This window comes from Tepidiphilus olei, assembly GCF_006980705.1.
In the GTDB taxonomy this organism is placed as follows: domain Bacteria; phylum Pseudomonadota; class Gammaproteobacteria; order Burkholderiales; family Rhodocyclaceae; genus Tepidiphilus; species Tepidiphilus olei.
In genome coordinates this window covers 56,547-114,060 of sequence record NZ_SBHO01000006.1, presented here as the reverse complement: position 1 = coordinate 114,060, position 57,514 = coordinate 56,547, and the positions used below count along the sequence as shown (strand labels likewise).

General features: G+C 65.3%; 47 protein-coding genes and 4 tRNA genes (2 of these 51 only partly in view). 28 read left to right on the top strand and 23 right to left on the bottom strand.

All coding sequences use genetic code 11. The features are described 5' to 3' along the window. Both EPD80_RS07900 and EPD80_RS07895 read left to right on the top strand, forming a co-directional pair. Nucleotides 1-498: the 3' portion of an SDR family NAD(P)-dependent oxidoreductase gene (locus EPD80_RS07900; RefSeq protein WP_142810904.1), read on the top strand. Its footprint begins 297 nt before the window's first position; 498 of the gene's 795 nt are visible here — the last part of the coding sequence; the start codon falls outside the window, past its left edge; its stop codon occupies nt 496-498. A 40-nt stretch (nt 499-538) separates the two neighbouring features. Beyond that, the gene (locus EPD80_RS07895; RefSeq protein WP_142810902.1) at nt 539-880 is read left to right on the top strand and encodes a DUF1640 domain-containing protein; all 342 of its coding nucleotides are present in this window, start codon (nt 539-541) and stop codon (nt 878-880) included. Here EPD80_RS07895 and xth read toward each other — a convergent pair. After that, nucleotides 873-1,667 (bottom strand): exodeoxyribonuclease III, encoded by a 795-nt coding sequence (xth, locus tag EPD80_RS07890; protein WP_142810900.1) that lies wholly within the window; start codon nt 1,665-1,667, stop codon nt 873-875. The two genes, EPD80_RS07895 and xth, sit on opposite strands and share 8 nt — an antisense overlap. A 65-nt stretch (nt 1,668-1,732) precedes the next feature. Between xth and EPD80_RS07885 the strand changes: the two genes are divergently transcribed. From EPD80_RS07885 to EPD80_RS07855, 7 genes are all read left to right on the top strand, one after another. Then, nucleotides 1,733-2,140 carry a nucleotidyltransferase substrate binding protein gene (locus EPD80_RS07885; RefSeq protein ID WP_142810898.1) on the top strand — a complete coding sequence of 136 codons (408 nt, stop codon included), beginning with the start codon at nt 1,733-1,735 and terminating at the stop codon, nt 2,138-2,140. Next, complete coding sequence (locus EPD80_RS07880) at nt 2,137-2,466, top strand: nucleotidyltransferase domain-containing protein (RefSeq protein WP_142810896.1); 330 nt, start codon at nt 2,137-2,139, stop codon at nt 2,464-2,466. Before EPD80_RS07885 ends, EPD80_RS07880 begins: the two co-directional genes overlap by 4 nt. A gap of 163 nt (nt 2,467-2,629) precedes the next feature. Next, nucleotides 2,630-3,199: a DUF1640 domain-containing protein gene (locus tag EPD80_RS07875; protein ID WP_142810894.1), complete on the top strand. Its 570-nt coding sequence runs from the start codon at nt 2,630-2,632 to the stop codon at nt 3,197-3,199. Nucleotides 3,200-3,674: 475 nt separating this feature from the next. After that, entirely contained in the window at nt 3,675-6,398 is a 2,724-nt protein-coding gene (locus EPD80_RS07870; RefSeq protein ID WP_142810892.1) for a glycosyltransferase, read from the top strand. A 168-nt stretch (nt 6,399-6,566) separates the two neighbouring features. Beyond that, on the top strand, nt 6,567-8,201 hold the full coding sequence (locus EPD80_RS07865; protein WP_142810890.1) for a methyl-accepting chemotaxis protein: 1,635 nt from the start codon (nt 6,567-6,569) through the stop codon (nt 8,199-8,201). A gap of 2 nt (nt 8,202-8,203) precedes the next feature. After that, entirely contained in the window at nt 8,204-9,394 is a 1,191-nt protein-coding gene (locus EPD80_RS07860) for a UbiH/UbiF family hydroxylase (RefSeq protein WP_142810888.1), read from the top strand. Continuing rightward, entirely contained in the window at nt 9,394-10,110 is a 717-nt protein-coding gene (locus EPD80_RS07855; protein WP_142804348.1) for a DsbC family protein, read from the top strand. Before EPD80_RS07860 ends, EPD80_RS07855 begins: the two co-directional genes overlap by 1 nt. Before the next feature lie 13 nt (nt 10,111-10,123). Here EPD80_RS07855 and EPD80_RS07850 read toward each other — a convergent pair whose 3' ends face one another. The 4 genes from EPD80_RS07850 to EPD80_RS07835 form a co-directional block, all read right to left on the bottom strand. After that, complete coding sequence (locus EPD80_RS07850) at nt 10,124-10,483, bottom strand: hypothetical protein (RefSeq protein ID WP_142804349.1); 360 nt, start codon at nt 10,481-10,483, stop codon at nt 10,124-10,126. Nucleotides 10,484-10,499: 16 nt separating this feature from the next. Then, nucleotides 10,500-11,576, bottom strand: a complete 1,077-nt coding sequence (ruvB, locus tag EPD80_RS07845; protein WP_142810886.1) for a Holliday junction branch migration DNA helicase RuvB — start codon at nt 11,574-11,576, stop codon at nt 10,500-10,502. Between the two features lie 21 nt (nt 11,577-11,597). Beyond that, nucleotides 11,598-12,896 carry a nitronate monooxygenase gene (locus EPD80_RS07840; RefSeq protein WP_221928913.1) on the bottom strand — a complete coding sequence of 433 codons (1,299 nt, stop codon included), beginning with the start codon at nt 12,894-12,896 and terminating at the stop codon, nt 11,598-11,600. A gap of 128 nt (nt 12,897-13,024) precedes the next feature. Then, nucleotides 13,025-14,728, bottom strand: coding sequence for a glutamine--tRNA ligase/YqeY domain fusion protein (locus EPD80_RS07835; protein WP_221928912.1), 1,704 nt, complete (start codon nt 14,726-14,728; stop codon nt 13,025-13,027). A 169-nt stretch (nt 14,729-14,897) separates the two neighbouring features. On the opposite strand from EPD80_RS07835, the gene hrpA reads away from it, so the two are divergent. The 6 genes from hrpA to EPD80_RS07805 all read left to right on the top strand — a co-directional run bounded on the left by hrpA (nt 14,898) and on the right by EPD80_RS07805 (nt 20,589). Continuing rightward, a complete protein-coding gene (hrpA, locus tag EPD80_RS07830; RefSeq protein ID WP_221928910.1) occupies nt 14,898-19,052 on the top strand; it encodes an ATP-dependent RNA helicase HrpA in 4,155 nt (1,384 codons plus the stop codon). Nucleotides 19,053-19,120: 68 nt separating this feature from the next. Continuing rightward, nucleotides 19,121-19,792, top strand: a complete 672-nt coding sequence (locus tag EPD80_RS07825) for a nitroreductase (RefSeq protein WP_142810882.1) — start codon at nt 19,121-19,123, stop codon at nt 19,790-19,792. 17 nt (nt 19,793-19,809) lie between these two features. Continuing rightward, nucleotides 19,810-20,274, top strand: a complete 465-nt coding sequence (locus EPD80_RS07820) for a MaoC family dehydratase (protein ID WP_142804353.1) — start codon at nt 19,810-19,812, stop codon at nt 20,272-20,274. Nucleotides 20,275-20,312: 38 nt separating this feature from the next. Continuing rightward, nucleotides 20,313-20,388, top strand: a tRNA-Gly gene (locus EPD80_RS07815). Between the two features lie 43 nt (nt 20,389-20,431). Continuing rightward, nucleotides 20,432-20,505: transfer RNA gene (locus EPD80_RS07810), tRNA-Cys, on the top strand. Between the two features lie 8 nt (nt 20,506-20,513). Beyond that, a tRNA-Gly gene (locus EPD80_RS07805) sits at nt 20,514-20,589 on the top strand. A gap of 52 nt (nt 20,590-20,641) precedes the next feature. Here the strand turns inward: EPD80_RS07805 and EPD80_RS07800 are convergent. The 4 genes from EPD80_RS07800 to EPD80_RS07785 are packed head-to-tail and all read right to left on the bottom strand — an operon-like array spanning nt 20,642 to nt 26,493. Then, nucleotides 20,642-22,012 (bottom strand): TolC family outer membrane protein, encoded by a 1,371-nt coding sequence (locus EPD80_RS07800; protein WP_142810880.1) that lies wholly within the window; start codon nt 22,010-22,012, stop codon nt 20,642-20,644. 17 nt (nt 22,013-22,029) lie between these two features. Beyond that, a complete protein-coding gene (locus tag EPD80_RS07795) occupies nt 22,030-22,239 on the bottom strand; it encodes a YgaP family membrane protein (RefSeq protein ID WP_142810878.1) in 210 nt (69 codons plus the stop codon). Further along, nucleotides 22,236-25,448 carry an efflux RND transporter permease subunit gene (locus EPD80_RS07790; RefSeq protein ID WP_142810876.1) on the bottom strand — a complete coding sequence of 1,071 codons (3,213 nt, stop codon included), beginning with the start codon at nt 25,446-25,448 and terminating at the stop codon, nt 22,236-22,238. Before EPD80_RS07790 ends, EPD80_RS07795 begins: the two co-directional genes overlap by 4 nt. A 1-nt stretch (nt 25,449) precedes the next feature. Next, a complete protein-coding gene (locus EPD80_RS07785; RefSeq protein ID WP_142810874.1) occupies nt 25,450-26,493 on the bottom strand; it encodes an efflux RND transporter periplasmic adaptor subunit in 1,044 nt (347 codons plus the stop codon). Nucleotides 26,494-26,753: 260 nt separating this feature from the next. Between EPD80_RS07785 and EPD80_RS07780 the strand changes: the two genes are divergently transcribed. From EPD80_RS07780 to EPD80_RS07760, 5 genes are read left to right on the top strand one after another with little or no spacing between them, the layout of a single operon-like run. Then, a complete protein-coding gene (locus tag EPD80_RS07780) occupies nt 26,754-27,119 on the top strand; it encodes an ArsR/SmtB family transcription factor (protein ID WP_142810872.1) in 366 nt (121 codons plus the stop codon). Beyond that, nucleotides 27,116-27,529, top strand: coding sequence for an archease (locus EPD80_RS07775; protein ID WP_206673304.1), 414 nt, complete (start codon nt 27,116-27,118; stop codon nt 27,527-27,529). Before EPD80_RS07780 ends, EPD80_RS07775 begins: the two co-directional genes overlap by 4 nt. Nucleotides 27,530-27,540: 11 nt before the next feature. Continuing rightward, nucleotides 27,541-28,971 (top strand): RtcB family protein, encoded by a 1,431-nt coding sequence (locus EPD80_RS07770; RefSeq protein ID WP_142810868.1) that lies wholly within the window; start codon nt 27,541-27,543, stop codon nt 28,969-28,971. A gap of 11 nt (nt 28,972-28,982) precedes the next feature. After that, nucleotides 28,983-29,552, top strand: coding sequence for a nicotinamidase (locus EPD80_RS07765; protein WP_221928908.1), 570 nt, complete (start codon nt 28,983-28,985; stop codon nt 29,550-29,552). An 11-nt stretch (nt 29,553-29,563) separates the two neighbouring features. Next, nucleotides 29,564-30,901, top strand: a complete 1,338-nt coding sequence (locus tag EPD80_RS07760) for a nicotinate phosphoribosyltransferase (protein WP_142810864.1) — start codon at nt 29,564-29,566, stop codon at nt 30,899-30,901. Nucleotides 30,902-30,918: 17 nt separating this feature from the next. On the opposite strand, the gene EPD80_RS07755 is transcribed toward EPD80_RS07760, so the two are convergent. After that, nucleotides 30,919-31,371: a DUF1178 family protein gene (locus EPD80_RS07755; RefSeq protein ID WP_142810862.1), complete on the bottom strand. Its 453-nt coding sequence runs from the start codon at nt 31,369-31,371 to the stop codon at nt 30,919-30,921. A gap of 168 nt (nt 31,372-31,539) precedes the next feature. On the opposite strand from EPD80_RS07755, the gene EPD80_RS11345 reads away from it, so the two are divergent. From EPD80_RS11345 to EPD80_RS07740, 3 genes are all read left to right on the top strand, one after another. Next, the gene (locus EPD80_RS11345; RefSeq protein ID WP_185957741.1) at nt 31,540-33,156 is read left to right on the top strand and encodes a methyl-accepting chemotaxis protein; all 1,617 of its coding nucleotides are present in this window, start codon (nt 31,540-31,542) and stop codon (nt 33,154-33,156) included. A 355-nt stretch (nt 33,157-33,511) separates the two neighbouring features. After that, entirely contained in the window at nt 33,512-34,585 is a 1,074-nt protein-coding gene (locus tag EPD80_RS07745) for an HD domain-containing phosphohydrolase (protein WP_142810860.1), read from the top strand. 125 nt (nt 34,586-34,710) lie between these two features. Further along, nucleotides 34,711-37,506 carry an EAL domain-containing protein gene (locus EPD80_RS07740; RefSeq protein ID WP_185957740.1) on the top strand — a complete coding sequence of 932 codons (2,796 nt, stop codon included), beginning with the start codon at nt 34,711-34,713 and terminating at the stop codon, nt 37,504-37,506. Between the two features lie 173 nt (nt 37,507-37,679). Here the strand turns inward: EPD80_RS07740 and EPD80_RS07735 are convergent. The 4 genes from EPD80_RS07735 to rpsU all read right to left on the bottom strand — a co-directional run bounded on the left by EPD80_RS07735 (nt 37,680) and on the right by rpsU (nt 42,248). Then, a tRNA-Ile gene (locus EPD80_RS07735) sits at nt 37,680-37,752 on the bottom strand. Between the two features lie 58 nt (nt 37,753-37,810). Continuing rightward, entirely contained in the window at nt 37,811-39,844 is a 2,034-nt protein-coding gene (gene rpoD / locus EPD80_RS07730; protein ID WP_142810856.1) for an RNA polymerase sigma factor RpoD, read from the bottom strand. Nucleotides 39,845-39,952: 108 nt separating this feature from the next. Then, on the bottom strand, nt 39,953-41,794 hold the full coding sequence (dnaG, locus tag EPD80_RS07725) for a DNA primase (RefSeq protein WP_142810854.1): 1,842 nt from the start codon (nt 41,792-41,794) through the stop codon (nt 39,953-39,955). A gap of 241 nt (nt 41,795-42,035) precedes the next feature. Then, nucleotides 42,036-42,248, bottom strand: a complete 213-nt coding sequence (rpsU, locus tag EPD80_RS07720) for a 30S ribosomal protein S21 (RefSeq protein WP_142804368.1) — start codon at nt 42,246-42,248, stop codon at nt 42,036-42,038. 128 nt (nt 42,249-42,376) lie between these two features. Between rpsU and tsaD the strand changes: the two genes are divergently transcribed. Continuing rightward, entirely contained in the window at nt 42,377-43,396 is a 1,020-nt protein-coding gene (gene tsaD / locus EPD80_RS07715; protein ID WP_142804369.1) for a tRNA (adenosine(37)-N6)-threonylcarbamoyltransferase complex transferase subunit TsaD, read from the top strand. On the opposite strand, the gene plsY is transcribed toward tsaD, so the two are convergent. Further along, nucleotides 43,387-44,010, bottom strand: a complete 624-nt coding sequence (gene plsY, locus EPD80_RS07710) for a glycerol-3-phosphate 1-O-acyltransferase PlsY (protein ID WP_142810852.1) — start codon at nt 44,008-44,010, stop codon at nt 43,387-43,389. The genes tsaD and plsY overlap by 10 nt on opposite strands. A 79-nt stretch (nt 44,011-44,089) precedes the next feature. On the opposite strand from plsY, the gene EPD80_RS07705 reads away from it, so the two are divergent. Further along, a complete protein-coding gene (locus EPD80_RS07705; protein WP_142810850.1) occupies nt 44,090-44,485 on the top strand; it encodes a dihydroneopterin aldolase in 396 nt (131 codons plus the stop codon). Between the two features lie 126 nt (nt 44,486-44,611). Here the strand turns inward: EPD80_RS07705 and EPD80_RS07700 are convergent, their stop codons facing one another. The 6 genes from EPD80_RS07700 to leuS form a co-directional block, all read right to left on the bottom strand. Further along, nucleotides 44,612-44,935: an H-NS histone family protein gene (locus EPD80_RS07700; protein ID WP_142810848.1), complete on the bottom strand. Its 324-nt coding sequence runs from the start codon at nt 44,933-44,935 to the stop codon at nt 44,612-44,614. A 68-nt stretch (nt 44,936-45,003) separates the two neighbouring features. Then, a complete protein-coding gene (xerD, locus tag EPD80_RS07695; protein ID WP_142810846.1) occupies nt 45,004-45,954 on the bottom strand; it encodes a site-specific tyrosine recombinase XerD in 951 nt (316 codons plus the stop codon). Then, nucleotides 45,918-47,195, bottom strand: coding sequence for a glutamate-5-semialdehyde dehydrogenase (locus EPD80_RS07690; protein WP_142810844.1), 1,278 nt, complete (start codon nt 47,193-47,195; stop codon nt 45,918-45,920). The genes xerD and EPD80_RS07690 overlap by 37 nt, the downstream gene beginning before the upstream one ends. A gap of 28 nt (nt 47,196-47,223) precedes the next feature. Further along, nucleotides 47,224-48,249 carry a DNA polymerase III subunit delta gene (gene holA, locus EPD80_RS07685; protein WP_142810842.1) on the bottom strand — a complete coding sequence of 342 codons (1,026 nt, stop codon included), beginning with the start codon at nt 48,247-48,249 and terminating at the stop codon, nt 47,224-47,226. Further along, nucleotides 48,246-48,764, bottom strand: coding sequence for an LPS-assembly lipoprotein LptE (locus EPD80_RS07680; RefSeq protein ID WP_142810840.1), 519 nt, complete (start codon nt 48,762-48,764; stop codon nt 48,246-48,248). Before EPD80_RS07680 ends, holA begins: the two co-directional genes overlap by 4 nt. A 10-nt stretch (nt 48,765-48,774) precedes the next feature. Beyond that, nucleotides 48,775-51,387, bottom strand: a complete 2,613-nt coding sequence (gene leuS, locus EPD80_RS07675) for a leucine--tRNA ligase (protein WP_142810838.1) — start codon at nt 51,385-51,387, stop codon at nt 48,775-48,777. A 165-nt stretch (nt 51,388-51,552) separates the two neighbouring features. Between leuS and EPD80_RS07670 the strand changes: the two genes are divergently transcribed. Next, nucleotides 51,553-52,578 (top strand): Fe(3+) ABC transporter substrate-binding protein, encoded by a 1,026-nt coding sequence (locus tag EPD80_RS07670; RefSeq protein ID WP_142810836.1) that lies wholly within the window; start codon nt 51,553-51,555, stop codon nt 52,576-52,578. Nucleotides 52,579-52,630: 52 nt separating this feature from the next. On the opposite strand, the gene EPD80_RS07665 is transcribed toward EPD80_RS07670, so the two are convergent. Then, nucleotides 52,631-54,316 (bottom strand): ABC transporter permease, encoded by a 1,686-nt coding sequence (locus tag EPD80_RS07665; RefSeq protein ID WP_221928907.1) that lies wholly within the window; start codon nt 54,314-54,316, stop codon nt 52,631-52,633. Nucleotides 54,317-54,385: 69 nt separating this feature from the next. Here EPD80_RS07665 and EPD80_RS07660 point away from each other — a divergent pair, with 69 nt between their 5' ends. Then, on the top strand, nt 54,386-55,423 hold the full coding sequence (locus EPD80_RS07660; RefSeq protein ID WP_142810832.1) for an ABC transporter ATP-binding protein: 1,038 nt from the start codon (nt 54,386-54,388) through the stop codon (nt 55,421-55,423). A gap of 72 nt (nt 55,424-55,495) precedes the next feature. Here the strand turns inward: EPD80_RS07660 and EPD80_RS07655 are convergent, their stop codons facing one another. After that, the gene (locus EPD80_RS07655) at nt 55,496-55,801 is read right to left on the bottom strand and encodes a hypothetical protein (RefSeq protein ID WP_142804380.1); all 306 of its coding nucleotides are present in this window, start codon (nt 55,799-55,801) and stop codon (nt 55,496-55,498) included. A 286-nt stretch (nt 55,802-56,087) separates the two neighbouring features. Between EPD80_RS07655 and EPD80_RS07650 the strand changes: the two genes are divergently transcribed. Continuing rightward, a protein-coding gene (locus EPD80_RS07650; protein ID WP_142810830.1) for a UvrD-helicase domain-containing protein crosses the window boundary here: on the top strand, nt 56,088-57,514 show its 5' portion. 760 nt of this gene lie beyond the right edge of the window; only the first 1,427 of its 2,187 coding nucleotides appear in the window; it begins with the start codon at nt 56,088-56,090; its stop codon lies off the right edge, out of view.

Here is a 57,514-nt window from a genome sequence, read left to right as displayed (position 1 = left end):
GAGATCACCGACGAGGACTGGCGGCGTTTCTTCGAGGTCAACGTGCTTTCGGGCATCCGCTTGTCGCGCCACTACGCCAAGGGAATGAAAGAGCGTGGCTGGGGTCGCATCGTGTTCGTCTCCAGCGAATCGGCATTGCATATCCCCACCGAGATGGTGCACTATGGCATGACGAAGACGGCGCAGCTGGCGGTGGCGCGCGGCTTGGCCGAGACGCTTGCGGGTACGGGGGTGACTGTCAATAGCGTTCTGCCCGGACCGACGAAGTCGGAAGGCGTGACGCGTTTCCTCGAAGAGGCCGCGGCGGCGCAAGGGGTGAGCGTGGAAGAGGTGGAGCGGGAATTTTTCCGTACCATGCGGCCAACTTCTCTCATCCGCCGTTTTGCCCAGCCGGACGAAGTCGCTGCCATGATTGCCTACGTATGCAGCGCTGCGGCCTCGGCTACCACCGGCGCGGCGCTGCGGGTCGATGGCGGCGTAGTGCGCAGCATCGTTTGAACGTGCGGTTAGAATCTACTTTTTCTATGGGGAATTGCCCATGGGCGCTGCGCTGAAACTCTATGAAGAGCTGCTCGAGGCGGGCGAGGACAAGCGTCGCGCGAAGTTGATCGCCGAGGCGTTCGAGGCGCTGGAAGCGCGCTATCCCGACCTGCGCGACGTGGCCACGCATGCCCACCTGCGCGAGACGGAGCTGCGCCTGCTGCGAGAGATCGAGACCCTCCGTCTGGAGACGCGCAAGGAAATCGAAGGCGTGCGTCTGGAGATCAAGAACGTCGAGGTGCGGCTGACGCAAGCGATTCATCGCCAGACGGTCTGGGTGATCCTGGCGATCGGCGGCATCACGGGATTCATCCGTTGGCTCGACGTGTTCTTCAAGTGAGATCGGCGAGCTCCAGCACCACCGGGGCGTGATCCGAGGGGCGTTCCCATCGGCGGGGTTCGACATCGATCGTGCAGGCGCGCAGGCGCGGCAGGAGCGGCGGCGAGACAAGGATGTGGTCGATGCGCAGGCCCAGGTTGCGCCGGAACGCTCCCTGGCGGTAGTCCCACCAGGAATAGGACTGCGGGGGCTGGGGAAAGCGGCGGAAGGCATCGACGAGCCCGAGCGAGACGAGCCGGGCAAAAGCCGCGCGCTCGGGGGGCGAGGCGAGGATGCCGTCCTGTGGCCAGTCGGGATGGGTATCTTCGGCGGCGGGGGCGATGTTGAAGTCGCCCATCAGCACGAAGGGGCGCTCCGTGAGCCGCTCCCGTTCGATCCAGGAGGCGAGCGCCTCGATCCAGGCGAGCTTGTAGGCGAATTTGTCGCTACCCACCGCTTGACCGTTGGGGAAATACGCGCTCGCAACCCAAAGCGGTGTCTGGCTGCCGGGCTCATCGATCTCGGCCACGATGAGGCGCGCCTGCTCGTCGTCGAACTCGGGGACGCCGCGCACCAGCTCGCGCCACGGCAACCCATCGCGCACCAGCAGCGCCACCCCATTGTACGTTTTCTGGCCATGCACGGCGGCCGTGTAGCCGAGTTCGGCGATCGCTTGCGCGGGAAATTTCTCCGCCGGACATTTGAGTTCCTGCAGGGCGAGCACGTCGGGGCGGGCGTCGGCAAGCCAGCGTTGCAAGTGCGGCAGCCGGGCGGTGATCGAGTTGAGGTTCCAGGTGGCGAGTTTCATGGGTGGGATTGTACCGCCGCACTGCTATGATGAACGCGCTTGCCGGCACGAGAGGAGACCGGATCATGGTCGATGACGTTCGCTGGAAACAGCGGTTCGAGAATTTTCAGCGGGCGCTGAATCAGCTGAGCGCGGCCGTTCGCTTGTCCGAAACGCGGCCGCTCACCGACCTCGAAAAGCAAGGGCTGATCCAAGGATTCGAGTTTACCCATGAACTGGCCTGGAACGTCCTGAAAGATTACCTCGAAATGGAAGGCATCCAGGGGCTCGTGGGTTCGCGAAGCACGGTGCGAGAAGCGTTCAAGCGTGGCCTCGTGCGCGATGGCGAAATATGGATGGACATGATCGAGAAGCGCAATCTCTCCAGTCATACGTACAACCAATCCGTGGCCGAAGCGATCGTCTCGGCCGTCGTCGAGCGATACCATGGGGCTTTTCTGGAACTGCGAGATCGCCTGGCGAGGGAACTATGAGCGAAGCGCATGAATTCGGCTTGTCCCAGCGCACGGTCGACATCATCCGACACATCCTGGCCGAAGTTCCCGCAGTGGAGAAGGCGGTGATCTTCGGCTCGCGCGCCAAGGGAACGTACCGGCCGGGATCGGACATCGATCTGGCCCTGTTCGGCCCAAGGCTCGACCTCGATACGCTCGGCCGCATCGCGGGGCAACTGGATGAATCGCCCATCCCTTATCAGGTGGACCTCTGCCTCTTCGACGCGATCGACTATCCGGGACTGCGCGAGCACATCGAACGGGTGGGGAAGGTGTTCTACCAGAGGGAAAGTTCGGGTCCATGACGTGGGCAGCGGAAACGCCTTGTTTTCTTGCCGTGAAACGTGGTTACAATGCCCTGACACACGCCGCCCGCTGCGGCGTTGGGGGAGATGAAGTGCGTGATCCTCGCCGGCGGTTACGGTTCACAGCATCGTTTGAATGTAACTTTTCTATGGGGAATTGCCCATGGGCGCTGCGCTGAAACTGTATGAAGATCTGCTCGACGCGGGCGAGGACAAGCGTCGCGCGAAGTTGATCGCCGAGGCGTTCGAAGCGCTGGAAGCGCGCTATCCGGATTTGCGCGACGTGGCCACGCACGCCCACCTGCGTGAGACGGAGCTGCGCCTGCTGCGTGAGATCGAGGCCATTCGCCTGGAGACGAAAGAAGTTGAGGCGAACCTGCGATTGGACATGCAGGCGATGGAGGCGAACCTGCGCAAGGAGATCGAAGGCGTGCGCATGGAGATGAAAGCAATCGAGGCGAACCTGCGCAAGGAGATGCACGAGATCGACGCCAGCCTGCGCAAAGAGCTCCATGGGATCGATGCCAATCTTCGCAAAGAAATCGAAGGCGTGCGCCTGGAGATGAAAGGAATCGAGGCGAACCTGCGCAAGGAAATCGAAGGCGTGCGTCTGGAGATCAAGAACGTCGAGGTGCGGCTGACGCAGGCGATCCATCGCCAGACGGTCTGGGTAATCCTGGCGATCGGCGGTATCACCGGATTCATCCGTTGGCTCGACGTGTTCTTCAAGTAACCGCTCCGTTTCGGACGGTTTCCCTGTTTACGCTCAGCCAATGCGCTCACGGTCTCCAGCCGCTCGGCGCACCACTTCTTCCCCGTGAAATTTAGTTACAATGCCCCTGACACACGCCGCCCGCTGCGGCGTTGGGGGAGGGGGGTGAAGTGCGTGATCCTTGCCGGGTGAGTAATAGTTGTCGCCTCAATAGATTCCAAACCCCGAGGGCGATAAGAAAAGAGTAAAGTGGCCAGGTACGGACAAACTTCCAGGACAAAGCGGTGTCACGGCTGCTGCCGCCAGAAAGTGCGGCTGTGGAGACGCTTGCCCGCGAGCTGAGTATGTCGTCCGCAACAAGCGGCTAAAGCAATGGGGGAGAATTCGGTGCCGAGTGTCATGAAGGGCCTGTTTCACCGCGAGTTTCCCGAAAAACGGGGGTTGATTGAGATTCCCATGGGTAATCCGGAAATCCGGCAGGGCAAGGAGGGAGCGGATGTTGCAAAGTTTTGTGGAGGGTGAGCAAGCCGTTGAGGTGCAGCAGCCAGAGCCTTACCAGCTGTATCTGCAACGCCACCACACCCCCTTCCACCCCGACGATCCCCTTCCCGCCGATAGCCCCACCTTCACCTTCGTCGTCCCCTGTCCGGCTTCCGATCTGCCGCTCCTGGCCGATACGCTCGACAGCCTGGGAGTGCAGTCGGCGCCTTTGTGGCGGCTGGTGGTGGTGGCCGATGCGCCGGCGCCGGATGCGATGTGGGCGGAGTTGCCGATGCTGCGCTGGCGTGAGGTGGAGTCGACGGAGGGGATAGGAACGGCGCTCGCGGAGGAGCTGGCGGCGGTCGAGTCGGGATGGGTGTCGGTGCTCGCGCCCGGGGTGCGGTTGGCGGGCGATGCGGTGGAGCAGCTGGTACGCCATGCGTTGGCGTTTCCGCAGTGGCGCCTGATGTATGGCGATTCGGACACGGTGGAGGCGGATGGCACGCGGCGCGATCCGCTCTTCCGGCCGGACGTCAATCTCGACTTGCTGCGCTCGATGCCGTATCTGGGTCCGTGCCTGTGGGTGGAGCGCGAGGCATTCGCGGCGGTTGGCGGATGGGGCGAGTGTGGGGAGGCGTGGCGCTACGATCTGGCGCTGCGGGTGCTCGATGCCTTCGGCGAGGAGGCGATCGGGCATGTGGATGAGGTGCTCTACTCCGTGCCGGCGGGGCGTGAGGAGGCGGTGGATGAGCCGGCGCACCGCCAGGCGCTGGCGGCGCATCTGGCGCGCCGAGCGTTGGACGCGGAGGTGGCGGAGGGGTACGTGCCGGGCACCTGGCGGGTGGTGTATCACTGGCCGCGGCAGCCGCGCGTGTCGATCGTCATTCCGACGAAAGACCAGGCGGATTATCTCCAGTCCTGCGTCGAGAGCATTCGCGCGAAGACGAATTATCCCGACTACGAGATCCTGGTGGTGGACAACGGCAGCACGCAGCCGCAGGCGTGCGCGTATCTGGAACGCCTGAAGGCGGAGGGCGTGCGGGTATTGCCTTATCCCAAGCCGTTCAATTTCTCGGCGATGTGCAATTTGGCCGCGCGCGAGGCGAGCGGCGAGTATTTGTTGCTGCTCAACAACGACACGGTGGTGCTGCAGGAGCATTGGCTGGAGCGCATGGTGGCCTACGGCCAGCGGCCGGATGTGGGCATCGTGGGGGTGAAGCTGATGTTCCCGCAGCCGCCGACGGTGCAGCACGCGGGAATTCTTCTCGGATTGGGGGGCGTCGCGGATTTTCCCTATATGGGCTTGCTGGGGCTGACTGACGGCGGGTACATGAACCGGGCGCTGGTGGATCAGGACCTCTCGGCGGTGACGGCGGCCTGTCTCTTGATCCGCAAGTCGGTGTGGGAGGAGGTGAAGGGGCTGGACGAGCAGGCGTTTCGCGTCTCTTACAACGACGTGGATCTGTGCCTGAAGGTGCGCGAGCGCGGCTACAAGATTCTGTGGACGCCCTTCGTGGTGCTGGTGCATCACGGCAGCGTGAGCCAGCAGCAGGAGGCGGCCGAGCCGGCCAAGGCGCGCAAGGCGCAGCAGCGCTTCGGCAAGGAGCAGGAGGCGATGCTGCGCAAGTGGTTGCCGCAGCTCGCGCGCGATCCGGCCTACAACCGCCACTTGAGCCTGACGCACCGCGACTACCGGGTGGAGTCGGAGATCGTGGTGAATTGGGATCCGCGTTTGCCTACGGAAAAGGTGCGGGTGCTGGGGTGGGAGCAGTTGAGCGGGGTGATCGAGTACCGCATCAAGCAGCCGCTGGAGGGGCTATGGCAGGCGAGGGCGGTGGAGCGCAGTTTCATCCACGCGCCGGGGGTGCGGCAGACGCGCATTCCTCTGCTCGTCGAGGTGGAGCGGGCGAAGCCGGACGTCTTCACCGCGAGCGCGTTCCTGGAGCTGAGCGATCATTTGGAGACGGTGCAGCAGGTGCGGGAGCTTGCCGGCATTCCGTTTCTGCTGCATCTCGATGATCTCATCAGCGAGATTCCACGCCAGAGCGAGGTCTATGAGCATCGCAACACGCCGGGGGAGATGAAGCGGGTGGTGCGCACGGCCGACCGGGTGGTGGTGACCACCGAGCCGATCCGCGCGGCGATCGAGAAGTATGCCCGCGATGTGCGTCTGATCCCGAATTATCTGCCGGGTTGGGTGTGGAATGGTTTGCAGTCGCAGCGGCGCGTGGGGCCGAAGCCGCGCGTGGGTTGGGCCGGGGCGATGCAGCACGCGGGTGACTTGGCGCTGATCCGTGAGGTGCTGGAGACGACGAGCGAGGAGTGCGATTGGGTCTTCTTCGGCATGTGTCCGGAGGAGCTTCGCCCCTTCGTGAAGGAGTTTCATCCCTTCGTGCCCTTCGAGCAGTATCCGGCCAAACTGGCGAGCCTGAACCTGGACTTGGCGGTGGCGCCGCTGGAGGTGAATCGCTTCAACGAGTGCAAGTCGAACTTGCGGATTCTGGAGTATGGCATCCTCGGCTGGCCGGTGGTGTGCTCGGACGTGCTGCCGTATCGCGGCGCGCCGGTGACGCGCGTGCCCAACCGGCCGGACGCCTGGCTCGAGGCGATCCGCGCCCGCATCCACGATCTGGACGCGGCGCAGAAGGAGGGCGACGCGCTGCAGCAGTGGGTGCGCGAGGGGTGGATGCTGGAGGATCACCTCGGGGAGTGGCTCGAGGCGTATCGCTTGGGCTCGTGATCCGTGATAGCAGCAGGCTAATGGAATGACGGCCGAAGCTGTTGTATAGTGTGCCGCGCGAAACGCTTTGGCAAGCGGTGGCATTACTTGACGCCCGCGGTGCCGTGGCTGCGCAGTAGATGGCTCGAGCCGTTCCTTTTCCAAGAAAGACAAGGGGGGAGAACCAGCATGTCGACAAAGATGACCGTCGCGAAGCGACTGGGGTTGGGGTTCGGCTGTCTGCTTGCTTTGATGGTGTTGATCACGGCCATTGGCATCCAGCGGGTTGCATCGATCGATGACACGCTCACTGACGTGAACGAGGGGGCGACGCTGAAGCAGCGATACGCCATCAACTTTCGGGGGAGTGTGCATGATCGCGCCATATCTGTTCGTGATACGGTTCTGGAGCACGATTTGACCGCGGTCCGGGCACATGTGGCCGAAATCGAACGTTTGGCGGCTTTCTATGCCGATTCGGCGGAAAAACTCGATCGGCTGATGGCGCAAGAGGCGACCGAGGAGGATCGGCGCCTCTTGTCGCGCATCAAGGAAATCGAGCGACGGGCGGTGCCGGGAACGCAGCGGGTGATCGAGCTGCGCCTGAGCGGGGATGTGGAGGCCGCGCAAGCCATGCTGTTGCGCGAGGTTTCTCCGGCCTACGTCGAGTGGTTGGCGGCGATCAACGCCTTCATCGATCACCAGGAGCGGGTCATTCGCGAGAGTCTCGACCAGGTGCGATCCTTGGCGAGCGGTTTCCGTAACCTGATGTTGCTGGTGACCGTGGTGGCGCTGGTGATCTCGGTGACGCTGGCTTCGATGACGATTCGCTCCATCCTCGCCACCTTGGGGGCGGAACCCGACGAGGTGGGCGAGGCCATTCGACGGCTGGCCGCGGGTGAGCTGGGGCAGCGCCTGAATACGCGCTATCCCGAGAGCGTGATGGGGGTGTTACAGCAGACTTTGCAACGGCTTCTGGAGACGATCAAGCAGGTGAATACGGCAGCCGTCGACATCGCGGTGCAATCTGGGAGATTGGAGGAGATCAGCGAAAGCAATCGACGTCAGGTGCAGATCCAGTCGGCCGAGACCGAGAAAATGGCGACGGCGGTCGAGCGCATGGGGGGCAACGTCGATCAGGTGGCGACTTTTGCTCGACAGGCGGCCGAAGCGGCGGTGGAGGCCGACCGCCAGGTGGAAAACGGCAACGAAGTGGTGCAGAAAACGGCCGAGGCGATGAACCATCTCGGTGAGACGCTCGAAGAAGTGGCGGCGACGGTGAGCGAGGTGTCGCAAGATAGCGCGAGCATCGAGAAAGTGACCACCGTGATCGAAGAGATTGCCCAACAGACGAATCTCCTGGCGCTCAATGCCGCCATCGAGGCGGCCCGCGCCGGGGAATACGGCCGGGGATTCGCCGTGGTGGCCGACGAGGTGCGTTCCTTGGCCGTGCGCACCCAGGATTCGACGCGCGAAATCCAGGACATGATCGCCAAATTGCAGCACGGCGCGAGTCGGGCGGTGCAGGTGATGGAGACGAGCCGCGAGGTGGCGCGCACGACTTTGGAGTATAGTCGCGAAGCGCAGGAGGCATTGGCGAACATCCGTGGCGAGGCAGGGTCGGTGCGCACCCTCAATGGCCGTATCACCGAAGCGATCGAGGCGCTGCGCCATGCGGCCGAGGAGCTGGAGCGTAACATCGGGGCGATCCAATCGTCGACCAAGCAAACGGCGGTGAGCTCCGACGAGCTGGCGGGAGCGAGCCGCACGCTCGCCGGTCTGGCGGAGAATCTGAAAAAATTGGTGCAGTTTTTCCGGTGGTGAAGGTGAACGTCGATATCCTGATTCATGGCGGGGGCTTGGCCGGTTTGGCCTGTGCGGCGGCGCTGCGCGATGCGCCTTGGAAAGTGGGGTTGATCGAGCCGCGGCCGCAGCGGGGGCACGAAGGGGAGTGGGATGCTCGCGTCTATGCCTATACGCCCGCCGCCGTCGCGCTCCTCGAGCGGCTCGACGTGTGGCAGCGCCTCGATCCTGCGCGTTGGTGCGCGGTCGATCGCATCGAGGTTCATGGGGATGCCGGCGGAACGCTGTCTTTTTCGGCTTATGAGGCGGGGCTGAGTCGGCTCGCCGTGATCGCCGAGCAGTCGTTGGTGCGCGATGCCTTGTGGGAGACGGTGAGGCGACAGCGCAATGTCACGCTGTTCACAGGCGAGGGCAAGGCCGGGCAGGCTCTGGTGAGTGAGGCGGAAACGCTCACGGTGGTGTGCCGCGATGGTTCGCGGGTGCGCACGCGGCTGCTCATCGGCGCCGACGGGCGCCAGTCTTGGGTGCGGGAGCAGGCCGGTCTGCCGGCGCGGGTGGTGCCTTACCATCAACAAGGGATCGTGGCCAATTTCGCCGTGAGCCAACCGCATCGGCACGTAGCGCGGCAGTGGTTCCGCGACGATGGGGTGCTCGCCTTCCTTCCTTTGCCGGGAAATCGGGTATCGATCGTGTGGTCGGCACCGCAGCCGCAGGCGGAAGCATTGCTCGCGCTCGACGAAGCGGCGTTCGCGCGCCGCGTGGAAGCGGCGAGCGGCGGCGTGCTCGGGGCGATGACGACGATCACGCCGCGTCAGGCGTTTCCGCTCTCCTTGCTGCGCTGCCCGCAGGTGGTGCGCCCGCGCGTGGCGCTCATCGGCGATGCGGCACATGGCATTCATCCTTTGTCGGGGCATGGCATCAACCTGGGGTTCAACGACGTGGCGGTGCTCGGCGAAGTGCTCCGTGCCCTGCCGCCCGAGGCCGATCCCGGCGCCTTGCCGGTGCTGTCGCGCTACGCGCGGCGGCGAGCGGAGGAGCCTTGGCTGATGCAGACGGCCACCGACGCGCTGGCGCGGCTCTTCAGTCTGCGCCGGCCGGAAGTGCGGCAGTTGCGCAACGTCGGGATGCGGCTCGTCGATCGTTTGCCGTTCGTCAAGGAGGCGATGGTGCGCTATGCCGCTTTTGGAGATTTCTTTGTGCAGGAGAGTCGGTGATGGAAGGGTGGCGTAAGGCGGTGGTGGCGTTGATGGCGGTGTTCGGTCTGGCGACGGCAGCGTTCGCTGGTGAGAAAGAGGTCAAGGCGAAGATGGAAGCGTTCCTCGGGGCACCGGCAGTGAGCTCGGTGCGCGCCGTGCCTTATGGGGGCCTCTACGAGGTGGTGCTGACGACGGGGGAAGTGGTCTATACCGACGAGAAAGTGTCCTACGTGGTCACCGGCTCGATCATCGACACGGCCAAGCGCGAAGACGTCACGGCCAAGCGCATGGAAGAGCTCGCGCGCATCGACTTTTCCACCTTGCCGCTCGATCGGGCAATCAAGATCGTGCGCGGCAAGGGGACTCGGGTGATGGCCACCTTCGAGGATCCGAACTGCACGTTTTGCAAGAAGCTCGCCAAGGAATTACAGACGATCGATGACGTGACGATCTACGTCTTCCTCTATCCCATCCTGGGTCCGGATTCGGTGGACAAAGTGAAACGGATTTGGTGCGCACCCGATCGGGCCGCAGCCTGGCTGGCGTGGATGACCGAAGACAAACCGATTCCAGGGGCTGGTTCTTGCGATACGAAGGCGATCGAGCAGAACATGGCGCTCGGCGAGCAACTGCGTATCTCGGGTACGCCAACGATTTTTCTCGCGTCGGGCGACCGGCTGGGCGGCTACATGCCAGCAGCGAAGCTCGAGGAGCGCTTGAAGCAGGTGCGTTGAGCCGGGTCGTTTTTCATCGTCCTTGTTTTCCCCTGGAGCAGGCGACAGGGGAGCCCTGGTCCGGATCGGTGACGTAAGGCGCGCGGGCGCTCACCCAGACGAGGAGGGCGAAGGCGCCGAGCGTGAGGAGCGCGTGCCGGCGCTGCCAGCGCGCATCCGGTATGGTTCCGCGGGCAGCGATGCGCACGAGGCGCCAGCCGGCCGCGGCGATGCCCAGGAGCGCGAGGCCGACGAGGCGGGCGCCGGTGGGGTCGATCCACCAGCCGCAGCCGGTGTCTCCGCGATCGGGCAGGTAAAAGGCAGGGGCGGCCCACAGCAGCCAGATGCCGGTAATGGCGCAGAAAACGATGGTGAAGGCGAGAAAGGCGCGCATGCGCCCGCTCTCCTGGTTAGTCGGTGTCGTCGAGGAGCGTGCCTTGGGCCGCGTCGGGTCGGCGGGGCGGTGCTTCGAGGCCGAGATGGGTGTAGACGGCGGGCGTGGCGATGCGTCCGCGGGGGGTGCGCTGCAGGTAACCCTGTTGGATGAGGTAGGGTTCGAGCACGTCTTCGATGGTATCGGCCGATTCACCGATGGCGGCGGCGAGATTGTCCAGCCCCACGGGGCCGCCGGCGAACTTTTCGATTACGGCCGAGAGTAGCTTGCGGTCCATGATGTCGAGCCCCAGAGGGTCGACGTCGAGCAGGGCGAGCGCCTGGTCGGCGATCTCGGCAGTGATGGCGCCGGCGGCGCGCACTTCGGCGAAGTCGCGCACGCGGCGCAGCAAGCGGTTGGCGATGCGCGGCGTGCCGCGCGCCCGACGGGCGATTTCGAAGGCGCCGGCCTCGTCGATGCGCACCTCCAGCAGCTGCGCCGAGCGGCGCACGATGTGGGCGAGATCCTCGGGGGCGTAGAATTCCAGCCGGGCGACGATGCCGAAGCGGTCGCGCAGGGGATTGGTGAGCATGCCGGCGCGGGTGGTGGCCCCTACCAGGGTGAAAGGGGCCAGATCGAGCTTGATCGAACGCGCGGCCGGTCCTTCGCCGATCATGATGTCGATTTGATAATCCTCCATCGCCGGATAGAGGATCTCCTCGATCACCGGCGAGAGCCGGTGGATCTCGTCGATGAAGAGCACGTCGTTGGGCTCGAGGTTGGTGAGCAGGGCGGCGAGATCGCCGGGGCGTTCGAGCACCGGCCCGGAAGTCTGTTTCAGTCCCACGCCCATTTCGCCGGCGATGATGTGGGCGAGCGTCGTCTTGCCCAAACCGGGGGGGCCGAAGAGGAGCACGTGATCGAGGGCTTCGCCGCGGCGGCGCGCGGCCTGGATGAAGAGATCGAGCTGCTCGCGCACCTTGGGCTGACCGATGTAGTCGGCCAGCCGCTTGGGGCGTAGGGCCCGCTCGATGGCATCTTCGGGGCGCGCGGCGGGGCTGATGAGCCGCGCGTCGGCGGGAGTGGCGGCAAGGGCGTCGGTTTCGATGGCCATGCGGCGTTGCCCCGTGCCTCTTCAGCCGGCTGCGGAAGGGGCGGGTTCCACTTCCCGCGGCGGTAGGGCGATTTCGTGATTCTTGCTGTAGCGGTAATCGTTGAACACGTGCTCGGCGGTGAGCAGCTGGTAGCTGCCGTCGGGGAGGCGATGCGTCGTGTCTTTCAGCCGGTAGGTGTAGTGCCCGCAGGTCCAGCAGTCGAAGTTGCGCATGTGGGTGCACAGGCAGGTCTTGTCCCACACGTGGATCGTCTTGGCGTGCGGGTTTTTCTCGACTTCGCGGTTGTAGGCGTCGATGTAGGCGCAGTGGCCGTTCGCGTCGAGCAGGTAACCGAACGCCTCGCAGTTGGGGCGGATGCCCGCGCCGATGCAGGGGCTGGATTTGAGCATGCGCATCGGGTAGCCGGTGGGCGAGATGGTGTTGACCTCGATGTCTTCTTCGTTGGCCTTGAAGTATTCCTGCTTGACGCGGTCGGGCAGGCCGCATTCCTTGGTGACGGTGAAACGCGTGGCCACCTGGACGGCGGCTGCGCCCATTTCCAGGAATTCGACGGCGTCGGTACCGGTGAAGATGCCGCCGGCGGGGATGACGGGAACGTCGAGTTCTTCGCGACGCAGGTAGCCGAGTACTTCGGCCACGATGGTGCGCAGGTCGTAGCGCGCCCAGTCGAGGCCGAATCCGAGGTGTCCGCCGGCGAGCGGCCCTTCCACCACCACGAAGTCGGGCAACCGCCGGGTACGGGCGATCTTTTTGAGGAAGAGCTGCAAGGCGCGCACCGAGGAGACGATGATGCCGAGCTTGGCGTCGCGAAAACGCGGATGCTCTTCGATGAGCGCGAAGGAGCCCAGGTGCAGCCCGGCCGAGAGGGTGATGCCGTCGATGCCGGCATCGAGCGCTGCTTCCAGCCGCACCTTGAGCGTTTCCTTGGGCGCGGCCATCGTGAGCTTCTCCATGCAGTTGATGAAGACGAGCCCGGGGCCGCGCTTGCGCTCCATGGTGCGCAGTACGTGCATCTTCTGCGCTTCGGCCAAGAGTCCGAGGTCGAATTTCACGCCCGACTTGTCGAGGCTCTTGACGTTGTACTTGTAGCGTTTGAGTTTTTCTTTGGTGTAGGTGGTGTCGTAGCGGCGGTCGGTGACGGTGGGCACCATCGCGTCCGAGATGTGCCCGATGCCGCCGAGGCGGGCGATTTCGAGGGCGAGGTCGGCGTTGGAGATGTCGACGCCCATCCCGCCGAGCATGATGGGGATCAGCTCGGGGCCGCGGCGGCCGAAACGGAAACGGAATTCATCGACACAGCGATCGGCAGCGGACATCATCGAACGAACGACCCTCTTGACTTCGGACAAACGGCGCTATTGTACGCGGTTTGACGGCAGGCGCGGTGCTTTGCCGTCAAACCGCGATGCAATGACGTTGAGTGAGACCTCTCGTCGAGGCAGGAAGTTCAGCGCTGGATTTTTCCCCAGGTGTCTTTCAGCCCGACGGTGAGGTTGAACACCGGCGATTCGGGGCGGTGGTCGTAGCGGTCGGCGACGAAGTAGCCATGGCGCTCGAACTGGAAACGCGTCTCCGGGGGGGCCTGCGCGGCATCGGGTTCGACGAAGGCGCGGTAGCAACGCAGCGATTCGGGGTTGAGGTCTTCGAGGAAGGAGCGCGGCGCGCCGTCCGGGCCGGGTTCGGTGCCGGGGCGGGGGTGGCGGAAGAGCCGGTCGTAGTGCCGGATCTCGGCCTCGACCGCGTGATCGCACGACAGCCAGTGGCAGTTGCCCTTGGTCTTGTAGCGATCGGCGCCGGGCGTGCCGCTCTTGGAGTCGGGGAAATGGCGGGCGTGTACGCGCACCACCCGCCCGGATTCGTCCTTGTCGCAGCCGGTGCATTCGATGACGTAGCCGTAGCGCAGCCGCACCGTGGCCCCGGGCGTGAGGCGGTGGAATCCCTTGACCGGCGTTTCCATGAAGTCGCCGCGCTCGATCCACAGCCGGCGGGTGAAGGGGATGCGCCGCTTGCCCCGTTCCGGGTCGAGCGGGTGATTGGGCGCCTCGCACCATTCGACGTGCCCTTCGGGGAAATCGTCGATCACCAGCTCCAGGGGGTCGAGCACGGCGATGCGCCGCTCGGCCGCTTCGTTGAGGTGGTCGCGCATGGCCTGTTCGAGGACTTCGTAGCCGATCCAGCCGTCGGCCTTGCTCACGCCGATGCGCTCGCAGAAGAGGCGAAAGCCCTCGGGCGTGTAGCCGCGCCGACGTCCGCCGGCAAGCGTCGGCAGTCGCGGGTCGTCCCAGCCGGCCACGTGCCGTTCTTCGACGAGCTGGATGAGTTTGCGCTTCGAGAGCACGACGTATTCGAGGTTGAGGCGGGCGAACTCGATCTGGCGCGGCAAGGGGCGCGAGAAAACGCCGGCTTCGGCGAGCGATTCCAGCAGCCACTCATAGAAGGGGCGCTGATCCTCGAATTCGAGGGTGCATAGCGAATGCGTGATGCCCTCGATGGCGTCCTCGATGGGATGCGCGTAGGTATAGGTGGGGTAGAGGCACCAGGCATCGCCTGTGCGGTAGTGCGAGACGTGCCGGATGCGGTAGAGGATGGGGTCGCGCAGGTTGAGGTTGGGGCTCGCCATGTCGATCTTGGCGCGCAGCACGTGCGTCCCGTCGGGGAATTCCCCGGCGCGCATGCGGCGAAAGAGCGCGAGGTTCTCCTCCACGCTGCGGTTACGGTAGGGGCTGTCGCGCCCGGGTTCGGTGAGCGTGCCGCGCAGCGCCCGGATCTCCTCTGGCGGCAAGGAATCGACATAGGCCAGCCCTCGCTCGATGAGCGCCTCGGCGCAACGGTACATGGTCTCGAAGTAATCGGAGGCGAAGTGCAGGTGCTCGCCCCAGTCGTAACCGAGCCAACGCACCGCCTCCAGGATCGCTTCGACGTATTCCATGCTCTCGGTGCTGGGATTGGTGTCGTCGAAACGCATGTGGCAGCGCCCGCCATAGAGCCGGGCAAGGCCGAAATTGAGCACGATGGACTTGGCATGACCGAAGTGCAGGTAGCCGTTGGGCTCGGGCGGGAAACGCGTGACGACCTCGCGGTACCGGCCGCTGGCGAGGTCGTCGTCGATGGCGTTTTTGATGAAATGGGAAGGAGGGGTGAAATCGCTCACGATACCGACGTCCGGGAATGCCAAAAGCGCGATTCTAGCGCGGCCGGGCCGCCTTGGCGTGTTGGATGCATCGCGAAGGCGGGAACCTGCCTGAGTTTTCTGCGGTCTTCGTTGGGGTAATTTTGCCTTTGGCCGCATTTTTGCGGCACAATCATCGATTTTTCCGAGCTTGTCCAACACACTGCCCGTGCTCGTCGAATCTGCTGAATCTTTCCGTGAGGCAGCTCGCCTCGACCTGAGCCGCTGTCTGTCACAGGATCGCGGACCGATCCTTGCGCTCCTCAAACGTCTGCGTCGCGCCAAGGGTGAAACGCGCGAGCGGCTCGCGAACCAGATCGCCCAGCGCCTGGAGCGATCCCAGGCCGCCTGGGAAGCGCGCCGCGCCCGCCGTCCCGCAGCGCCTTGCGCGCCCGATCTGCCGGTGAGCGAGCGCGCCGCCGAGCTGGAGGCGGCGATCCGCGCCCATCGCGTGGTGATCGTCTGCGGTGAGACCGGTTCGGGCAAGACGACGCAGCTGCCCAAGATCTGCCTTGCCGCCGGGCGCGGCATCGCCGGGCAGATCGCGCATACCCAGCCGCGCCGGATCGCCGCGCGCGCCACGGCCGAGCGCATCGCCCAAGAGCTGGGTTCCCCTTTGGGGCGGGACGTGGGCTACAAGGTGCGTTTCCACGACCGCACCTCGCCCGAATCGTACATCACCCTGATGACGGACGGCATTTTGCTGGCCGAGACGGCGAGCGACCCGTGGCTGTCACGCTACGATACCATCATCATCGACGAGGCGCACGAGCGCAGCCTCAACATCGACTTTCTGCTCGGTTATCTGCACCGCCTGCTCGCGCGTCGCGAGGATCTGAAGGTGGTGATCACTTCGGCGACGATGGACGCCGAGCGCTTTGCGGCGCATTTCGCTCCGGTGGCGGGCGAAGTCCCCATCCTCGAGGTGAGCGGACGGCTCTATCCCATCGAGATCCGCTACCGCCCGGTCGAGGCGATCGACGGGGAGGAGCTCGCCGCGCTCGAGGGCGAGGAGGGGGGCGGGAAGCACGCGGCGCGTGCCGCTGCCGAGGAGCGCGATCTCTTCGATGGGATCGTGGCCTGCGTCGAGGAAGCTTGGCGCGAGGGGCCGGGGGACATCCTCGTCTTCTTGCCCGGAGAGCGTGAGATTCGGGAAACCAAGGAGGCGCTGGAACGCCGGGCGGCGGTGCGCGGCGAGTTCGAGATCCTGCCGCTCTTCGCCCGTCAGTCGGCGCAGGAGCAGGCGCGCGTCTTCCGGCGCGGGGCCCTGCCGCGGGTGATCTTGGCCACCAACGTGGCCGAGACCTCGCTCACGGTGCCGGGCATCCGCTATGTGATCGATACGGGGCTGGCGCGGGTCAAGCGCTATTCGCCGCGGCAGAAGGTCGAGCAGCTGCGGGTGGAGCGCATTTCGCAGGCGGCGGCCAACCAGCGCGCCGGGCGCTGCGGCCGGGTGATGGACGGGGTCTGCTTCCGGCTCTACACGGAAGAGGACTTCGCCGCGCGTGCGGCGCACACCGACCCCGAGATCCTGCGATCTTCGCTCGCCGGGGTCATCCTGCGCATGCAGGCGCTGAATCTGGGCGAGATCGAGGGTTTTCCTTTTCTCGATCCGCCGGCGCCGCGTGCGGTCGAGGACGGCGTGCGCGAACTGGTGGAGCTCTCGGCGCTCGATGCGGCCACCCGTACGCTCACCGAAGTGGGGCGGACGCTGGCGACGCTGCCGCTCGACCCCAAGATCGGGCGTCTGCTCGTGGCCGGGCGGCAGTACGGGTGCCTGGCCGAGATGCTGGTGCTCGCGGCGGCGCTGTCGGTGCAGGATCCCCGGGAGCGTCCCGCCGAGCAGCTCGCCCAGGCCGACCAGAAGCACGCCCTCTTTCGCGGACGCGAGCGCGAGGCGCAGTCGGAATTCTATTGGTACCTCAACCTGTGGAAGATCTGGCGCGAGCTCGAGCGGCACGAGTCGACGAACAAGCAGCGTCAGTGGTGCCGGGCGCATTTCCTCTCCTGGCTGCGCATGCGTGAGTGGCGCGACGTCTGGACCCAGCTGCATGCGCTCGTCACCGAGCACGGCTGGCGTGAGAACGAGCAGCCGGCCGGTTACGAGGCGGTGCATAAGGCGCTCATCGCCGGCCTCGTGCGCCACGTGGGTCTGAAACAGGAGGATGCGAGCGGGCCCCAGGCGGGGAGTTATCTCGGCGCCGGCGGCATTCGTTTCTGGATCCATCCGTCCTCGCCGCTCGCCAAGCGCGGGCCGAAGTGGGTGCTCGCCGCCGAATTGGTGGAGACGACGCGCCTCTATGCGCGCTGCGTCGCCCGCATCGAACCGGCTTGGATCGAAGAGGTGGCGCCGCACCTCATCCGGCGCCAGCTGGAGGCGCCGCACTGGGCGAAGAGGGTGGGCGAAGTGCGTGCCTGGGAGCGGGGCACCCTCTTCGGCCTGCCGATCTACGCGCAGCGCGCCGTGCCCTACCGCGACGTCGACCCCGCCCTGTGCCGCACCCTCTTCATCCGTGAGGCGCTGGTGGCGGGCGAGGTGGAACCGGCTCAGCTCGCACGCATGAAGTTCCTCCAGCACAACCTGCGCCTCGTCGAGGAGATCGAGCGCCTGGAACAGAAGACGCGCCGGCCCGACGTGCTGGTCGATACTGCCCTGATCGAAGCCTTCTACGACCATCTGATCCCGCAGGACGTGGTCGATCTGGCGAGTTTCGAGGCCTGGCGCAAGCAGGCCGAACGCGGTGCGCCCAAGCTGCTCTATCTCACGCGCGAGCAGCTCATGCGGCACGAGGCGGCCGGCGTCACCACCGAGCGCTTCCCTTCCGCCTTCCTTCTCTACGGTCAGCCGCTCGCACTCGAATACAAGCACGATCCGGCGGCCAACGACGACGGGGTGACGCTGGTGGTGCCGCTTGCCTTGCTCAACCAGGTGCCGGCGGCGCGCTGCGAATGGCTGGTGCCGGGGTTGCTGGAAGACAAGGTGCTGCGCTTGCTGAAGACGCTGCCGCAGAAACACCGCCATCGCCTGCAGCCGCTGCCCGAGCAGGCCAAGGCGTTCTGTGCCGCCGTCGAGGCGGGCGAAATCGCCGCCGAGCGGCCGCTGCTCGAAGCCCTGCGCGCCTTCGTCGAAGCGCGCACGCAGCTGCCTACGCCCGAGGCGGCGTTCCGTCCCGAAGCGTTGCCGCCTTATTGTTTCATGAACTTCCGCGTCGAGGGGCCCGACGGCCGCATCCTCGCGCAGGGGCGTTCCCTCGCCGAACTGCGTGCGCGGCTGGGCGAGACGGTGCGTTCGCGTTTTGCCGAACTGGGAGGTTTGCTCGCGGCCAAAGCGGGGGACATGGGAGCGCCTTCGTCCCCGAACGAGGGCGATACGGGCGTGGCGGCGGTAGCGCGAGCGCACGGCAAGCGCGCGGCTCCTTCATCCGCCGCGGGGATGGAGGGAAGCCGCGTCCCGACGCCAACCAAGGCAACCTCCTGGGAGTTTGGCACCCTGCCGGAACTCGTCGAAGTGGAGATCGACGGCGTCACCGCCATCGGTTTTCCCGCGCTGGAGGACGTGGGCGATGGAGTGCGGCTGCGCGCCTGCGACACGGAGGAAGAGGCCGAGGCCATACACCGGCGCGGCGTGCTGCGCCTGCTGCGTTTCGCGCTCAAGGAGGCGGTGCGGGCCATCGAGCGCCATCCCGACTGGCGTACGCTCGCCATCGCCTGGATGCCGTATGGCAACGAGGCGGAACTACGCGAGGCGGTGATCGAGGCGAGCCTTGCGCGGGTCTGCCTCGAGGGAGAGCTGCCGCGCGACGCGCAGGCGTTTGCCGCGCGCGTGACCGCGGGCAAGGAACGCCTGGTGCTGGTGGCGCAGGAGCTCATGCGCCTGCTCGCGCAGTGGCTCGGAGAGCGCCGCGCGATCGAGAAACGTCTGGAGGCGCTGCGCCGGGCGCATCCCGAAGTCGTCGCCGACATCGAAGCCCAGCTCGCGGCGCTCTTCCCGCCGCGTTTCCTTGCGATGATTCCCTGGGAGCGGCTGCAACACTACGGGCGCTACCTCAAGGCGATCGGCGTGCGCCTCGACAAATTGCAGAAGGATCCCGCCCGCGACCGGCAATGGGCCCAGTCCTGGCGCCAAGTGGCCGGCCCCTGGGAGCGCGCCTGGCGGGAGGCCAAAGGCCGGCCTTCGGCCTTTCTCGAGGAGTTTCGCTGGTTGCTCGAAGAGCTGCGCGTGGGGCTCTTCGCCCAGGAACTGAAGACGCCGGTGCCGGTGAGCGTCAAGCGGCTGGAGAAGATGTGGCAGACGGGGGCGAGATAATCGTTCGATCGAATTCGATTATCGTTGTACACTTGGCTACCCCATGTTTGCCTAGCAAAGGAAACTCGATGAACGTCGAAGAAGCGATCCTCAGCCGCAAGTCGGTGCGTAAATTCCTGCCAACTCCCGTGCCGCGCGAGACCGTGGAGGAGATCCTGCGCGTCGCGCAGCGGGCCCCCAGCGGCAACAACATCCAACCGTGGAAGGTCTACGTCGTCGCGGGCGAAGCGCGCGAACGGCTCTGCCGTGACGTTTATGAAGCGGCGGAAAAGGAGCCGGAGCAGCATCAGGCAGAATACGATTACTACCCGAGCAACTGGTTCGAACCCTATGCCACGCGTCGTCGGGTGTGCGGCTATGGTCTCTATTCGGCGCTGGGAATCGACCGGCACGACAAGGCGGCGCGTGAGCGGCAGATGTTGCGTAATTACCTCTTCTTCGATGCGCCGGTCGGCATGTTCATCACCCTCGACCGGCGCCTGAGCACCGGTAGCTACATGGACACCGGCATGTTCATCCAGAACGTCATGCTCGCGGCGCGGGCTCACGGTCTGCACACTTGCGCCCAGGCGGCGTTCGCCTGGTATCACGACGTGATTCGCCGCCATTTGCCCATCCCGCCGGAAGAGATCGTACTGTGTGGCATCGCCCTTGGTCACGAAGACCCCGCGGCGCCGGAGAACGCATTCATCACCGAGCGGGCCGCGCTCGAGGAATTCACTCAATTCTACGGTTTTTGAGCTTGGAGGAGATTTTCATGGCCAAGGAATACAAATACTATTGGGAAGATTTCGTCCCTGGTAGCGTCCAGGAGGTTGGAGGGGTCGAAGTAACCAAGGAAGCGATCATCGAATTCGCCCGCCAGTACGATCCCCAACCCTTCCACGTCGATGAAGAAGCGGCTCGCCAATCGCCTTATGGCGGACTGATCGCCAGCGGGTGGCACACCTGCGCCTTGGCGATGCGCATGATTTGCGACGCGTTCATGCTGGAAGCCGCGAGCGTGGGTTCTCCGGGCATCGACAATCTGCGCTGGCTCAAACCTGTTCGTCCGGGTGACGTGCTGCGCGTTCGCCTGACCGTCCTCGAAGCCCGCCCGCTTGCCAGCAAGCCGGGAATCGGCCTCGTACGCCATCGCTGGGAAGTGTTGAACCAGAACGACGAGGTGGTGATGGAGATGGAAGGTGCCGTGATGTTCCGCCGCCGCCAAATGGCCTCTTGACTTTGCTGAGGGGTTTTTTATAATTGCGCTTCTCGCGAGCGGGAATAGCTCAGTTGGTAGAGCACGACCTTGCCAAGGTCGGGGTCGCGAGTTCGAGTCTCGTTTCCCGCTCCAAGCGGTTACTTCGGGCGCGAGTCCGTAAGGAATCGGCGTCTGCGGCGCGGTGGCAGAGTGGTTATGCAGAGGACTGCAAATCCTTGGACGTCGGTTCGATTCCGGCCCGCGCCTCCAGAATCTACGCGGGAATAGCTCAGTTGGTAGAGCACGACCTTGCCAAGGTCGGGGTCGCGAGTTCGAGTCTCGTTTCCCGCTCCAGTCTCACCGAGAAAGCCCTGGCCAAAAGCCGGGGCTTTCTCTATTCGGGTGCTCAGCGTTGCAGCGCGGCGTCGACCGCCGCGAGCCGTTCTTCGTCCAGCCGCCCGGCGAGCGCCTGCAGCTTCAGCCGGTTCTGCAAAACCTCGGTGCGTGCCTGCAGCAGCGCGAGCCGTGCCGCGTCGAGATCGTTCTCGGCGTTGAGCAGATCGAGCGTGGTGCGATCGCCCACTTCGTGTCCGAGCCGGGTGGCGTCGAGGCGCGCCTCGCTCGCCGTGACTGCCTCTTCGAGCGCGGTCACGCGCGCATGGGCCGTCTGCACGGCGAGCCAGGCGGCCCGCACCTGCTGACCCACCTGCTGACGCATCCATTCGAGTTCGGCCCGGGCCCGGTCTTCGAGCTTGAGCGCCTCTTGCAGCTTGGCACTGCGATAGCCCCCCGTGTAGAGGGGGACATTGATCTGCACGCCGATCACGTGCTGCGTCTGGTTCACGCTGGCCGAGCCGTAGTCACCGTCGCCGCTCACGTAGTCGCGCCCGGCCTGGGCGACGAGCTCGACCGTGGCATCGGCCGCCGCGCGGTATTTTTCCACTTCCTTGTGGGCGATCTCGACTCTGGCCTGCGCGAGGCGCAGCAAGGGGTTGGCGGCGAGCGCCGCTTCCTGCCAATGCGCCAGCGGTTCGAGCGGCGCTTGCGGCAGCACGGCGGCCGACGGCGGCAAGGGGTCGAGCTGGGCCGATTCCAGGCCCGTGGCGTCGGCGAGTGCCGCCTGCGCCACTTCCCGTTCACTTTCGGCAGCCACGAGCTGCGCCTGCAGAGTGCGGGCGCGGGCGGTGGCCTCGTGCGTGTCGAGGATGGGAAGGTCTCCGGCAGCATAGCGGTCCTTGGCCTCGGCGAGCGCCCGTTCCACCGCCTCCAGCTGGCGGCGCAGCAACGCTTGCCGGCGTTCGGCCACGACGAGCTGGAAGTAACTCTCGACCACCTGCAACATCAATTCCTGGCGCGCGCCCAGCCATTCGACTTCGGCGGCGTCGGCGCCGAGCGTGAGCTGCTCGCTCTGTGCCGAGCGCTCGCCGTGGATGAGCGGCTGGCGCGCGGTGACGTTCCACTGGGTGGCGGTGCCGTTGTCGATCGAGGTCTTGAAGGTGACGTGCCTCGAGGGCGTCATACCGGGGGCGGCGAAGTAGGCTCCTTTCGTGTCGGATTCGAGCGAACGCACCCCGGCGCCGCCGCCCACGCTCACCGACGGGCGCCAGAGGGCGCTCGCCTGTTCGCGCTGCGTGCGGCCGGCTTCGAGCGAAGCCTGCGCCATCGCCATGCGGGGGTCGTGCTCGCGCGCCGCCTGCCAGGCTTGCATCAAGTCGAGGGCATGCGCTGCGGGCAACGGCAGGGCGAGCAGCAGGGCCGACCAGCGAGAAAGGCGCATCGCGGCGTCCTCCGTGTTCAGCAACCGCCCGGCACGCCGAGCTTGCGCAGGATGATTTCCAGGGGGCACCAGCGGGTGAAGCCACTCTGCAGCAGGTTCAAGCCGACGAAGGCGGTGAAGGCGAGCCACCATTGGCTCATGAAGAAGGGGCTCGCGGGCGCGCCCAGGAGCAGCGAGACGAGGATGAAAGTGCCTGCGAAGATGCGGACGATGCGCCAGGACGTCATGATGGTTCTCCTTGGTCGGGACGGGAACGGCGATAAGCCATGTAGTAGAGGGTGGGGATGACGACGAGCGTGAGCAGGGTCGAAGCGAAGATGCCGAAGATGAGCGAGATCGCCAGGCCGTTGAAGATCGGATCGTCGAGGATGAAGAACGCGCCGATCATGGCCGCCAGGGCCGTGAGCAGGATCGGCTGGGCGCGCGTGATCGCCGAGCGCACGATGGCACGCTCGAGCGGCACGCCCTCACTCACTTGCAGCCGGATGAAGTCGACGAGCAGGATGGAGTTGCGCACGATGATGCCGGCGAGCGCAATCATGCCGATCATGCTGGTGGCGGTGAATTGCGCCCCGAGCAGCGCGTGCCCCGGCATCACGCCGATGAGGGTGAGGGGGATCGGCGCCATGATGACGAGGGGTACGAGGTAGGAGCCGAAGTGGGCCACCACCAGCAGGTAGATGAGCACCAGCCCCACGGCGTAGGCGGCGCCCATGTCGCGGAAGGTCTCGTAGGTGATCTGCCATTCGCCATCCCATTTGTAGCTGTAGCCGCGCAGCGCATCCTCGGGCTGGCGGATGAAGTGCTCCTCGAGGTGGCCCCCGTCGGGAGCGACGATCTCACCGATCGCCCCGCGCATGGCGAACATGCCGTAGAGGGGACTGTCGATGTGTCCGGCCATGTCACCGACGACATAGACCACCGGCAGGAGGTCTTTGTGGTAGATCGGCTCTTCGCGCAGCGTGTCGCTCACCGTGACGAGTTCGCGCAGCGGCACGAGCCGCCCGTCGGGCCCGCGCACGGCGAGCCGCAGCAGCGCGTCCAGCTCGCCATGGGCTTCGGCGGGCAGCTGCAGCACGACGGGGGCCGGGTATTTGCTCGCGTCGTGCAGGTAGGTCGATGGCAGTCCGGCCAGCCCCGCCTGCAGGGTGGTGACGATCGCCTGTTGCGAGATACCGGCCAGCGCCGCCTTGCGCCGGTCGACGAGGAGGAGTTTTCTCGGCGCCTCGGCGATCGTGCTGTCGTCGATGTCGACGATCCCCGCGGTGCGCTCGAACACGGCGCGCATGGCCTTGGCCACGGCCCTGCGCCCCGCGGCCTCCGGGCCATAGATCTCGGCGACGATGGGCGAGAGCACCGGCGGACCCGGCGGCACTTCCACCACCTTGACGTTGGCGCCCATGCTTCGGCCGATCGCTTGCAGCGCCGGGCGCAGCCGGGTGACGATGGCGTGGCTCTGTTCGTGGCGCAGATGCTTGTCGACCAGATTCACCTGGATGTCGCCGACCTCGCCGCCGGCGCGCAGGTAGTACTGGCGCACCAGTCCGTTGAAGTTGATGGGCGAGGCGGTGCCGGCGTAGGCCTGGTAGTCGGTCACTTCCGGCTGACGGGCAAGGAACGCCCCCAGTTCGTGCAGCACCGCCGCCGTGCGCTCGAGCGGCGTGCCAGCGGGCATGTCCACCACCACCTGGAATTCGGATTTGTTGTCGAAAGGCAGCATCTTCATGAGAACGAGCCCCGTGGCCGGAAGCGCGAGCGAGGCGCCGATCGCCGCGAGCACGAAGAGCGCGAGTACGCCCCGGTTCCTCGCCCCGCGCCGCTCGTCGAGCAACGGCCGGAAGATGCGCTCGAAGAGCGGGGTGATGCGCTCGCCGAGGCCGGTCTTCGCCTGGCCGTGTCCGTGCAACCACAGGCGCGACAGCCAAGGCGTGACGGTGAAGGCAATGGCGAGCGAAATGAGCATGCCCATGCTGGCGTTGATCGGAATGGGGCTCATGTAGGGGCCCATGAGGCCGGTGACGAAGGCCATGGGCAGCAGCGCCGCGATCACCGTGAGCGTGGCGAGGATGGTGGGGCCGCCCACTTCGTCGACGGCGCCGGGGATGAGGCGCGCGAGCGGCGTATCGGGTTGCAGCAGGTGGTGGCGGTGGATGTTCTCCACCACTACGATGGCGTCGTCGACCAGGATGCCGATGGAGAAGATGAGCGCGAAGAGCGAGACGCGGTTGAGCGTGAACCCCCAGGCCCAGGAGGCGAAGAGCGTGGCCATGAGGGTGAGCACCACGGCGAGCCCCACGATGGCCGCCTCGCGCCGCCCCAGGGCGAAGAAGACGAGCGCCACCACGGAAGCGGTGGCGAAGAGCAGTTTCTTGATGAGCGTCTGCGCCTTGTCGTTGGCGGTGACGCCGTAGTTGCGCGACACCGCCAGCTCCACCCCGGCGGGCACGATGGTGTTGCGCAGCATCTCGGCGCGACGGATCACCGCGTCGGCCACGTCGATGGCGTTCTCGCCGGGCTTTTTCGTGACGGCGATCGTCACCGCGGGGAATTCCCCGCCGCCCGCTCCTTCGGCGCGGCCGTACCACACGTAACGTTCGGGCGGCGGCGGGCCGTCCTGCACCTCGGCTACCTCGCGAAGGAACACCGGCCGGCCCTCATGCACGCCCACCACCAGCTCGCCCACTTCCTCGGCGCTGGCAAGGAACGGCCCGGTTTCCACGGCGACGGTGGCATCTCCTTGCACCAGTTCCCCCGCCGGCAGGCCGGAGTTGGCCGAACGCAGGGCGGCGTGGAGATCCTGGACGGTGACGCCGCTGCCGGCCATCTTCGCCGGATCGAGGCGTACGAGCACGGCCCGTCCGGGCCCGCCGATCGTCTGCACCTCGCGCGTGCCAGGTACCCGCTTGAGCTCGATCTCCATGCTGTGAGCGACGCGTTCGAGATCGAACGCCCCTTGCTGCGGGTCGGTGGCGTAGAGCGTGAGTGTGACGATGGGTACGTCGTCGATACCCTTGGGCTTGATGATCGGTTCGAGCACGCCCAGGTCGCGCGGCAGCCAGTCGGTATGGGTGCGCAGCGTGTCGTGCAGCCGCACCAGGGCCACGATGCGCGGCACCCCCACCTTGAACTGTACCGTGAGGATGGCCAGACCCGGGCGCGAAACGGAGGTGACGTGTTCGATCCCCTCCATCTGCGCGAGCACTTGCTCGGCGGGCGAAGCCACCATCTGCTCGACGTCGGCCACCGCCGCCCCGGGGAAGGGAATGAGGACGTTGGCCATGGTCACGTTGATCTGCGGCTCTTCCTCGCGTGGTGTCACCAGGACGGCGAAGAGCCCCATGAGCAGGGCGAGCAAGGCGAGCAGCGGCGTGATCTGCGCGCTCTGGAATTGCGCGGCGATGCGGCCGGAGAGGCCGAGCGGGCGCGGCGCGCTCATCTCAGCGTATCCTCGCGGCGCGCTCGGGGTTCGTTACCACGCGCTCGCCCTCGTCGACCCCGCTGAGGATCTCGATGCGCTCGCCCTCGGTTCGCCCCAGACGCACTTGCCGCAGTATGGGTTTGCCGTCACGATCGAGCACATAGAGGCCGGTCATTTCGGCGCGGCGCACCACGGCGCTCGCCGGCACGAGGAAACGCCATCCTTCGCCCGTGCCCGGACTGCGCCAGGAGAGCCGCGCGAAGAGCCCCGGTTTGAGGCCATGCACTTCGGGCGGAAGCGCCAGACGCAGCTGGACCGTGTGGGTGGAAGGATCCGCCGCGGGAAAGATCTGCACCCGTTCGGCGGGAAGATGCAAGACAGGAAAGCCGGGAACTTCCACGTCCACCGTTCCCCCCGGTACCAGGGTGCTCGCCTCGCCCTGGGCGGCGACGGCGGTGACGCGCAGCGCGCCCGGATCGTAGATGCGCACCAGCGGCCGGCCGGGAAGTGCCGTCTCGCCCAGCACCACCGGCACTTCGCTCACGATCCCGTCGTAGGGCGCGGTGACCCGATGGTATCCCGCTTGCGTGCGCACGGCTTTGGCTTGCGCCTCGAGCGCGGCTACGCGCGCCTGGGCCGCGTCGCGCTGGGCGCGAGCCCGATCGAACGCCGCCTCGCTGATATAGGCTTTCTCGAAGAGGCGCCGCTGGCGCTCGTATTCCTTGAGAGCGACCTGGAGCTCGGCACGCGCGGCCTGGACCTGGGCCGCACTGGCCGCGGCCTGATCCTCGGCGGCGCGAGGGTCGATGCGCACCAGTTCCTGGCCGGCCTGCACGCGCAAACCCACTTCCGCCGGCCGGGCGACGACCACGCCGGCCACTTGCGCCGTCATCAGCGTGTCGCGCACCGCCTCGACCGTGCCCTCGGCGCTGTGGCGCGCGGACTCGCGCTCGGCTTGCACGGGTACGGCCTCGAGTTCGGCCTCGGGCGCCGCCAGCAGCCCTGCGCCATGGTTCAGCATGCCGGCAAGGAACGCCAGCAGGGCGATGCACCTCGATCCCATGTTCTTCTCCCTCTCCTGGCGGGCATTCTTTTGGACGGCTCGAATAACTTACTGCGCGGCCGCATGGCGGCGTTGCGCAGTGCTCGGATGCTCGCCTATCTGGGTGATATGTTTTCGCATCCTGCGCTCCGGGTGCCTTGTCCTGCAGCCGCTCGCGACGGTTCTTCGAACCGCCCCTTCGATTCCATTATTTAATTATTTGACTAAATAGTCAAGTAGTGTTCGAATCGCGACATCGACTGCTGCAACGGAGCCCGTCCATGGAAAAAATTCCTCCCGAGATCATGGCGCAGGTGGCGAGCTACTTCCAGGTACTCTCCGAGCCCACGCGCCTGCACATCCTCAACCTGTTGCAGGAGGGGGAGTGCAGCGTCGGTGAAATCGCGCAGCGCTGCGGCTATACTGCAGCCAACATTTCGCGCCACCTCTCGCTCATGACCAAGCACGGATTGCTCGAGCGCAGGCGCCAGGGCACGACCGTCTATTACCGCATCGCCGATCCCTCGGTCTATGCCCTGTGCGAGCTGGTGTGTGGCAATCTGGCACGGCGCCTGCTGCAGGCGGCGCAGGTTCCGGGGGGATGGTCGCAAGATGCGTCCCCCATGGGGCATCGAGGAGAGCCATGAGCGCTTGGGAACACTTCGAACATGAAGCGGACATCGGCGTGCGCGGGCGCGGCGCCACGCTCGCGGAGGCGTTCGCGCAGGCGGCGCTCGCACTCACGGCCATCGTCACCGACCCGGCCCTCGTCGCGCCGCGCGTGCCGGTGACGATCCGCTGCGAGGCGCCCGATCCGGAGTTCCTTCTCGTCGACTGGCTCAATGCCCTGATCTACGAGATGGCCACGCGCCACATGCTCTTTTCCCGCTACGAGGTGCGCCTCGAAGGCGATCGGCTGGAGGCCACCGCCTGGGGCGAACCGGTGGATCGGTCGCGGCACCAGCCGGCGGTCGAGCCGAAAGGAGCGACGTTCACCGCGCTCCAGGTGGCGCGACAAGGGGAAGAATGGATCGCACAATGCGTCGTGGACGTATAGGGAGACGAGCCATGAACCTAAAAGGATTCGAACGACTCGGCCCCTGTCATTGGCGGCTCGCGCCGCGCGGGGCGATGCGCGTACCGGTGGAAATCTTCGCGGACGAGGCGCTGTTGCAGGCGATGGACGACAAGGTGCGCGAGCAGGCGGAAAACGTCGCCACGCTGCCCGGCATCGTGCGCGCCTCCTATGCCATGCCCGATGCCCACTGGGGCTATGGCTTTCCCATCGGAGGAGTGGCCGCTTTCGATCCGGACGAAGGCGGTGTCGTTTCGGCCGGCGGCGTCGGCTTCGACGTGAGCTGCGGCGTGCGTTGCCTGCTCACGGGTTTGTCGGTCGATGCGATCCTCGCAGTTCAGGAACCCTTGGCCGAAGCCCTCTTCGCGGCGATTCCGGCCGGGGTGGGCAGCACGGGTCAGATCCGGCTATCGGATTCGGAGATGGACGCCATGCTGCGCGGCGGGGCGCGCTGGGCGGTGGCGCAGGGCTATGGCGAGGCGGCCGACCTGGAGCGCATCGAGGAGCACGGCTGCATGGCCGGAGCCGATCCCAAGGCCGTTTCGGCGCAGGCCAAGAAGCGTCAGCGCGAGGAGATGGGCACGCTCGGTTCGGGTAACCACTACCTCGAAGTGCAGCGTGTGGCCGAGCTCTACGACGAGGCCACGGCGGCGGCCTTTGGCCTGGTGCGCGACCAGGTGGTGGTGAGCATCCACTGCGGCTCGCGCGGCCTGGGACACCAGATCGGCACCGAGTATCTCAAAGAGATGGCGCTCGCGGCAAAGAGCCACGGCATCGTTCTGCCGGATCGGGAGTTGGCTTGCGCCCCGATTACCTCGTCCGTCGGGCAACGGTATCTGGGCGCGATGCGCGCGGCGATCAATTGCGCGCTCGCCAATCGCCAGATCCTCACGCACCTCACGCGCCGCGTCTTCGCCGAATTCTTCCCTGGTATCTCGCTGCCGCTCCTCTACGACGTCTCGCACAACACCTGCAAGGTGGAGACGCACGAGGTCGACGGGCGCCGGCGCACGCTCTACGTGCATCGCAAGGGGGCCACGCGCGCCTTCGGTCCGGGGCATCCCGAGCTGCCCGAATCCTTGCGCTCCGTGGGCCAGCCGGTGCTCATCGGCGGCAGCATGGGTACGGCCTCCTACGTGCTCGTCGGCACCAAAGAGAGCGAGGCGCTCGCGTTCAGTTCGGCCTGCCACGGCGCGGGCCGCGCGATGAGCCGGCAGCAGGCGCTCAAGCGCTGGCAGGGAAGGGAAGTGGTCGAATCGCTCGCGCGCCGCGGGGTGATCGTGCGCAGCCCCTCGTTTCGCGGCGTGGCTGAAGAGGCGCCCGACGCCTACAAAGACGTGAGCGCCGTGGTCGATGCGGCCGACCGCGCCGGGCTCGCGCGCAAAGTGGCCAAGCTCGTGCCGCTCGTGTGCATCAAGGGATGAAGGAGAAGAGCGTGGAGCAACTGGGTGCAGGGGACGCGCTGCTGCTCGTCGACGTGCAGCACGACTTCCTTCCGGGCGGAGCGCTCGCGGTGCCGCAAGGCGATCGCGTGCTCGCGCCGCTTTCCCGGGCGGTGGCGGCGTTTGCGGCACAGGGCTTGCCCATTTTTGCCAGCCGTGACTGGCATCCGTCGAATCACTGCTCGTTTCATGCGCAAGGAGGGCCGTGGCCGCCGCACTGCGTCGCCGGCACACGGGGAGCCGAATTCGCCTTGACCCTTCCGCCTTCAGCGATCGTGATCTCCAAAGCGACGCGCCCCGAGGAAGAAGCCTATTCCGCCTTCGCCGGCACGAAGCTCGAGCAGAGGCTGCGCGAAGCGGGCGTGCGCCGGCTTTTCGTCGGGGGACTTGCCACCGACTATTGCGTGCGCGCCACCGTGCGTGATGCGCTTGCCGCCGGCTTCGAAGTGGTGCTGCTCACCGACGCAGTGGCTGCCGTTGATTCAGAAGATGGGGCGCGAGCGCTCGAAGAAATGCGCCGACTCGGCGCCCGCTTGATCGACGCCGCATCCGCATTCGCATGAAAGGAGTTTAGATGGACAGCGAACGCAGCCTGCTTCTGACCGATCTCTATCAACTCACCATGCTGAAGGGCTATTTCGAGCGCGGCATGTACGACACCGCCGTGTTCGAACTCTTCGTGCGCAAACTGCGCCCCGGCCGTAACTTCCTCGTCGCCGCCGGCATCGAACCGCTCGTCGAATGGCTCGAACAGGCCCGTTTCAGCGCCGACGAGATCGACTGGCTGCGCGCAAGCGGCCGCTTCTCGCCGGAATTTCTCGATTGGCTGGCCGGCTGGCGCTTCACCGGCGACGTGGACGCCATGCCCGAGGGCACGGTCTTCTTTCCCAACGAACCGGTGGTGCGCATCACCGCGCCGTTGCCGCAGGCCCAATTGATCGAGAGCCGGCTCATCAACCTGCTCAACTTTCAAACCCTCATCGCTTCGAAGGCCGTCCGCTCGGTGCTCGTCGCTCCGGGAAAGACCCTCGTCGACTTCGGCCTGCGCCGTGCGCACGGGGCCGAAGCCGGCGTGCTCGCGGCCCGTTCGGCCTGGCTCACCGGTTTTTCCGGTACGGCCACGGTGCTCGCCGGCCAGCGCTACGGCATTCCGCTCTACGGCACCATGGCGCACTCTTACATCCAGGCGCACGACGACGAAATGGAGGCTTTCCGCGATTTCGCCCGAGCGCAACCCGGCAACGTGGTGCTGCTCATCGACACCTACGACACGGAAGCGGCGGCGCACAAGGTGGTGGCGCTCGCCAAGGAGCTCGAACCCGAGGGAATCCGCATTCAAGGGGTGCGCATCGACAGCGGCGATCTGGGCGAACTCGCCCGCCGCGTGCGTCGCATCCTCGACGAGGGAGGCTTGCAGCGCACCATCGTCTTCGCCAGTGGCGATCTGGACGAATACCGTGTGCGCGAACTGCTCGCCCAGGGCGCGCCCATCGACGGCTTCGGCATCGGCACCAAGCTCGACACCTCTGCCGACGTCCCCTATCTCGATTGCGCCTACAAGCTCGAGGAATACGCCGGCAAACCGCGTCGCAAGCGCTCCGCCGGCAAGGCGACCTGGCCGGGACGCAAACAAGTGTGGCGTCGCTACGATGCCCAAGGGCGCATGGCGGGCGATGTGGTGGGGTTGGTGCACGAGGTGCACGACGGAGAACCGCTGCTCGTTCCCGTGATGCGTGGCGGACGTCGGCTCGATACGCTCGCCGGGCTCAGGGCGGCGCGCGAGCACGCTGCCGCCCGGTTGAGTACGCTTCCGGAGCCGTTGCGCGCCCTGGAAGACGCGCCACCCTACCCGGTGGAGATCTCCGGGGAATTACAGGCGCTGGCGGCGCGGCTCGATGCCGAGGCGCATTGAGGCTTGGCGCTTACGGCTCAGTGCATGTCTTCGTCGAGTGGCGGCAGAGGCAACACCTCAATGCCTTCCTCGAGCAAGGAGAGGAATTCTTCGGTGCTACTCTGGCCCCGGATGGGGCGCGCATCGGCTTCGCCCCGGTGGATGCGGCGCGCTTCTTCGGGAAAGCGCGCCCCTACGTCCTCGGCTTGTCGCCCCAGGGCACGCAGCGTCTGCCACAGGTGCGCCAGACGCGCATCTTCGGCGGGAGGAGGCGGCACCGGAGCGGTCGCCGGCAGGGAAGGTTCGTGTATCTCTCCGCCGCGCTCGCCGGTGTGCACGTAGGGCGCGCTGGGCAGGCGGCGCACCTCCTTGCTGCCGCACATCGGGCAATGCACCGCACCCTGCGCCAGTTGGGATTCCAGCGCCTCGGCCGAAGGGAACCACCCCTCGAAACGGTGCGCCGCAGCGCACAGCAGATCGACGACGATCACCGATGTTCCCCGCGCAAATCGAAACGGCCAATCATAGCATGCTCCGTCTTGCCCATTCGGATGACGCGATGAGACGAAAGTTCGTGCCGGGGCCGCCGGGGGCTCAAGTTTTTGCTCCGGCGACCGATAATCAACGAAATCGAACCTCGAATCTCTGGGAGCAAAGCGATGGCGATCAAACTGCGAACCGCCCTCATGGCCAGCATGGGAGCGATCGTTCTCGGCAGCGTGGCCACGGGCTGGGTTTCTTGGTACACGCGCGACATGCTCGCCGGGCACCTGCTCACGACGCAGACGGTCATTCTGCCCAATACCGTCGCCATGCGCGAGGCGAACCGCGCGGGTATCCAATTACAGGCCGCCGCCAGGGGGGTCGTGCTGCTCCCCGAGGATGCGCAGGCCAAGGAAAACTTGCGCAAAGGGGTGGATGAATTTCCCCGCCTGCTCGAAGATGTGATCGCCAAAGCCCGACGCAAGGAAGTCCGGGAAGACCTCCAAGGGATGCTCACCGATTGGAAAAGCCGCGTCGTGCCGGCCGTGCAGCGGCTGCAGGCGGCCGTAGAGCGCGGCGACGTCGAGGCGGCGCGCCAAATCCTGCTGCAAGAGCTCAATCCTGCCTGGCGCGACATCAAGGCAAGGCTCGAAAAGCGCATCGCCTGGCGCGAAAAGGCCAATGACGAGGAATTCGAGAAATATCGCCGCGAGGCGACGTTCTGGTCCACCTTGGTGACGGCCTCCTCCGCGGCGCTGGTCGTTTTTGCACTGGCTTTGGGTATCGTGATGGATCGTGTTTTGCGCCGCCGTCTGGCCGAGGCCGAAGAGGCGGTGGGCGCGGTGGTCGACCGGCGTGATCTCACCGCGGTATTGCCGCCTTCCTCCGACGACGAACTCGGCCGTATCATCGCCGCCATCGGGCGCCTGCGCGACGCCATCCGCGACCTGGTCCTCGCCCAGCGAGCCGTCTTGACCCGGGTACGCTCCGCCGCGGAAGAACAAAGCACGGACGCGGCCGAAGCCCGCCGTGCCGCCGCCTTGGCCGCCGAGAACTCGGAGAAGATGGCCGCCGCCATCGAGGAACTCTCGGCCAACATCGACCGGCTCAACGAAATGGCTCACCTCGCCGACGAGCGTGCTGCGCAATCGCAGCAGCGCAGCCTGGCCGGCGTGGCCATCATCGAGCGCACGGCGCACCAGATGCGCGGCATCGTCGAGATCACGCAACGGGCGGGAACCGCCGTCTCGGCCCTCATCGAACAGGCACAGCATATCTCCTCCATCGCGCAAACGATCCAGGAAATCGCCGATCAAACCAATCTCCTCGCCTTGAACGCCGCCATCGAGGCCGCGCGGGCCGGAGAATACGGCCGCGGCTTTGCCGTAGTCGCCGACGAAGTGCGCAAGCTCGCCGAACGCACTGCTGCCTCTACCCGCGAGATCCGCGAGATCATCGACCAGGTCCAGCAGCAATCCAACGACGCCAGCGCTCAGATGGCCCAAGTGCGCGAGCGGGTGGAGGAGGGCGAAACGCTCGCCGCGCAGGTCGAGGACGAGTTGCACGCCATCTCGTCGGTGATCGATGCGGCGCGCGAAGCCGTCTCCTCCATGTCGCACGCCATCGAAGAGCAAGCCAAGGCGGCGCAACTTCTGGCCCAGCAGGTCGAGCAGGCGGCGCAAGCAGCCGACGGGGCGGCCGAGCGGGCCAGCGACAGCGAAGAAAAGGCAAAACTCCTCCTGGAAACCGCGCGTCAGGCCGAACAGGGGTTACAGCAGTCTTTCCGTGCGTGAGCGTCATGCCACGACGGGAAAGAGTAGGCGTTCGTTGGGTGTGGTCATGCCTCGTCGGGGCGGGGCTGTGACCCCGTATATAGCCATTATCCCGACGAGAAAGCCTCAAAGCATATGCTTGAATCATCGTTTCCGGAGGCTCGAGCGTCGTTCCCGGTGCACACGTTTCAGGATCCGCTCCGCCATTTGATCGAACGGTCGATGCAAAACCGATCGAGTACCGCTTTCACGTAGGGCATGATTACGGAGAAACTGCGGCTCTACGGATGCTGGCGCTATAATCGATGAAAATCGTCCGTTTTTCCGAGTGACTCCGAATCACCACCGCGATCGCGCGGCATTCTCAGAGAGCGGGATGAAAGACATGGCCGTCACGCTGCAGCAGTGGATCGATTTTCTCGACATCGATCAGGAAATCATAGAGACCTTGCGTGCGTTTCTCCCCCGACTCGCGCCGCAGATCGACCGCGTCAGCCGCGCCTTCTATCGCCGTGTACTCGATTCGCCCGAAGCGTTGGGTCTATTCGCCTCGGAAGACGAGGTGCATCACGCCCTCGCCAAGCAGAAAGCTCATTGGCTCGAATACGTCTTTGCGGGACGGTTCGACCGTGACTACGTGGAGGCAGCATTGCGCATGGGCAAGATCCACCAGCAGCGCGGCGTCGATCTTCGCTTGTTTTCCGGGGCTTATGCCGTCGTTCTGAGTGAGATCAACGCCATCGTGATGGAGAGCATTTCGGATCACGAGCAGCAGATACGCACTCTGCGCGCGGTCAATTTCGCCGTTTTCCTCGATTTGGGGTTCGTTGCCTCGGTCTATTACGACGCCTACACCGACGATCTCGCTGCGATGGCCAAGGATCTCACCGTGAGCCTGGCGCGGGCCGGGGAGTACCGCGACGCGGATACCGGTGAGCACATCCATCGCATGGCCAAGATGTGCGCCGCCGTGGCGCGCCGTCTCGGGCAGGAGCTGAGCTGGGTGGAGCAGCTCGAGGCGGCCAGTCCGTTGCATGACGTGGGCAAGATCGGCATTCCCGATGCGATCCTGCTCAAGCCGGGAAAGCTCACCGAGGAAGAGATGGCGGTGATGCGCCGTCACACCGAGATCGGTACCGACATCATCCCGAAGAACGGTCACGAGATCCTGCAGATGGCGCGTCGCATCGCGCTCACCCATCACGAGCGCTGGGACGGCAAAGGCTACCCGGCCGGTCTGAGCGGAGAAGAGATCCCGCTGGAAGGGCGAATCGCCGCCGTATGCGATGTCTATGACGCGCTGCGCTCGAAACGCCCGTACAAACGGCCATGGACGCACGAAGAGGCAGTGCGCTACCTGAGCGAGAATCGTGGAACGCAGTTCGACCCCAAAGTGGTGGATGCGTTCCTTCAGGCCCTGCCGGAAATCGAAAAGATCTGGGAGAATTAACGGCAGAGTGCCGTAGAACAGGGCTGCGAGAAAATGGATTTTACCGTGGCGTGTTTGGATCCCCGAAAGTAGGGCTACGCCACGCCACGGTACAATCCATTCGAAGCGCATTCCGTGGAGCACCGGTGCAACATTTCTCCCATCACTGCTGCGATCTCGCCTCGCTCGATGCGTTCTGCGCCACGCACGATCTGCGGAATCGGCGGGGGTTGATCCAGGTATTCGTCACCGAGTGCGAAGAAAGTCTGCTCCAAACGGTGCTGGAGCGTCTGCAGCGCTTCCCAGGGTTCGCGGTGATCGGCGCTTCGGCTGCAGGGGCGATCGCAGGCGGTGACATCCTCGACCAAGGGGTGCTCCTCTCCGTCACCGTGCTGGAGCACGCTAGCACCCAGATAAAAACGTACTACGTGGCGCAGCCCGATGCTGAGGCGGGTCGCTCGCTCGGGATGACGCTTGCGGCCGAGGGCGCGCGGCTGGCGCTCGCCCTCGGCAACGTACTCGACGAGAACCCCGAGCCTTTTCTGGAAGGCCTTGCCGCCGGAGCACCGGAGCTCGTGCTGGCCGGAGGCGTCGCGGCGGACAACCTGCGTTTCCATGGCACCTTCGTCATCCATGGTGATCAGGTACATTCCCGCGGCTTGGTCCTGGCCGCATTCCACGGCCAGGATCTGCACGTACGCGCCGAATCTCTGCTCAACTGCACTTCGGTGGGGCGCCCGATGCGCATCACCCGGGCGCGCGAGGAATGCGTCTACGAGATCGACGGCAAACCGGTGCTCGACGTGTATCGCTACTATCTTGGCGAGGAAGTGCTGGAGAATATCCCCGTTTCGATGGTCGAATTTCCCCTGATCGTACGCACGCAGGGGGTCGACATCGCCCGCTTGCCCGTGTCGCTCACCGAGGACGGGGCGCTGCGTTATGCTGGTCGCCTGCGCATGGAGGAGCCGGTGCGCTTTGGCATCGGTGACATCTTCACCATGCTCGAACGCGCCCGCGAAGTAGCCGCGCACCTTGCATGTCACGTTCCGGCCGAGGCCCTCTACGTCTATTCCTGCAGGGGGCGGCGCCTATATCTGAAAGAGCACGCGCCGATCGAGCTCGGGTCGCTCGCCGCCGTCGCGCCCGCGGCCGGATTCTTCACTTATGGCGAGTTCTTTCACCTGTCCGGCGACAATCGACTGCTCAACATGACCACCACCGCGGTCATCGTGGCCGAGTCGGACGAGATCCATCCGAAGTCCCCCGTCCTGAGGCAGAAGCTGCCTGCGCCCAACCGCACCCTGCGTGCGCTCGCGCACCTGAGTGAAGTCACTTCGCAGGAACTGGCGCAATCGATGCGCGTTCTCGAGCAATACCGCTATGCGCTCGATCAAACCGCCATCGTCTCGCGCACCGACCTTCAAGGGCGCATCACGTATGTGAATGCCCTGTTCGAGCAAGTCACGGGGTATCGCGCCGAGGAGCTCATGGGGAACTCGCACTCCCTTTTGCGTCATCCGGACACGCCCAGCGCCGTGTATGAGTCCCTGTGGCGCACGATACGCGCCAAGCAGATCTGGCGCGGAGTGATCAAGAACCGCGCCAAGGATGGCCGTGCGTATTATCTCAAGTCCACCATCATTCCTTTGCTGGACGAACGAGGAGAGATCCGGGAATACATCAGCGTCGCCGAGGACATCTCCGAGATCATCCAGGCTCAAGAGCGCATCGAACGGCAGGCCGTCGACCGACTCACCGGTCTGCCCAACCGCAATAGCCTCATCGAGGTGCTCGAGCGTGATCGATTCGGCATGCTCGCGCTCCTCGATGTGGCCGGATTCAAGTCGGTCAACGAGTATTACGGGTTCGAGGTGGGTGATCGGGTGATCGTCGAGCTGGCGGCCCGTCTGGTACGGTACTTGCAGCCGCTGGAAATCGGCGTCTATCGCAGCTATGGCGCGTGTTTCGCCTTGCTGGCCCCGCAAGAAATGCCCCCCGCCACCTTCGAGGCGCATCTGCGCTCCTTGCGCGAGTCGATGCATTCCTTGCGTGTCCTCGTCGGAGAGGAAGAGGAAGAGATCGATCTCGACTTCTACGTCGGGATCGCCATCGGGGGCGATCATCTGCTGGCCTTGGCCGAATCTGCGCTGCAGAAGGCCAAGGAAGAAGGGGTGCGCGAGGGCGTCTTCGTCCTGAGCGGACAGAATCAATCCTATCTCAAGAATCGCTTCTGGATCAATGAGATCAAGCAGGCGCTGCACGAGGAGCGCCTGTTGTGCCATTTCCAGCCCATCGTGCCCGTATCCATGACGGGAGAAAGACCGAAATATGAGGCCTTGCTGCGCCTTCGGGGGCGGGACGGCACGCTATATCCGCCCGGTGAGTTCCTCGACATCGTCAAACAGACGAGCCATTATTTCCGCATCACACGTCGGGTGCTGGAACTCGCGCTCGAGGCAGCCCAACGCAGTGGCGCCCAAGTCTCGGTGAACCTCTCCTATCTGGATGTCTCCGACGAGCGCACGCGTACGTTCATACTCGACCTGCTGGCTCGCGGCGGCGGCGCGCACCTGGTCTTCGAGATCACCGAAACCGAGGCATTCAAGGACCCTGCCCAGATCCGCGATTTCGCCGACGAAGTGCGTCGCCATGGGGTACAGCTGGCGCTGGACGATTTCGGAAGTGGCTACTCCAACCTCAGCGCGCTCGTGCAGCTGGTGCCTGATTACCTGAAGATCGATGGATCGCTCATCGTCCGGGTGGAGCACGATGAAAATGTACGGCAACTCGTCAGGGCCGCGACCGATTTTTCCCGTGTCCTGGGAATGAAAGTCGTCGCCGAATTCGTACGCAATGAATCGCTCGCCCAGCACTTGCGCGCGCTGGGTGTGGACTACCTGCAGGGCTATGCCCTGGGGGTGCCTGGCCCGCTGCCGTGAAGCGAAGGAAACGCCTGGTGGCAACGCGTTTGGCCAGCCAATGCTCGATGTCGAGCGCCTGGCACGGTTCATCGAAGGTCAGTGTAGGGGTTCGATCCGTTCTGCCCTACACTCTCCCTACACAACCCTTTTTGTAGTATGACGATAGTCACGTAACTCATTGATTTTATTGATGGGCCCAGCTGGATTCGAACCAGCAACCAACGGATTATGAGTCCGCTGCTCTAACCGTTGAGCTATGGGCCCTAAACAAGAAATTATCGCATGAAAAAACCCGCCGGTGGCGGCGGGTCGGGGGAGTTCGTCAGGCTTCGTTGTCGAGGAAACTGCGCAGGCGCTCGGATCGGCTCGGGTGACGCAGCTTGCGCAGGGCTTTGGCTTCGATTTGCCGGATACGCTCGCGGGTGACGTCGAACTGGCGACCGACCTCTTCGAGGGTGTGGTCGGTATTCATTTCGATGCCGAAACGCATGCGCAAGACTTTGGCTTCGCGCGGGTTGAGTGATTCGAGCACTTCACGGGTGGCTTCGCGCAGGTCGGCGATGAGGGCTGCGTCTACCGGGGCGAGCACCGAAGCATCCTCGATGAATTCACCCAAATGCGAATCCTCGTCGTCGCCGATGGGCGTCTCCATGGAGATCGGCTCTTTGGCGATCTTGCGGATCTTGCGGATCTTCTCCTCGGGCATCTCCATGCGGCGCGCGAGTTCGGCGGCGTCGGGTTCTTCCCCCGTCTCCTGCAGGATCTGGCGGCTGATGCGGTTCATCTTGTTGATCGTCTCGATCATGTGCACCGGGATGCGGATGGTGCGGGCCTGATCGGCGATCGAGCGGGTGATGGCTTGCCGGATCCACCAGGTGGCATAGGTGGAGAATTTGTAGCCGCGACGGTATTCGAATTTGTCTACGGCTTTCATCAAGCCGATGTTGCCTTCCTGGATGAGATCGAGGAACTGCAGGCCGCGGTTGGTGTATTTCTTGGCGATCGAGATGACGAGCCGGAGGTTGGCTTCGATCATCTCGCGCTTGGCGGCGCGCATCTTGGCTTCGCCCATGGACATGCGCTTGTTGATGTCCTTGAGCTCCTTGAGGGGCACGCGGGCGCGTTGTTCGATCTCGCGAATGCGGTTTTGCTCCTCGAGTACGGACGGGTAGACCTTGATCATCGACTCGGACCAGGGTTTGCCGGCTTCGATCTCGCGGGTGATCCAGTCGGGGTCGGTTTCGTGCTCGGGGAAGACCTTGATGAAGTAATCCCGCGGCATGGAGCCGATCTCGGTGCACAGTTTCGCCACCGCTCGTTCGTGCTGGCGCACTTCTTCGATCATGGAGCGGATGACGTCGCACAGCTGTTCGATGTAGCGGGCGGTGAAGCGGATGTGCAGCAGCTCGCCGGCGATCTGGTCGCGCAGCGCGGTGTAGCGCGGGTCTTCGCTACCGTAGGCTTCGAGCGCGCGATCGAGCTCGGTATAGAGCTCGCGGATGCGTTCGAAATGTTGCATGGCGCCGCGCTTGAGCTCGGCGAGATTGGCGGCCTGGATGCGGGCGGCGCGGTCTTCGTCGCTCTCGTCGTCCAGCTCTCCCTGGGCCGTGGTTTCGTCGTCTTCGGCCGAGGATTCTTCGTCGACTTCCGCGTCTTCGTCCCCGATCGCTTCGAGGTCGACGTCGGTGTTCTGGTCTGCCGTCTCTTCTTCGGACACGGGGGCGAGATCTTCGTGATCGATGAGGCCATCGACGACTTCGTCGATGCGCATCTCGTCGCGCTCGATCTTGCCGATGGTCTCGATCATGTGGGCGATGGTGAGTGGGCAGGCGGCGATGGCCTGCACCATGCTCTTCAAGCCTTCTTCGATGCGTTTGGCGATTTCGATTTCGCCTTCGCGCGTGAGCAGCTCCACCGAACCCATCTCGCGCATGTACATGCGTACGGGGTCGGTGGTACGGCCGAATTCGGCATCGACCGAGGAGAGCGCTTGTTCGGCTTCTTCTTCGATGTCGTCGTCGGTACCGCCCACGGCCGGCGCCTCGGCCATGAGCAGTTCTTCGGGGGCCGGCGCTTCCTCGAAGACCTGGATGCCCAGATTGTTGAAGGTGGTGATGATGCCTTCGATCTGCTCGGAGTCGACGATGTCGTCGGGCAGGTGGTCGTTGATTTCGGCGTAGGTGAGGTAGCCCCGTTCCTTGCCCAGCGCGATGAGGGCTTTGATCTGGGTGCGGCGTTTCTCGGCGTCGGCGGGTGAGTGATTGGCCGCAACGGCCTCGATGAACGCGTTTTCCGTTTTGGGGTTGGCGCGCTTGTTGGATTTGCGTTTGGGGGAATTCTTGGTGTTTTGGGCCATGGCTGCAGCGTCTATTCCCGAAGAAACCTTTGATTATAAAACGATCCGTGCCAAGTGGGCAGGGGGATCGATGCGTCTATGGGAAACCTGGAGGTATTCGTCCGGCGCTCAAGGGGGGTGTGAGGTTGCCATGTCGGGCGTGGATTCGGGTCGGGCGCCGGCAGTCATGAGACGGGCCTTTTCGCGGAAAAGTTCGCCGAGGTGCACGGTTTCCTCGGGCGTGAGCTTGCGTTGGCGGCTCAGGGCGGAGAGGGTGACGATTTCGCGTTCGACGCGGCGTAGCCGCAGGCGTTGGATGATGTCCGAGAGTGTGGTCTCCGGGTCTTCCCAGGGGATCGTTTCCTCGAGGATCGCTGCGGCGTGACGCGCGAGTACCTCGCCATGCTCGCTGCCACGAAAGTACTCGACGATCATGGCGGCGGTGCTGCGCTCGTCGAGCGTGCCGACGTCGATGGCGTCGATGAGGGCGGCACTGGCGCGCCATTCTGGTTCGGGTTCGTCGAGCGGCAGGAGATCGACGCGGAGTCGGGCGGCGAGCAGCGGGTGCGCGATGAGCAGTCGCAGTAGCAGGGCGGCCAGAGGCAGGGGGGCGCGGCGTCCGGGGTGCCGTGCATGGCGCGTCGTGGAACGAAGCGTGGGGGTGGTGACCATTTCCTGCGCGGGCGGAATCCATTCGTGCAGGGTTTCGATGGCGAGCCCCGTGCGCTCGGCGAGTTCCTTTTCCAGCTGTAGGCGCAGCATGGGGGCGCGCACCTTGGCGATCAGCGGTTTGGCGAGGTGGGCGAGCCGGGCGCGTCCTTCGGCGGTATGCAGGTCTTCGTCCCGTGTGAGTTCGTCGAAGAGGTAGGTGGTGAGCGGTTTGGCGGCCTCGGCGAGGAGGGCGCGGAAAGCGTCGGCGCCTTGTGCGCGCACGAAGCTGTCGGGGTCGTGCTCGGGTGGGAGGAAGACGAAGCGCAGGCGGCTGTCGTCCTTGAGTGCTTCGAGGGCGTTTTCCAACGCCCGCCAGGCGGCGCGGCGACCGGCTTCGTCGCCGTCGAAGCAGAAGACGATCTGGTCGGTGAGGGCGAGCAGCGTGCGAACGTGCTCGGCGGTGGTGGCGGTGCCGAGCGCCGCGACGGCGTTCGTGAGGCCGTGCTGGGCGAGCATGATGACGTCGACGTAGCCTTCGGTGACCAGGGCAAAGCCTGCTTCGCGGATACCGTCGCGCGCGAGCGCCAAGCCGTAGAGGGTGCGGCCTTTCTCGAAGAGGGGGGTCTCGGGGGAATTGAGGTACTTGGGTTCGCCGCCGTCGAGGCTGCGTCCGCCGAAGGCGATGATTTTCCCCTGGCGGTCGTGGATGGGGAAAATGAGCCGGTCGCGGAAGCGGTCGTAGCGCTTGCCGCTGTCGGGCTGGGCGATGACGAGGCCGGCTTTCTCGAGGAGCGGTTCGCCGTAATGGGGGAAGATGGCGGAGAGGGCTTGCCATTCGGAGGGGGCGTATCCCAGGCCGAAGCGTTCGGCCGTGGCGGGGAGGATGCCGCGCTGCTCGAGGTAGGCGCGGGCTTTGGGGCTGCGCTCGAGACTGCGGCGGTAGAAGTCGGCCGCCTTGGCGTGCAGTTCGAGCAGAATCTGGCGCTCGCTCTTTTGCTGGGCGGCTTCGGCGGCCGAGATCGCTCCTTGGGCCCGGGGGACTTTGAGCCCCGTTTCGGCGGCGAGCGCTTCCACGGCGTCGACGAAACCCAGCCCTTCGTACTCCATGAGAAAGGTGATGGCGGTGCCGTGGGCGCCGCAGCCGAAGCAGTGATAGAACTGCTTGGCGGGGGAGACGGAGAAGGAGGGGGTCTTCTCGCCATGGAAGGGACAGCAGGCGAAGTAGTTGGCGCCGGATTTCTTGAGCTTGAGCCGCTTTCCGACGACGTCGACCAGGTCGACGCGGGCGAGCAATTCGTCGATGAAGTCGTGCGGGATCATGGCCAAAGGGCCAGGAGATCACGGTGGACGAGCTGTCCTGGAGGGACGGCCGTTGACCTGCCTTGGAGCCTCGCCGCAGGAACTGGCAGAGAGGAGTGGGCGCGACGGGCGAACGTAGGCTCACCGACGCAGAATGGCGATCCGCGACCGCGTGCTGGGTCTTCGAGGAATCCCTGCTGCAAGGAGTACGGGGTCACGGCATGAAGGGGAAGGGACGACGATATGCCGCCCCATACCGGGATCAGTACAACTTGGGCGGCAGCATCTGGCTGCGCAGGCGTTTCTGGTAGCGCTTGATGGCGGCAGCGCGCTTGCGCTTGCGCTCGGCGGTGGGCTTTTCGTAGAACTCCCGCTTGCGCAGCTCGGTGAGGATACCGGCTTTCTCGACGGTGCGCTTGAACCGGCGCACGGCGACTTCGACGGGTTCGTTTTCCTTGACACGGATACCGGGCATTTCGATCCTCGATGCGAATGAATGATGCGAAAACATGAATTATAGAGGTTGACGGAATGGCTGACAAGGTAATTTTCGCGCACGAGGCGAACGACGGTACAATTTCCGCTTTTGCGTGAGGATCGAGCGTGCATATCCTCGGGATCGAATCTTCGTGCGACGAGACGGGCGTGGCGCTCTACGATACGTCGCGCGGGTTGCTCGCGCATCGCTTGCACACGCAGGCACGAATGCATGCCACCTATGGTGGCGTGGTGCCGGAGTTGGCTTCGCGCGACCACGTGCGCCGCTTGCCGGCGTTGGTGCGCGAGGTGATGTCGGAAGGGGCGAGGGACTGGACGGAGCTCGACGTCGTCGCGTACACGGCGGGGCCAGGGCTGGCAGGCGCTTTGCTGGTGGGAGCGAGCTTCGCCGAGAGTCTGGCGTTGGCGCTGGATCGACCGACTTTGCCGGTGCACCACCTCGAAGGGCACCTGCTCTCGCCGCTGCTGGCCGAGCCGCGGCCGGAATTTCCTTTCCTCGCCTTGCTCGTCTCGGGTGGGCATACGCAGTTGATGGCGGTGCGGGCGGTGGGCGATTATCGCCTGTTGGGCGAGACGATCGACGACGCGGCCGGGGAGGCGTTCGACAAGACGGCGAAGCTGCTGGGTCTGGGCTATCCGGGTGGGCCGGCGCTGGCGGCGCTCGCCGAGCAGGGAGATCCCGCGCGCTTTGCCTTGCCGCGTCCCTTGCTGCATGCGCCGACGCTCGATTTCAGCTTCAGCGGCCTGAAGACCGCCGTGGCGCTGAAAGTGGGGGCGCCGGACTGGCGAGCGGAGTATGCGGCTGATCTGGCGGCTTCTTTTCAGCAGGCGGTGGTCGAGGTGCTGGTGGCGAAGACGATGGCGGCGGTGCGTGCCACGGGTCTGCCGCGGGTCGTCGTGGCCGGTGGGGTTGGGGCGAACCGTCGTCTGCGCGAAGCGCTGGCCGAGGCCGGGGCGGAGCAGGGGTTCGCGGTGTTCTACCCGGACGTGGCGCTGTGCACCGACAACGGGGCGATGATCGCTTTCGCGGCGGCACTACGGCTGGAAGCGGGGGCTCGCGTGAAATGGGATCGGCGCATCGAGGTGCATCCTCGGTGGGCGCTGGAAGGATTGCGTCAAGGTTGATCGGCCGGGGGTTTTGGCTGCGGCCGCGCGCGACGGAATTTGGGCTCGGTGCCATTGAGCAGCTGGCGGATGTTCACGCGGTGTCGCCAGAAGAGGACGGCCGACATGGCGCCGATCACGAAGACGACTTCGCGCGTCAGGCCGAGCAGCAGGGCGAGGAAAGGAGCGCCGGCAGCGGCGGTGAGGGCGGCGAGTGACGAGTAGCGGGTGACGAAGGCGACGACGAGCCAAATGCCGGCAACGGCAAGGGCGAGCGTCGGTTGCAGGCCGGCGAGCACGCCAAGGGCCGTGGCTACGCCTTTGCCTCCGCGAAAACGCAGGAAGAGGCTATAGACGTGCCCGAGAAAGGCGGCGAGCCCGGCGAGCGCGGCGGTCGTGGCATCCGCCCCGAGCCGTTGGACGAGCCAGACGGCGAACCAGCCTTTGGCGGCATCGCCCGCGAGCGTGAAGAGGGCCGCGGCTTTGTTTCCCGTACGCAGTACGTTGGTGGCGCCGGGATTGCCGGAACCATAGGAGCGTGGATCGGGCAGGCGGAACAGGCGGCTCGCGAGGATGGCGAAGGGGATCGAGCCGATCGCGTAGCCCATCAGGACGAGAAGCAGGATCTTGGGCATCGTGCGATGATCCGGGTAAAAGTATTCTAGTTTACTCCAGCTTTGGCCGGAGTGTTGCAACGGCGAAGAAGGGGAAAAAATGGACAGCATTTTCATCGAGGGCTTGCGCGTCGAGGCGCGGGTGGGCGTATATGAACGGGAACGGGTAGCACCCCAGACCCTGATGATCGATTTGCAGCTCGGCTTGGAATCAGAGGCCGGGCGAAGCGATGAATTGGCGACGACGATCGATTACGCTCGGGTGATCGACCGGGTAAAGGCGGAAGTGGAGGGGCAGTATTTCTGCTTGCTCGAGCGCTTGGGGGGGCATCTCGTAGAGATGCTTTTCGCGGAATTCGGGCCTGCTTGGGTGCGGATGAAGATTGCCAAGGTTGGCGTGCGCGCAGAGGTGAAGAATGTGGGGATCCTGCTTGAACGCCAGCGGGGAAATGGCAAGGCTGAAGCGCAAGAAAGCGCCATTGGGAAGCTCGAATGAACCGCCGCGCAGACGACTGCACTGCGGGCTTTGGATGTTCGCCTATCCATGAGATAGACCTGGCACCCTGCGCTCCGAGCGGCTTGCGCTACGGCCGCTCGGCGGGGGCGAGCTTCCCTCGGGTGATCATTTGATCTCGAGTTCTTCGGGAGAGCGGCCGGAATCGGTCCATTCCTTGAACCATTTCGGGGCGCGGCCATGGCCGTTCCAGGTGATGTCGGGATTCGTGGGGTGACGGTATTTCGGCGGTTTCTTGCTCGAATCCCGTTCTTTTTTCTCGCCTTTGAGCAGACCCAGGGCTTCGTCGAGCGAGATGCCCATTTCTTTGGCGAGCTGGGCCACGCGGGCTTTGAACTGCGCCCGGGCTTCACGGCGGCGCCGTTCGAATTCGTGTTCGATGTCTTTCTTGAGTTGTTCCAGTTCGTCGATCGTGAGCGAGGTGAGATCCATGATGTTTTTCTAATGGAGTGGAAGAAGTGCTCATTGTAGCCAATTTTTTCTGTTTTGAAACCGTCTTTTTATGCGCGGGGGTGATGGCGGCGATAAAGGGCTTCCAGGCGGGCGCGGGCGATGTGGGTGTAGATTTGCGTGGTGGAAATGTCGGCGTGTCCCAGAAGCAATTGCACGGCGCGAAGGTCGGCGCCGTGATCGAGCAAATGGGTGGCAAAGGCGTGGCGTAAGGTGTGCGGGGAAAGGCGATCGGGAGCGATGCCACAGCGAATGGCATGTTCTTTGATGATCTGCCAGCAGCGTTGCCGCGTCATGGCTTCGCCGCGGCGGTTGAGAAAAAGAGTTTCTTCCCGCTTTCCATTGAGAAGCACGGGGCGCGATTCCTGCCAATAGCGTTCGATCCATGAGGCGGCTTCTTCACCCAGAGGAACGAGCCGCTCTTTGCTGCCTTTGCCGAGCACGCGCAGCCAGCCTTCGTTGCGCTCGATCTGGTGCGTCTGCAAGCCCACGAGTTCGCTCACGCGCAGGCCCGTGGCATAGAGCACTTCGAGCATCGCCTTGTCGCGCAGCCCGAGTGGTGTGGTGACGTCGGGGGCGGCGAGCAGGCGCTCTACGTCCGTTTCGGTGAGCGTCTTGGGGCGGCGCGGGGGTAGCAGCGGCGGCTGCAGGGTGGCGGTGGGGTCTCGGGCGATCTGGCCTTCACGCAGCAGCCAGCGGTAATAGCGCCGCCAGCTCGCGAGTAGCCGTCGTTGGCTGGTGGCCTTGTTGTGACGGCTGAAATTGGCGAGATAGGAGAGGAGCTCGGCGCTGCCTGCCGCGCGCGGGTCGAACCCGGCGCGCTGGGCCCAGAGAAAGAATTGGCCGAGATCGCTGCGGTAGGCGGCGAGCGTGGCTGGCGCGAGCCCTTCTTCGAGCCAAAGAGTCTGCACGAAGGCGTCGAGCGAGGCTTCCAGCGCCGGCGCGAGCCGCTCGGCTGCCTCGTTCAGCGTCGGATCTCGCCTTGTCCGAGCACGATCCATTTCTGGCTGGTGAGGCCCTCGAGCCCGACCGGGCCGCGGGCGTGGATCTTGTCGGTGGAGATGCCGATCTCGGCGCCGAGCCCGTATTCGAAACCGTCGGCGAAACGGGTGGAGGCGTTGACCATCACCGAGGCGGAGTCGACTTCGCGCAGGAATCGCATCGCGGCACCGTAGTCTTCGGTGAGGATGGCGTCGGTGTGATGCGAGCCGTAGCGTTCGATGTGCTCGATCGCTTCGTCGAGGTCGGCGACGAGGCGAATGGCGATGATGGGAGCGAGGTATTCCTCGCGCCAGTCGTCTTCGGTGGCGGCTTTGAGCAACTCCGTGGGCAGGCCGTGGCGCTGCAAAAGGGTGAGGGTGCGGGGACAGCAGCGCATCTGGACGCCATGCCCGGCGAACATGCGCCCGATCTCGGGGAGATGGCGTTCGGCCACCGCCTCGTCGATCAGCAGCGTCTCGGCGGCGTTGCATACGCCGTAGCGGTGCGTCTTGGCGTTTTCGACGATGGGCAGAACCTTGGCCGGGTCGGCAGCGGCGTGGATATAGACGTGGCAGTTGCCGTCGAGGTGTTTGATGACCGGCACGCGGGCATCTTTCATCACGGCTTCGATGAGTCCCTTGCCGCCGCGCGGGACGATGACATCGACCACTTCGGGCGAAGCGACGAGGCGGGAGACGAGGGTGCGATCGGTGGTCTCGACGAGCTGCACGGCGACGAGCGGCAGCCCGGCCGCTTCGAGCCCGGCGCGGATGCAGCGCTCGATCGCCTGGTTGCTCTGCAGGGCTTCTTTGCCGCCGCGCAGGATGGCGGCGTTGCCGGACTTGAGACACAGGGCGGCGGCATCGGCCGTGACGTTGGGGCGCGCTTCGTAGATGATGCCGATCACGCCCAGGGGCACGCGCATCTTGCCGACCTGGATGCCGCTGGGGCGGCGCTTGACTTCGTCGATCTCGCCCACGGGATCGGGCAGCGCCGCGACCTGGGCCACGCCCTCGGCCATCGCATCCAACCCCTTGTCGCTCAGGGTGAGGCGGTCGATGAGCGCGGGGGAGAGTCCCGCCTCGCGGGCGGCGGCGAGATCGGCGGCGTTGGCCGCGAGCACGTCGTCGCGGTGGCGTCGCAGCGCCTCGGCGGCGGCGAGCAGCGCGGCGTTCTTCGCCTGGGTCGAGGCCTTGGCCATGGCGCGGGCGGCTTGGCGGGCGGCACGGCCGAGGTCGGCGAGGTAGCGGTCGAGTTCCATCGGGGCTTACTCCATTGGGCGGATGGGATCAGGCGGCGTGGCCACGGGACAAAGCCGTGCCCAGCGAGAGGAGGAGTCGTTCGGCCTCTACGGTGAAATCGCCGGGTTCGGCGCCCTTGGCGATGCGATCGAGCCGGGCACAGGCGGTGAGCGCGGCACGCAGGGGCGGGAAGCGCCGGGCGCTGCGCTCGATGGCGCGTTTTTCTTCGGGGCGGAACACGCGTTCCTGTCGAAAGAAGGCTTCGAGCGGCGCGCGACGGTCGAGCGTTTCCTGGGCCCCGGCGATGAGCCGCAGTGCCGCGGCGATCGCCCAGACGAGGAGCGGCGCAGCGCAGCCCTCGGCGGTGAGGGTACGCAGCAGTCGCAAGGCCCGCACCGCCTCGCCCTCGAGCAGGGCTTGGCGCAGCGCCTCGGGATCGTAGCGGGCGAGATCGAACACGGCGGTGCGCACCTCGTCTTCCGGCAACGGACCTTCGGGAAAGAGCAGGGCGAGTTTTTCCAGCTCCTGACGCGCGGCGAGGAGGTTGCCTTCCGTGCGTTCGGCGAGCAGGCGCAACAGTTCGGGCGAAGCAGTCTGCCCTTGGCGGGCGAGCCGTTCGCGCCACCACTCGGGAAGTCGTTCGCGCGATGGAGTGTTTGCCTCTACGACGATGGCGTGTTGCTCCAGGGCGGTGAACCAGGCACTCTTGCGAGTCTGCCAGTCGATCTCTCCCAGTGTGATGAGAAGGATCGTCTCGGGCAAGGGGTGTTTGACCCGTTCGCTGAGCCAGGCGGCGCCTTCCGTGCCGGGCTTGCCCTGGGGCAGCCGCAGTTCGATGAGGCGGCGAGCGGCAAAGAGCGAGGGGCTGTCGCATTCCTGGGTGAGGCGTTCCCAAGAGAAACCGGGCTCGAGGGTGAAGACGAGCCGCTCGACGAAGCCGAGCGCGCGGGCGCGGGCGCGGAGGGCGTCGGTGGCCTCGAGGACGAGGAGGGGCTCGTCGCCGTAGACTGCCCATACGGGCTCCAGCGTTTGGTGTTCGAGGTGGCGGGCGAGCCGTTCGAGCGGTAGTTTCATTTTCGCTTGGCGAGCGTGCGGCCGATCATGATGAACATCTGGTCGACGAGCTGCTGGCGCATGTCGGCGTAGAGCAAGGCTTCCTCTTTCTCGCGCGCGGTGATTTCATCGTCGCTGTATCCGTAATCGCGTTCGGCCATGAGCGTGGTGGCCGGAACGATCTCCTCGCCTTCTTTGTCCAGCACGCGAAAGCTCAGCTGGGCCCGGATTTGGTATTCGCGTACCTTGCCGTCGGGGGTGAGGGAGAGGATGTCGCGCTCTTCGCGGTACGAGAGGATGTCGAGGCGGATCTCGGCTGCTTCGGTCGGCTCGACCCAGCGGGTTTCACTACCCGAGAGCCGGCGCTCGATCACGCGCCCCAGGGTGCTGCTACGGGCTACGTTGATGTGCACCGTGGGCGCGCCGAGGCCGGCCATGCCGCGGGGCCGAAAGCCGCAGCCGGCGAGCAGTGCCCCGGCCGCGGCGGCAAATAGCAGGTGGCGTCGGGAGGCGGAACGAAGCGCTGGCTCGGCCATCGGGCAGTCCTCACACGACGAGATTGACGAGGCGACGGGGGACGACGATGACGCGCTTGGGCGAGCGTCCTTCGAGGTGATGCGCAGCGGCCGCGAGCGCGGTCGACTCGATCGCCGACTGGTCGGCTTCGGAGGGTACGACGATCTTGCCACGGGTCTTGCCGTTTATCTGCAGCACGAGCTCCACTTCGCTGCGCTGCAAGGCTGCGGGATCCGGTTCGGGCCAAGGGGCGTCGAGCACGTCTTCGCCGAAGCCGCATTCGCGCCACAAGACGTGCGCGAGGTGCGGTGCGATGGGGGCGAGCACGCGCAGCAGGATGGAGAATCCTTCTTCGGCGAGTCGCGCTTGCGCAGCCGGTTCGGCCTCGGGCAGGCGTTCGAGGACGTTCAACATCTTCATCGTGGCCGAGGCGACGGTGTTGAGCTGCTGTTTGCCCATGTCGTGGTTGGCCTGCTGCAGGATGGTGTGCAGCTCGCAGCGGGCGGCGGCCAAGGAGGCGGGAAGCGCGCTCACGGCGGGGGCCGAAGCGAGCAGCGGCTGCAGCTCGCGGCGGAATTTATGGCCGAAGGCCCAGACGCGGCGCAGGAAGCGGTGGGCGCCTTCGACGCCGGAGTCGGACCATTCGAGCTGGGCTTCGGGCGGCGCGGCGAAGATGATGAAGAAGCGCGCCGTGTCGGCACCGTAGCGGTCGATGAGCGCCTGCGGATCGACGCCGTTGTTCTTGGATTTCGACATCTTTTCGATGCCGCCGATCTGTACCGGCTGGCCGTCGGTCTTGAGCCGGGCGGCGACGATGCGTCCCTTGGCGTCGCGCTCGACGAGTACGTCGGCGGGGTTGATCCACTCTTTCCTGCCCTCGGCCGTGAGGCGGTAGTAGGTCTCGGCCACCACCATCCCTTGGGTGAGGAGGCGCGTGAAGGGTTCGGAAAATCCGACGAGGCCGAGGTCGCGCAGCGCCCGGGTGAAGAAACGGGAATAGAGCAGGTGCAGGATGGCGTGCTCGATGCCGCCGATGTACTGATCGACCGGCATCCAGTACTCGACCCGCTCATCGAGCATGGCTTGGTGGTTGTCGGCGCAGCAAAAGCGCAGGAAGTACCAGCTCGATTCGACGAAGGTGTCCATCGTGTCGGTCTCGCGCCGGGCCGGTTTGCCGCAGCGCGGACAGGTGGTCTCGTAGAATTCGGGCATCTGCGCGAGCGGCGAGCCGCGGCCGGTGAGGGCGACGTTCTCCGGCAGCACCACCGGCAGCTGTTCGTCGGGCACCGGCACGTCGCCGCAATCGGCGCAATGGACGATGGGGATGGGGCAGCCCCAGTAGCGCTGGCGCGAGATACCCCAGTCGCGCAGGCGGTACTGCACGCGCTTGGCGCCGAGCCCTTTCTCGGCGAGCGCCGCCGTGATCGCTTCCTTGGCTTCTTCCGAGCGCATGCCGGTGTAAGGGCCGGAGGCGACGAGGATGCCGAGCTCGGCGTAGTCTTCACGCCAGGGGCCGTGCGGGTCGACGTCGAGGTCTTTGCCGGCCGGCCGGATCACCTGCTTGATCGGCAGGCCATACTTTTGGGCGAAGGCGAAGTCGCGCTCGTCGTGGGCCGGCACGGCCATCACCGCACCTTCACCGTAGCCCATCAGCACGTAGTTGGCCACCCAGACGGGGAGCTTCTCGCCGGTGAGGGGGTGCCGTACGTAACAACCGGTCGGGCGGCCTTTCTTCTCCATCGTGGCGATCTCGGCTTCGGCCACGGCCCCGCGCCGGCACTCTTCGATGAAGGCGGCCAATTCCGGGTCGCGTCGGGCGGCGGCGAGTGCCAGCGGGTGTTCGGCGGCCACGGCCACGTAGGTGGCGCCAAAGAGGGTGTCGACGCGGGTGGTGAAGACGCGCAGGCTGCCGGCTTCGCCGATGCTTTCTTCGTCGTAAGGGAAGACGACTTCGGCCCCTTCCGAGCGCCCGATCCAGTTGGCCTGCATGCGTTTCACCTGCTCGGGCCAGCCGGGAAGCTCGTTCAAGGCGTCGAGCAGCTCGTCGGCGTAGGCGGTGATGCGCATGTAGTACATGGGGATTTCGCGCTTCTCCACCAGCGCCCCGGAACGCCATCCTCGCCCGTCGATCACCTGCTCGTTGGCGAGCACGGTCTGGTCGACCGGATCCCAGTTCACCAGCCCGAGCTTGCGATAGATGAGGCCCTTTTCATACAGGCGTCGGAAGACCCACTGTTCCCAGCGGTAGTACTCGGGGCGGCAGGTGGCGAACTCGCGTGACCAGTCGATGCCGAAGCCCAGCCGCTGCAGCTGGCGTTTCATGTAGGCGATGTTGCTGTAGGTCCATTGAGCCGGCGGGATGCCGTTCTGGATGGCGGCATTTTCGGCCGGCATGCCGAAGGCGTCCCAGCCCATGGGCTGGAGCACGTTTTCGCCGCGCATGCGGTGGTAGCGGGCGAGCACGTCGCCGATGGAGTAGTTGCGCACGTGCCCCATGTGTAGTTTCCCCGAAGGGTAGGGGAACATGGACAGGCAATAGTACTTTGGCCGCGAGGGGTCTTCGACTACCTTGAAACTCTGGTGTTCGTCCCAGTAGTGCTGAGCTGCACGCTCGACGGCCAACGGATCGTATTTTTCTTGCATGATGGGATGGTAGGTGGCGCGAACGAAAAGAGAAGTATAGCCGGTTTGATAGAGGCGGGGCAAAGAGCGGGGAGTCGCCGCGGGATGCACGGCGCTTGCGTCGAGTGACTTCGTGTATAATGAAAAAGATAGTAATTATCATTTCTTGTCGATCGAGGAGGTCCCATGAAACGAACGTTCGCAACGGTGGCGGTGCTGACGGCAGCCTTGTTCGCTCCAGCGCTGAAGGCCCAGGAACCGGTGGTCAACGTCTACTCGACGCGGCACTACCCTACCGACACCCGTCTCTACGAAAACTTCACGGCCGCCACCGGCATCAAGGTGAATCTGATCGAGGGGCAGGAAGATCCGCTCATCGAGCGCATCCGGGCCGAGGGGGAGAACAGCCCGGCCGACGTGCTCATCACGGTCGATGCGGGGCGTCTGTGGCGTGCCGAGCAAATGGGGCTCTTCGCTCCGGTGCGCTCCGAGCTGTTGGAGACGCGGATTCCGGCGCATTTCCGTCATCCGGAAGGGAAGTGGTTCGGGTTCTCTTATCGCGCTCGCGCCATCGTCTACAACAAGGCGGCGGTGTCGGGCGGCGAGATCAAAGACTATGCCGATCTTGCCGATCCGAAATGGAAAGGGCGCGTGTGCGTGCGCTCTTCGAGCAACGTGTACAACTTGTCCCTGCTCTCGGCCCTCATCGAGCATTGGGGCGAGGAAAAGGCGCGTGCCTGGGCGCAGGCAGTGAAAAACAATCTCGCGCGCCCGCCGCAAGGGTCCGATACCGACCAAATCAAGGCAGTGGCCGCCGGCGAGTGTGACGTGGCGCTGGTGAACCACTATTACTATGTGCGGCTCCTTGCTTCCGACAAACCCGGGGACCTGAACGTGGTGCGCAAAGTGGCGCTGGTGTGGCCGGACCAGGACGGGAACGGCACCCACGTGAATATCTCCGGAGCGGGCATGGTGCGCACCGCGCCGCACAAAGAAGCCGCGATCCGTTTCCTCGAGTATCTGGCGAGCGAGGAGGCGCAGGTTTATTTCGCGGTGGGCAACAACGAATGGCCTACGGTGCCCGACGTGGCCTATCGCAACCGCGTGCTCGCGTCACTGGGCGAATTCAAGATCGATCCCTTGCCGGTGGATGTGCTGGGTAAGAACCAGCCTCTGGCACAGAGAATTTTCGACGAGGTGGGTTGGCGCTGAGGGCGAGCTCTACCGTCGTTCGCGAAACGCCCGGTCTGGAAGCCGGGCGTTTTCACGCCGTGTCCGGGGCGGCATCGACCCGGTGCAGAGGATTTTTCTCGTCCGCACGCGCTTGGCCATGGCGGGTGATCTGATGAGCCAGTAACAGCACCGGCCCGAGAGCGACGAGTACGAGGGTGAGCGAGGGCAGCCCCAGCTCGGCCAGACGCTCATCGGCTGCCAGGGTATGAACCCGAGTGGCGAGCGTGTCGAAATTGAAAGGGCGCATCACCAGTGTGGCCGGTAACTCCTTCATCACGTCGACGAAGACGAGCAGGGCTGCGGTCAAGAGGCTCTTCGTCAGGAGCGGTGCGTGGATGCAGGCGAGTGTGCGCCACAGGCCGCTGCCGAGCGTGCGCGCGGCTTCATCCATCGCCTGAGGAATCTTCGCGAGCCCCGCTTCCACCGTATGCAGTGCCGTGCTGAGGAAACGAACCAGATAAGCATAGACGAGGCCGGCGAGACTGCCGGTGAGGAGTAGCCCCGGTGAGAGGCCGAAGGTCTGGTGCAGCCAGGTGGCGATCAGATTGTCGAGTGCAGCTGCCGGCAAGAGCACGCCGACGGCGATGACCACTCCCGGCAGAGCATAGCCCAGCCCCACTAGCCGGTTGAGCAGGCGCGCCAGCGGCGACGGTTTCAGCCGTGCGTGGTAAGCGAACAGGAGCGCCAGCACCACGGCAAGGAGCGCGGTCATGGTGGCGAGCTGGAGGCTATTGCCGGCGGCGCGCCAGAAACGCGGGTCGACGGCCACGGACGGTTCCTGCAGGCTCATCGCCAGCAAGAGGATCGCGGGCAGCAGAAAGCCCAAGATCACCGGCAGGGCACAGGTGCAGCAGGCAAGCGTGGCGCGCCAGCCGAAGAGTTGCGTCCGCGGCACGGGAGTCTGTTGTCTGCCGGCATCGAACTTTGCCCGCCGCCGGCTGGCCCGTTCCAGCCATAGCAAGAGCAGCACGAAGCCGACGAGCATCGAGGCGAGCTGCGCTGCCGCTACCCGGTCTCCCAGCGAATACCAGGTACGGAAGATTCCCGTGGTGAAAGTGGGAATGCCGAAATAGGCCACGGTACCGTAGTCGGCGAGCGCTTCCATGAGCGCGAGCGCCGTGCCGGCGGCGATCGCCGGACGGGCGAGCGGCAGGCTTACTTGCCAGAAGGTGCGCCAGGGGGGGGTACCGAGCGTGCGCGCCGCTTCGAGCATGGCCGGGCTGCGCTCGAGGAACGCCGTGCGTGCGAGCAGGTAGACGTAAGGGTAGAGCGCCAGCACGAGAATGGTCACGGCGCCGCCGAGCGAGCGGATGGGCGGAAACCAGTAATCGCGTACGCTCCAGCCGGTGAGTTCGCGCAACGCACTTTGTAGCGGGCCGCTCACCTGGAGAAAATCGGTGTAGGCGTAGGCCATCACATAGGCCGGCATGGCGAACGGTAGGATCAGTGCCCACTCCAGCAGGCGACGGCCGGGGAACTCGTGCGTGGCGGTGAGCCAGGCGCAGCTCACGCCGATGATGGTCGTGCCCAGCGCCACGCCCAGCGCGATCCAGGCGGTATTGCGCAGGTAGTCCGGCAAGACGGTACGGACGAGATGGGTCCAGACGTCACTGGTGCCCGGCTGTAGTAGCTGCGCGAGCACGCTGAGAAGCGGCACGACGGCGAGCAGGGCCAGTAAGGTGACGAGCAGGGTGGAGAGGGAAAAAGACCGGGGCATGGGCATCTCATGAGGCGGACAATACATTATAATGAGAATCGATACATTTTGGCCCAAGGAACGATATCGGTGTCGGCTGCACTCGAAATCCGCGGTTTGCATCATGCCTACGGCGCGCACGTCGTGGTACGCGACTTGTCGCTCGCCCTGGCTCCCGGGGAGATCGGCGCCTTGCTCGGCGCGAGCGGTTGTGGCAAGACGACGGTGCTGCGCTGCGTGGCCGGGTTCGAAGCCCCTCAGCGAGGCGAGATCCGCATCGATGGGCAGACCGTGACGCGACCCGGACTGGTCGTGCCGCCAGAGCGGCGGCGCATCGGTATGGTTTTCCAAGATCACGCCCTATTTCCACACCTCACCATCGCCCAGAACGTCGCCTTTGGTCTGCGGGGCTTGAATCGACGGGCGCGGGCGAACCGCGTGGCGGAGATGCTGGACGTGGTGGGCTTGAACACCTTGGCCGATGCCTGGCCCCATCAGCTCTCGGGCGGTCAGCGGCAGCGGGCAGCGCTTGCCCGGGCCTTGGCGCCGGAGCCGGCGTTGCTCCTGCTCGACGAGCCTTTTTCCAGCCTCGACGAGGCATTACGCGCGCGTTTGGCGCATGAGGTACGCGCTTTGTTGCGTGATCGCGGCATGACGGCACTCGTCGTGACGCACGATCAGCACGAAGCGTTCGCCATGGCCGACGTCGTCGGCCTGATGCACGAGGGGCGTATCGAGCAATGGTGCAGCCCCGAAGCGCTTTATCGTGCGCCGACTACCCGATACGCCGCGAGTTTCGTCGGTGAAGGCGTTTTCTTGCGGGGGCGGGTTTCGGACACTGGGGAGGTCGAAACCGCTCTGGGCCGTTTACCGGTGCGCTTCGCGGGGCACGACCGTGCCGAGCCGGGGGCGAGCGTCGAGGTACTGCTGCGTCCGGAGGATGTTCGCCTCGAAGCGTTCGCCGCCGTGCGGGCACGCGTGGTGGATGTCCTGTTCCGAGGGGCGCAGTGCCGGCTTACGCTGCGGCTGGATTCCGGCGAGGAGGTGTTCGCCTTGGCCCACGAGGCGCCGCTTTTGGGAGAGACGGTGGGCGTGTCGGTGCGGCCGGGGGATTTCCCCGCTTTTTAGAGACGCAAAAAAACGCCCGCGCGGGGCGGGCGTAACTCCATCGAGATGGAGAGGGAGGGAGACAAGATTCGATCAGGCGGCGCGGCTGCGTTCGAGCATTTTTTCGCTGGCGCGCAGCAGGTCGGTGGCGGCGCGCAGTGGCATGGTCATCAGGCGATGCTGTAGGCGCAACCAGGAAGTGATCGGGTGCAGACGATGCGATTCGGCTTCGGCGAGCCGATGGAATTCGTTCCAGGCGGTTTGCCAGTAGAGCGAGGAGCCGATATAGCCGGTGGCCAAGGTGGCACGGCGCAGAGCTTCGGCCCATAGCGCTTGGGCACGCGCTTCAGGCAGGCCATATTGTTTGGCGAACCAGGGTAGAAGTTTGGGCGCTTTCATCTCGAGTTCCTTGTCGCTTCGTGGGCGACGGTTGCGTTGGGCGGCATGTTGTGCCGCAACACAGGATTTCATTATCGTGGTCCGAACGTTGGAATGCAAGTAGGACTTACTTTTTGTTGCAGCCATACAACGTTTCGTATTTTTCGGTGAAATCGACGCCGAATGTCGCGACGCTTTATGGATTTGATGCTGCATTGCAGCAAAAGTTCCGCTGACCTGCTCCTCGACGGCGGAGGGTACAATCGGGGGAGAGAGATCACACCGGCACGAAGCCGGAGGACGGACGATGCACGAAGTCTTGCAGGGACTCAATCCGGAACAGCGCGCGGCGGTGACCCTGCCGCCGCAGCATGCCCTCATCCTCGCGGGTGCAGGGTCGGGAAAAACGCGCGTGCTCACGAGCCGTATCGCCTGGCTGCTGGAGACGGGTGAGGCGGGGCCGCACGAGATCATGGCGGTGACCTTCACCAACAAGGCGGCACGCGAGATGGCCTCGCGCCTGTCGGGGCTCTTGCCCGAGGCGCTGCGCCCGAGCCTGCGCCGCATGTGGGTGGGGACCTTCCACGCGTTGGCGAACCGCCTGCTGCGCATCCATCACGAGGCGGCCGGTTTGCCGCAAATGTTCCAGATCCTCGATACGGCCGACCAACTCTCGGCCATCAAGCGCCTGCTCAAGCGGCTCAACGTCTCCGAGCAGACGGCGCCGCCGCGTGAGCTGCTTTCCTTCATCAACGCGCACAAGGAGCAGGGACTGCGCCCGGACAAGGTGGCAGCCGAGTCGCGCCGCGCCGAGCGGTTTTTGCCGCTGTGGCAGGAGTACGAGGCGCAGTGCCAGCGCGAAGGGGTGGTGGATTTCGCCGAATTGCTCCTGCGCAGCGACGAGCTGCTCGCGCGCGACGAGGCGCTGCGCGCGCATTACCGCGCACGGTTCCGGCACGTGCTGGTCGACGAATTCCAGGATACCAACGCCCTGCAATACCGCTGGCTGCAGCGCTTCGCTGCCGATCCGGTCACGGGCGAGGCCGGGGCCTTCCTCTTTTGTGTGGGCGACGACGATCAGTCGATCTACGGCTTTCGCGGGGCGCTCGCGCGCAACCTGATGCGTTTCGAGCAGGAATTCCGCGTGCAGGCGGTGATCCGGCTCGAGCGCAACTACCGCTCACACGGCAACATCCTCGCGGCGGCCAACGCCATCATCGCCCACAACCGCGAACGTTTGGGCAAGAATCTATGGACCGAGGCGGGCGAGGGCGAGCCGATCCGCGTGTTCCAGGCGCCCGACGACGGCACCGAGGCCCGTTTCGTGGCCGAGGAGATCGGCAATTTGCTGCGCGAGGGCGTCTCGGCCGAGCAGATCGCCGTGCTCTATCGGGCGAACGCCCAGTCGCGTGCGCTGGAGCACGCGCTCCTTGCCGCCGGCATCCCCTATCGCGTCCATGGCGGACAGCGGTTCTTCGACCGCGCCGAGATCAAGCACGCGCTCGCCTACCTGAGGCTGCTGTTGCTGCCCGACGACGAGACGGCCTTCCTGCGGGTGGTGAACTTCCCGCCGCGCGGCATCGGGGCGCGCACGCTGGAGGCGCTGGCGGCACAGCGCGACGAGGAAACCGGCATCAGCGCGGCGGCCACGCGCATCACCGGCCGGGCGGGAGCGGCTTTGCAGGGATTCCTTCAGCTGCTCGAGCGCCTGCGCGAACAGACGCGCGAGTCGCC

Coding starts and splice junctions, on each gene's coding strand:
- EPD80_RS07855 (WP_142804348.1), top strand. CDS start 9,394: ATGGAAGGGTGGCGTAAGGCGGTGGTGGCGTTGATGGCGGTGTTCGGT.
- rpoD (WP_142810856.1), bottom strand. CDS start 39,844: ATGGCCCAAAACACCAAGAATTCCCCCAAACGCAAATCCAACAAGCGC.
- EPD80_RS07780 (WP_142810872.1), top strand. CDS start 26,754: ATGGAAAAAATTCCTCCCGAGATCATGGCGCAGGTGGCGAGCTACTTC.
- EPD80_RS07875 (WP_142810894.1), top strand. CDS start 2,630: ATGGGCGCTGCGCTGAAACTGTATGAAGATCTGCTCGACGCGGGCGAG.
- EPD80_RS07795 (WP_142810878.1), bottom strand. CDS start 22,239: ATGACGTCCTGGCGCATCGTCCGCATCTTCGCAGGCACTTTCATCCTC.
- EPD80_RS07690 (WP_142810844.1), bottom strand. CDS start 47,195: ATGGAACTCGACCGCTACCTCGCCGACCTCGGCCGTGCCGCCCGCCAA.
- ruvB (WP_142810886.1), bottom strand. CDS start 11,576: ATGGCCATCGAAACCGACGCCCTTGCCGCCACTCCCGCCGACGCGCGG.
- xth (WP_142810900.1), bottom strand. CDS start 1,667: ATGAAACTCGCCACCTGGAACCTCAACTCGATCACCGCCCGGCTGCCG.
- plsY (WP_142810852.1), bottom strand. CDS start 44,010: ATGCCCAAGATCCTGCTTCTCGTCCTGATGGGCTACGCGATCGGCTCG.
- EPD80_RS07680 (WP_142810840.1), bottom strand. CDS start 48,764: ATGGCCGAGCCAGCGCTTCGTTCCGCCTCCCGACGCCACCTGCTATTT.
- leuS (WP_142810838.1), bottom strand. CDS start 51,387: ATGCAAGAAAAATACGATCCGTTGGCCGTCGAGCGTGCAGCTCAGCAC.
- EPD80_RS07800 (WP_142810880.1), bottom strand. CDS start 22,012: ATGCGCCTTTCTCGCTGGTCGGCCCTGCTGCTCGCCCTGCCGTTGCCC.
- EPD80_RS07895 (WP_142810902.1), top strand. CDS start 539: ATGGGCGCTGCGCTGAAACTCTATGAAGAGCTGCTCGAGGCGGGCGAG.
- EPD80_RS07785 (WP_142810874.1), bottom strand. CDS start 26,493: ATGGGATCGAGGTGCATCGCCCTGCTGGCGTTCCTTGCCGGCATGCTG.
- rpsU (WP_142804368.1), bottom strand. CDS start 42,248: ATGCCCGGTATCCGTGTCAAGGAAAACGAACCCGTCGAAGTCGCCGTG.
- EPD80_RS07700 (WP_142810848.1), bottom strand. CDS start 44,935: ATGGATCTCACCTCGCTCACGATCGACGAACTGGAACAACTCAAGAAA.
- EPD80_RS07770 (WP_142810868.1), top strand. CDS start 27,541: ATGAACCTAAAAGGATTCGAACGACTCGGCCCCTGTCATTGGCGGCTC.
- EPD80_RS07865 (WP_142810890.1), top strand. CDS start 6,567: ATGTCGACAAAGATGACCGTCGCGAAGCGACTGGGGTTGGGGTTCGGC.
- EPD80_RS07840 (WP_221928913.1), bottom strand. CDS start 12,896: ATGATGTCCGCTGCCGATCGCTGTGTCGATGAATTCCGTTTCCGTTTC.
- EPD80_RS07705 (WP_142810850.1), top strand. CDS start 44,090: ATGGACAGCATTTTCATCGAGGGCTTGCGCGTCGAGGCGCGGGTGGGC.
- xerD (WP_142810846.1), bottom strand. CDS start 45,954: ATGGATCGTGCTCGGACAAGGCGAGATCCGACGCTGAACGAGGCAGCC.
- EPD80_RS07665 (WP_221928907.1), bottom strand. CDS start 54,316: ATGCCCCGGTCTTTTTCCCTCTCCACCCTGCTCGTCACCTTACTGGCC.
- EPD80_RS07745 (WP_142810860.1), top strand. CDS start 33,512: ATGAAAGACATGGCCGTCACGCTGCAGCAGTGGATCGATTTTCTCGAC.
- EPD80_RS07885 (WP_142810898.1), top strand. CDS start 1,733: ATGGTCGATGACGTTCGCTGGAAACAGCGGTTCGAGAATTTTCAGCGG.
- EPD80_RS07760 (WP_142810864.1), top strand. CDS start 29,564: ATGGACAGCGAACGCAGCCTGCTTCTGACCGATCTCTATCAACTCACC.
- EPD80_RS07880 (WP_142810896.1), top strand. CDS start 2,137: ATGAGCGAAGCGCATGAATTCGGCTTGTCCCAGCGCACGGTCGACATC.
- EPD80_RS07820 (WP_142804353.1), top strand. CDS start 19,810: ATGGCCAAGGAATACAAATACTATTGGGAAGATTTCGTCCCTGGTAGC.
- EPD80_RS07850 (WP_142804349.1), bottom strand. CDS start 10,483: ATGCGCGCCTTTCTCGCCTTCACCATCGTTTTCTGCGCCATTACCGGC.
- EPD80_RS11345 (WP_185957741.1), top strand. CDS start 31,540: ATGGCGATCAAACTGCGAACCGCCCTCATGGCCAGCATGGGAGCGATC.
- EPD80_RS07775 (WP_206673304.1), top strand. CDS start 27,116: ATGAGCGCTTGGGAACACTTCGAACATGAAGCGGACATCGGCGTGCGC.
- EPD80_RS07670 (WP_142810836.1), top strand. CDS start 51,553: ATGAAACGAACGTTCGCAACGGTGGCGGTGCTGACGGCAGCCTTGTTC.
- EPD80_RS07655 (WP_142804380.1), bottom strand. CDS start 55,801: ATGAAAGCGCCCAAACTTCTACCCTGGTTCGCCAAACAATATGGCCTG.
- EPD80_RS07790 (WP_142810876.1), bottom strand. CDS start 25,448: ATGAGCGCGCCGCGCCCGCTCGGCCTCTCCGGCCGCATCGCCGCGCAA.
- EPD80_RS07870 (WP_142810892.1), top strand. CDS start 3,675: ATGTTGCAAAGTTTTGTGGAGGGTGAGCAAGCCGTTGAGGTGCAGCAG.
- dnaG (WP_142810854.1), bottom strand. CDS start 41,794: ATGATCCCGCACGACTTCATCGACGAATTGCTCGCCCGCGTCGACCTG.
- EPD80_RS07825 (WP_142810882.1), top strand. CDS start 19,121: ATGAACGTCGAAGAAGCGATCCTCAGCCGCAAGTCGGTGCGTAAATTC.
- holA (WP_142810842.1), bottom strand. CDS start 48,249: ATGAAACTACCGCTCGAACGGCTCGCCCGCCACCTCGAACACCAAACG.